Origin of the sequence: Streptomyces umbrinus, assembly GCF_030817415.1 — a bacterium.
In the GTDB taxonomy this organism is placed as follows: domain Bacteria; phylum Actinomycetota; class Actinomycetes; order Streptomycetales; family Streptomycetaceae; genus Streptomyces; species Streptomyces umbrinus_A.
The window spans coordinates 3,435,811-3,493,272 of record NZ_JAUSZI010000002.1 but is presented as its reverse complement, the minus strand read 5'-3'; the positions used below and the strand labels follow the sequence as shown (position 1 = coordinate 3,493,272).

Annotated in this window: 46 protein-coding genes and 1 pseudogene (2 of these 47 cut by a window edge); 21 read left to right on the top strand and 26 right to left on the bottom strand. The window is 71.6% G+C overall.

The features are described from left to right. Both QF035_RS15325 and QF035_RS15320 read right to left on the bottom strand, forming a co-directional pair. Positions 1–1,393, bottom strand: the 5' portion of a protein-coding gene (locus tag QF035_RS15325) for a sensor histidine kinase (protein ID WP_307520880.1). Its footprint begins 95 nt before the window's first position; the window shows 1,393 of its 1,488 coding nt (coding positions 1–1,393); the start codon lies at positions 1,391–1,393; the stop codon falls past the left edge of the window. A 125-nt stretch (positions 1,394–1,518) separates the two neighbouring features. Next, positions 1,519–2,796, bottom strand: a complete 1,278-nt coding sequence (locus tag QF035_RS15320) for a hypothetical protein (RefSeq protein WP_307520879.1) — start codon at positions 2,794–2,796, stop codon at positions 1,519–1,521. A gap of 276 nt (positions 2,797–3,072) precedes the next feature. Between QF035_RS15320 and QF035_RS15315 the strand changes: the two genes are divergently transcribed. Together QF035_RS15315 and QF035_RS15310 are read left to right on the top strand one after the other, a co-directional pair. Next, on the top strand, positions 3,073–4,554 hold the full coding sequence (locus QF035_RS15315) for a 3' terminal RNA ribose 2'-O-methyltransferase Hen1 (protein ID WP_307531144.1): 1,482 nt from the start codon (positions 3,073–3,075) through the stop codon (positions 4,552–4,554). Continuing rightward, the gene (locus tag QF035_RS15310) at positions 4,551–7,121 is read left to right on the top strand and encodes a polynucleotide kinase-phosphatase (RefSeq protein WP_307520877.1); all 2,571 of its coding nucleotides are present in this window, start codon (positions 4,551–4,553) and stop codon (positions 7,119–7,121) included. Before QF035_RS15315 ends, QF035_RS15310 begins: the two co-directional genes overlap by 4 nt. Before the next feature lie 131 nt (positions 7,122–7,252). Here QF035_RS15310 and QF035_RS15305 read toward each other — a convergent pair whose 3' ends face one another. Further along, on the bottom strand, positions 7,253–8,146 hold the full coding sequence (locus QF035_RS15305; RefSeq protein WP_307520875.1) for a hypothetical protein: 894 nt from the start codon (positions 8,144–8,146) through the stop codon (positions 7,253–7,255). Further along, entirely contained in the window at positions 8,143–9,279 is a 1,137-nt protein-coding gene (locus QF035_RS15300; protein ID WP_307520874.1) for an SPFH domain-containing protein, read from the bottom strand. The genes QF035_RS15305 and QF035_RS15300 overlap by 4 nt, the downstream gene beginning before the upstream one ends. Positions 9,280–9,419: 140 nt before the next feature. Here QF035_RS15300 and QF035_RS15295 point away from each other — a divergent pair, with 140 nt between their 5' ends. Together QF035_RS15295 and argF are read left to right on the top strand one after the other, a co-directional pair. Beyond that, the gene (locus QF035_RS15295) at positions 9,420–10,646 is read left to right on the top strand and encodes an arginine deiminase (protein WP_307520873.1); all 1,227 of its coding nucleotides are present in this window, start codon (positions 9,420–9,422) and stop codon (positions 10,644–10,646) included. A 125-nt stretch (positions 10,647–10,771) separates the two neighbouring features. Beyond that, entirely contained in the window at positions 10,772–11,779 is a 1,008-nt protein-coding gene (argF, locus tag QF035_RS15290; RefSeq protein WP_307520871.1) for an ornithine carbamoyltransferase, read from the top strand. Positions 11,780–11,817: 38 nt separating this feature from the next. On the opposite strand, the gene QF035_RS15285 is transcribed toward argF, so the two are convergent. The 10 genes from QF035_RS15285 to QF035_RS15240 all read right to left on the bottom strand — a co-directional run bounded on the left by QF035_RS15285 (position 11,818) and on the right by QF035_RS15240 (position 20,863). Next, entirely contained in the window at positions 11,818–12,270 is a 453-nt protein-coding gene (locus tag QF035_RS15285) for an ATP-binding protein (RefSeq protein ID WP_307520869.1), read from the bottom strand. A gap of 280 nt (positions 12,271–12,550) precedes the next feature. Further along, positions 12,551–13,780 carry a sulfate adenylyltransferase subunit 1 gene (locus tag QF035_RS15280; protein WP_307520867.1) on the bottom strand — a complete coding sequence of 410 codons (1,230 nt, stop codon included), beginning with the start codon at positions 13,778–13,780 and terminating at the stop codon, positions 12,551–12,553. A 2-nt stretch (positions 13,781–13,782) separates the two neighbouring features. Further along, positions 13,783–14,730, bottom strand: a complete 948-nt coding sequence (cysD, locus tag QF035_RS15275) for a sulfate adenylyltransferase subunit CysD (protein WP_307531143.1) — start codon at positions 14,728–14,730, stop codon at positions 13,783–13,785. 35 nt (positions 14,731–14,765) lie between these two features. Beyond that, positions 14,766–15,338 carry an adenylyl-sulfate kinase gene (gene cysC / locus QF035_RS15270; protein ID WP_307520866.1) on the bottom strand — a complete coding sequence of 191 codons (573 nt, stop codon included), beginning with the start codon at positions 15,336–15,338 and terminating at the stop codon, positions 14,766–14,768. Next, positions 15,335–16,609: a glycosyltransferase family 4 protein gene (locus QF035_RS15265; protein WP_307520864.1), complete on the bottom strand. Its 1,275-nt coding sequence runs from the start codon at positions 16,607–16,609 to the stop codon at positions 15,335–15,337. The genes cysC and QF035_RS15265 overlap by 4 nt, the downstream gene beginning before the upstream one ends. Next, complete coding sequence (locus QF035_RS15260; RefSeq protein WP_307520863.1) at positions 16,606–17,043, bottom strand: hypothetical protein; 438 nt, start codon at positions 17,041–17,043, stop codon at positions 16,606–16,608. The genes QF035_RS15265 and QF035_RS15260 overlap by 4 nt, the downstream gene beginning before the upstream one ends. Then, a complete protein-coding gene (locus tag QF035_RS15255; protein ID WP_307520862.1) occupies positions 17,040–17,933 on the bottom strand; it encodes a sulfotransferase family protein in 894 nt (297 codons plus the stop codon). The genes QF035_RS15260 and QF035_RS15255 overlap by 4 nt, the downstream gene beginning before the upstream one ends. 83 nt (positions 17,934–18,016) lie before the next feature. Beyond that, positions 18,017–18,859 (bottom strand): PaaX family transcriptional regulator, encoded by an 843-nt coding sequence (locus tag QF035_RS15250; protein WP_307520861.1) that lies wholly within the window; start codon positions 18,857–18,859, stop codon positions 18,017–18,019. Positions 18,860–18,874: 15 nt separating this feature from the next. Beyond that, positions 18,875–20,539: an AMP-binding protein gene (locus QF035_RS15245; RefSeq protein ID WP_307531141.1), complete on the bottom strand. Its 1,665-nt coding sequence runs from the start codon at positions 20,537–20,539 to the stop codon at positions 18,875–18,877. 111 nt (positions 20,540–20,650) lie between these two features. Beyond that, positions 20,651–20,863 carry a DUF5999 family protein gene (locus QF035_RS15240; protein WP_307520860.1) on the bottom strand — a complete coding sequence of 71 codons (213 nt, stop codon included), beginning with the start codon at positions 20,861–20,863 and terminating at the stop codon, positions 20,651–20,653. Between the two features lie 234 nt (positions 20,864–21,097). Between QF035_RS15240 and QF035_RS15235 the strand changes: the two are divergent. Next, positions 21,098–21,490: pseudogene (locus QF035_RS15235) on the top strand (DUF6299 family protein); the annotation flags it as partial. A 60-nt stretch (positions 21,491–21,550) separates the two neighbouring features. On the opposite strand, the gene QF035_RS15230 reads toward QF035_RS15235, so the two are convergent. Continuing rightward, entirely contained in the window at positions 21,551–23,335 is a 1,785-nt protein-coding gene (locus QF035_RS15230) for a hypothetical protein (RefSeq protein ID WP_307520858.1), read from the bottom strand. A gap of 404 nt (positions 23,336–23,739) precedes the next feature. Here QF035_RS15230 and QF035_RS15225 point away from each other — a divergent pair, with 404 nt between their 5' ends. The 8 genes from QF035_RS15225 (at position 23,740) to QF035_RS15190 (ending at position 33,896) form a co-directional block, all read left to right on the top strand. After that, positions 23,740–24,828, top strand: a complete 1,089-nt coding sequence (locus tag QF035_RS15225) for a LacI family DNA-binding transcriptional regulator (protein ID WP_307531139.1) — start codon at positions 23,740–23,742, stop codon at positions 24,826–24,828. A 130-nt stretch (positions 24,829–24,958) separates the two neighbouring features. Beyond that, complete coding sequence (locus tag QF035_RS15220) at positions 24,959–26,296, top strand: ABC transporter substrate-binding protein (protein WP_373466659.1); 1,338 nt, start codon at positions 24,959–24,961, stop codon at positions 26,294–26,296. Positions 26,297–26,395: 99 nt separating this feature from the next. Continuing rightward, entirely contained in the window at positions 26,396–27,352 is a 957-nt protein-coding gene (locus tag QF035_RS15215) for a carbohydrate ABC transporter permease (protein WP_307531138.1), read from the top strand. After that, positions 27,349–28,263: a carbohydrate ABC transporter permease gene (locus QF035_RS15210; RefSeq protein WP_307520856.1), complete on the top strand. Its 915-nt coding sequence runs from the start codon at positions 27,349–27,351 to the stop codon at positions 28,261–28,263. Before QF035_RS15215 ends, QF035_RS15210 begins: the two co-directional genes overlap by 4 nt. Positions 28,264–28,315: 52 nt before the next feature. Next, a complete protein-coding gene (locus QF035_RS15205) occupies positions 28,316–29,347 on the top strand; it encodes a hydroxyacid dehydrogenase (protein ID WP_373466658.1) in 1,032 nt (343 codons plus the stop codon). A gap of 105 nt (positions 29,348–29,452) precedes the next feature. Beyond that, a complete protein-coding gene (locus QF035_RS15200) occupies positions 29,453–31,432 on the top strand; it encodes a DUF2264 domain-containing protein (protein ID WP_307520855.1) in 1,980 nt (659 codons plus the stop codon). Then, positions 31,429–32,199: a sugar phosphate isomerase/epimerase family protein gene (locus QF035_RS15195; RefSeq protein WP_307520853.1), complete on the top strand. Its 771-nt coding sequence runs from the start codon at positions 31,429–31,431 to the stop codon at positions 32,197–32,199. Before QF035_RS15200 ends, QF035_RS15195 begins: the two co-directional genes overlap by 4 nt. Positions 32,200–32,714: 515 nt before the next feature. Beyond that, positions 32,715–33,896, top strand: a complete 1,182-nt coding sequence (locus QF035_RS15190; RefSeq protein ID WP_307520851.1) for an aminotransferase class V-fold PLP-dependent enzyme — start codon at positions 32,715–32,717, stop codon at positions 33,894–33,896. On the opposite strand, the gene QF035_RS15185 is transcribed toward QF035_RS15190, so the two are convergent. The 4 genes from QF035_RS15185 to QF035_RS15170 form a co-directional block, all read right to left on the bottom strand. Next, positions 33,827–35,374: an MFS transporter gene (locus QF035_RS15185; RefSeq protein ID WP_307520849.1), complete on the bottom strand. Its 1,548-nt coding sequence runs from the start codon at positions 35,372–35,374 to the stop codon at positions 33,827–33,829. The genes QF035_RS15190 and QF035_RS15185 overlap by 70 nt on opposite strands. A 58-nt stretch (positions 35,375–35,432) precedes the next feature. Then, the gene (locus QF035_RS15180) at positions 35,433–35,978 is read right to left on the bottom strand and encodes a TetR/AcrR family transcriptional regulator (protein ID WP_307520848.1); all 546 of its coding nucleotides are present in this window, start codon (positions 35,976–35,978) and stop codon (positions 35,433–35,435) included. An 85-nt stretch (positions 35,979–36,063) separates the two neighbouring features. Next, the gene (locus tag QF035_RS15175) at positions 36,064–36,702 is read right to left on the bottom strand and encodes a hypothetical protein (protein WP_307520847.1); all 639 of its coding nucleotides are present in this window, start codon (positions 36,700–36,702) and stop codon (positions 36,064–36,066) included. An 11-nt stretch (positions 36,703–36,713) separates the two neighbouring features. After that, complete coding sequence (locus QF035_RS15170) at positions 36,714–37,022, bottom strand: hypothetical protein (protein ID WP_307520846.1); 309 nt, start codon at positions 37,020–37,022, stop codon at positions 36,714–36,716. Positions 37,023–37,351: 329 nt separating this feature from the next. On the opposite strand from QF035_RS15170, the gene QF035_RS15165 reads away from it, so the two are divergent. Genes QF035_RS15165 through QF035_RS15155 form a run of 3 tightly spaced genes read left to right on the top strand, consistent with a single transcriptional unit; the run spans position 37,352 to position 42,347 of the window. Then, positions 37,352–41,014, top strand: a complete 3,663-nt coding sequence (locus QF035_RS15165; RefSeq protein ID WP_307531132.1) for a CHAT domain-containing protein — start codon at positions 37,352–37,354, stop codon at positions 41,012–41,014. After that, positions 41,011–41,676 carry a hypothetical protein gene (locus QF035_RS15160; protein WP_307520845.1) on the top strand — a complete coding sequence of 222 codons (666 nt, stop codon included), beginning with the start codon at positions 41,011–41,013 and terminating at the stop codon, positions 41,674–41,676. Before QF035_RS15165 ends, QF035_RS15160 begins: the two co-directional genes overlap by 4 nt. Beyond that, positions 41,676–42,347 (top strand): RES family NAD+ phosphorylase, encoded by a 672-nt coding sequence (locus QF035_RS15155; RefSeq protein ID WP_307520844.1) that lies wholly within the window; start codon positions 41,676–41,678, stop codon positions 42,345–42,347. Before QF035_RS15160 ends, QF035_RS15155 begins: the two co-directional genes overlap by 1 nt. Positions 42,348–42,358: 11 nt before the next feature. Here the strand turns inward: QF035_RS15155 and QF035_RS15150 are convergent, their stop codons facing one another. The 4 genes from QF035_RS15150 to QF035_RS15135 all read right to left on the bottom strand — a co-directional run bounded on the left by QF035_RS15150 (position 42,359) and on the right by QF035_RS15135 (position 49,350). Further along, positions 42,359–43,117: an FHA domain-containing protein gene (locus tag QF035_RS15150; RefSeq protein WP_307520843.1), complete on the bottom strand. Its 759-nt coding sequence runs from the start codon at positions 43,115–43,117 to the stop codon at positions 42,359–42,361. Next, complete coding sequence (locus tag QF035_RS15145; RefSeq protein ID WP_307520842.1) at positions 43,114–45,186, bottom strand: AAA family ATPase; 2,073 nt, start codon at positions 45,184–45,186, stop codon at positions 43,114–43,116. The genes QF035_RS15150 and QF035_RS15145 overlap by 4 nt, the downstream gene beginning before the upstream one ends. A 106-nt stretch (positions 45,187–45,292) precedes the next feature. Further along, on the bottom strand, positions 45,293–46,951 hold the full coding sequence (locus QF035_RS15140) for a hypothetical protein (protein ID WP_307520841.1): 1,659 nt from the start codon (positions 46,949–46,951) through the stop codon (positions 45,293–45,295). Next, positions 46,948–49,350 (bottom strand): protein kinase domain-containing protein, encoded by a 2,403-nt coding sequence (locus tag QF035_RS15135; protein ID WP_307520839.1) that lies wholly within the window; start codon positions 49,348–49,350, stop codon positions 46,948–46,950. Before QF035_RS15135 ends, QF035_RS15140 begins: the two co-directional genes overlap by 4 nt. 286 nt (positions 49,351–49,636) lie before the next feature. On the opposite strand from QF035_RS15135, the gene QF035_RS15130 reads away from it, so the two are divergent. Beyond that, positions 49,637–50,830 (top strand): Appr-1-p processing protein, encoded by a 1,194-nt coding sequence (locus tag QF035_RS15130; RefSeq protein WP_307520837.1) that lies wholly within the window; start codon positions 49,637–49,639, stop codon positions 50,828–50,830. Between the two features lie 7 nt (positions 50,831–50,837). Here the strand turns inward: QF035_RS15130 and QF035_RS15125 are convergent, their stop codons facing one another. Further along, positions 50,838–51,545, bottom strand: a complete 708-nt coding sequence (locus QF035_RS15125; protein WP_307520836.1) for a 4Fe-4S single cluster domain-containing protein — start codon at positions 51,543–51,545, stop codon at positions 50,838–50,840. Between the two features lie 293 nt (positions 51,546–51,838). On the opposite strand from QF035_RS15125, the gene QF035_RS15120 reads away from it, so the two are divergent. The 3 genes from QF035_RS15120 to QF035_RS15110 all read left to right on the top strand — a co-directional run bounded on the left by QF035_RS15120 (position 51,839) and on the right by QF035_RS15110 (position 54,967). Continuing rightward, positions 51,839–52,468, top strand: a complete 630-nt coding sequence (locus QF035_RS15120) for a hypothetical protein (RefSeq protein ID WP_307520834.1) — start codon at positions 51,839–51,841, stop codon at positions 52,466–52,468. A 206-nt stretch (positions 52,469–52,674) separates the two neighbouring features. Next, entirely contained in the window at positions 52,675–53,418 is a 744-nt protein-coding gene (locus QF035_RS15115) for a hypothetical protein (protein ID WP_307520832.1), read from the top strand. Further along, the gene (locus QF035_RS15110; RefSeq protein WP_307520831.1) at positions 53,396–54,967 is read left to right on the top strand and encodes a hypothetical protein; all 1,572 of its coding nucleotides are present in this window, start codon (positions 53,396–53,398) and stop codon (positions 54,965–54,967) included. Before QF035_RS15115 ends, QF035_RS15110 begins: the two co-directional genes overlap by 23 nt. Positions 54,968–55,132: 165 nt before the next feature. Here the strand turns inward: QF035_RS15110 and QF035_RS15105 are convergent, their stop codons facing one another. Further along, entirely contained in the window at positions 55,133–56,662 is a 1,530-nt protein-coding gene (locus QF035_RS15105; protein WP_307520830.1) for a helix-turn-helix domain-containing protein, read from the bottom strand. Positions 56,663–56,725: 63 nt separating this feature from the next. Further along, complete coding sequence (locus tag QF035_RS15100) at positions 56,726–56,929, bottom strand: DUF4236 domain-containing protein (RefSeq protein ID WP_055614328.1); 204 nt, start codon at positions 56,927–56,929, stop codon at positions 56,726–56,728. A gap of 413 nt (positions 56,930–57,342) precedes the next feature. On the opposite strand from QF035_RS15100, the gene acnA reads away from it, so the two are divergent. Next, a protein-coding gene (acnA, locus tag QF035_RS15095; protein ID WP_200395376.1) for an aconitate hydratase AcnA crosses the window boundary here: on the top strand, positions 57,343–57,462 show its 5' end (the start). 2,598 nt of this gene lie beyond the right edge of the window; only the first 120 of its 2,718 coding nucleotides appear in the window; the start codon lies at positions 57,343–57,345; its stop codon lies beyond the right edge, outside the window.

The following is a 57,462-nucleotide window of genomic DNA, read 5'->3' as shown; positions in this document are numbered from 1 at the left end:
GCCAAGTCAGGGTCTGGGCCGACAACGGCGGGTTGGACCCCGGACGCCAGGTGTCACCTTCGCCGGAAGGAGGGCGGGGCGCAGGCGGAAGAGCTTCGCCGCCGGCGTGGGCGCGGGCTTCCGAGGGCGCGGACACCGGCCCGTTCGTCGCGTGGGACGGCAGCCAGGCCGTCACGCGGAAGCCGCCGTCCGGCAGGGCACCCGCCCCGAAGGTGCCGCCGAGCAACGAGATCCGCTCCTGAAGTCCGGCCAGCCCGCTGCTCGTTCCTCCCTGGGAGTCGCCCGGCACGCGCGGCGCCCCGTTGGTGACGTACACCTCGATCCCCGCGTCCGTGCCCTTGACCTCCACCAGGACGGGCGCGCCGGACGCGTGTTTCAGCACGTTCGTCAGCCCTTCGCGGACCACCCGGTGGATCGCCTGCCGGACACGGGCGCCCACCTCGACCGTGTCGGGAACCGACCAGACCAGCTCGACCGAGCCGCCACCCGTCTGCCGGGACTGGGTCACCAGAGCGGTGATGTCCTCGTACGTTCCCCGGTCGCCCCCGGTCTCGTCCGACAGGTCCGCGTGCCGCAGGACGCCGAGGATCTCGCGGAGCTCCTCCATGGCCGTCCCCGCGGTCGTGCGCAGCAGCTCCACCTGTCCGGCCAGCGGAGGGGCCTGGCGCGCGGCGGCGAGTTCCAGGGCTCCGGCGTGCACCGAGATCAGGCTCAGCCGGTGGCCCAGGAGGTCGTGCATCTCCCGTGCGATCCGGGTCCGTTCCTCCATCCGGGCCGCCGCGGCGGTCAGCGTACGGGTCTGTTCCAGATAGGCGTTGCGCTCCCGCAGCAGGTCGACCAGGGGCCGCCGCCGGCCCAGCATGGTGCCGGCCAGGGTGGGGAGCAGCAGGAGGAGTACGGCGGAGACGGTGTTCTCCGCCAGCTTCATCGGCAGCGTCTCCCACCGGAACAGGCCCGCGGCGACGGTCAGTCCGCCGAGCGCGGCGCAGGCCATGCCGACGATCCGCCACGCGCGCCGCGGCGGCGCGATACGGCGGGTGGCGGACAGCACGATCAGCGGTACCACCGCCAGCACCCACACGTTGGCACCTGCCAGCAGCGGAAAGGCGCCCAGGACCGCGGCGACCGGCCGGCCGCGCCGCGCGGCGACGAGCAGCGCCGCCCACACCGCCTCCAGCACCGCGAGGACCGGCCGGTCCGGCGGTATCAGCAGCAGCGGGACCAGCCCGAAGGCCGCCGCCAGGGCACACACAATTGACTCGGCGACGACCGTACGGCGTGGCGCGGCCCGTACCTGGGCCCGGATCTCGGCTGCCTCGCGGCGCAGTCGCCGTGCCGCACCGGTCAGCCCGCGCGTCGGCTGTCCGTGCAACTGCCGTTTCTCTTCGGTCACTTGACTCACGCTCGCCTCTGCCCCCGGCATCACGGATCCGCGCATCACGGACCCGCGCATCACGGATTCGCCGGAAGGAACGGTATCCGCGGCAGGCAGGGGCCCTGCCGGGCGGTCTCCCGATGTCACTCGCCCGACCGCGGACGCAGCTCCGCCCGCAACGCGGCGGTGTCCACCCGCTCGGCGGCCAGCAGCCGTCCGACCGTCCGGCCCTCGTCCCCGGCCTCCGCGTCGACCGCGGGTGCTTCGAGCAGCGCGGCCAGCAGGTGGACCGTACCGACCGTGGGCGAACCCTGCTCGGCGGCGATGAGCTGCGCCGCCGCCCTGGCCTGCTGGGCGGAGTCGGAGAGCTGTGTCTGGTCGAGGCCGGCGGCCGGCGCGCCGATGGTCGCCGAACGGGCCAGGGACCCGTGCCGTACGCCGTGCCGCCGCAGGAGTTCGGCGGCCGTGCTGACGGATGCCAGATCCTCGGGCAGCGACCGTCCGGCAACGGCCAAGGCCCGGTCCAGGGCCAGGATTCCCAGCAGGAGGTCCACGGGCTCCGTCCTGCCGCGCCCGTACCGCGCCACCTGCCGTGCGGCCTCGACGCTCACCGCGAACATCACCGGTGAGCCGTAGATGGACGACCCGGCGGTCCACGAGGTAATCGCCCGGGACAGGCGGTTGCCGCTCCTGCCCAGCGTGCCGGCCCGGCGGAGAAGCAGGACGCCACGGGATTCCGGTCCCTCGGTCTGCGCCGAGGCCCTCGCGTCCAGTGCGTCGAGTGCCGTGGCCGCGGCGGCCAGGTCCAGCCGCTCCACGACCAGTGCTTCCCGGGCGCGGCTCGCCGGCAGGTTCAGCAGGGCCCGTGCCACATGCCGGCAGCGCACCGCGACCGTCCCTTCGGCGCGGGCCGACCTGAGCGCGAGCAACAGGCACATCCGCGTCGCGTCGGTCATCCCGGGCAGCGGGCGGCCGCTCTCGCCGTCCGCTGCCTTCGCTCTGCGCGAGCCACGCGACTGGCTGGACTCAAGCCCGAGGCGCCACTGTGCCTCGCGCCAGGCGGCGGTGATTTCGGCGTCGTCCTCGGCGGTGGCGTCCACCGGAGTGCTGCCGTATCCGTCGTCGTTCGCCCAGGCCGCCCCACCGCTCCCGGCCCGGCCCGAGACCAGACCGCTGAGCGAGCCGGCCTTCCGCATCCCGGGGGCCAGCGCCGAACCGGCGTCCGTCTCACCCATCACGAGCGCGGACAGCAGGTTCTCGGTGCCCACGGCCGGTGACTCGAACTTGACCGCGTCGCGCAGTGCCTCCACGAGCAGTTCCATGACGTCGAGCTCGAACTCCGTGGGCGCACCGGCCAATGCGGCCGGCTCAGCCGTTGCGGTCGCGTCGGTGTGTGCTCCGGTCGTCGGTCGCTGGTGCATCGAACGTTCCCCTCGGGCTGCGGTGGCCGGACGAGACCGACGCTAGACGGCCACCACATGCCACGGCGTCGGCCGACCGGCCAAGCTCGCGGGCCGATCGGCCAGGCGTCCGGTCCGATCGGCCCGGGAGCCGCTCGCCCGCCGTACGGCGGGGGACGGAAAATGCCTGACTTCTCCGGAGAGGTTGGCTGTACGTTGGGCACGGTGCCGGACGGCGGCACCCCCGATTTCCGCAGTTCAGAAGCGGTTCTGAAAGACGTTTCGAGGCAGACCACCGTGTTCCTGACGATCAGTACCACCGGCACCCCAGAGCGCCCCGCGACCGACCTCGGATTCCTGCTCCACAAGCATCCCGACAAGGCGCAGGCGTTCTCCACCTCCTACGGCAAGGCGCATGTCGTCTACCCCGAGGCGAGCGTGGAGCGCTGTACGGCGGCGCTGTTGCTGGAGGTCGACGCGGTGGCACTGGTCCGGCGCGGCAAGGGCAAGGGCCGCGGCGGAGCCCCGGACGCGGCCCTCGCGCAGTACGTCAACGACCGGCCGTACGCCGCCTCGTCCCTGCTCGCCGTAGCGCTGAGCAGTGTGTTCTCCAGCGCGATGAAGGGCACCTGCCAGGCGAAGCCCGAGCTGCCCGCGCGTCCGCTGCCCCTGCGCGTCGAGGTGCCCGCACTGCCCGCGCGCGGCGGCGCCGATCTCGTACGGGCGCTGTTCGAGCCGCTCGGCTGGACGGTGAGTGCCGAACCCGTGGTGCTGGACACCGAGTTCCCCGAGTGGGGCGACTCGCGGTACGTGAGCCTCGTACTGGAGGGGGAGCAGCGCCTGGCCGACGCGCTGCGGCATCTGTACGTCCTGCTGCCGGTGCTCGACGACGCCAAGCACTACTGGGTGTCGTCCGACGAGGTCGACAAGCTGTTGCGGGCCGGCGAGGGCTGGCTGCCGGAGCACCCGGAGCAGAAGCTGATCACCAGCCGCTATCTGTCCCGCCGTTGGTCGCTGACCCGGGAGGCCATGGAGCGCCTCGAACTCGTCCGGCTCGCCGAGACGGACGACAGCGCGGTCGAGGAGATCGACAACGCCGTCGACGAGCAGACCGACACTGAGGAGAAGCCGGTACCGCTCGCGGTGCGGCGGCGGGACGCGATCGTCGGCGCCCTGAAGGGCACCGATGCCGCGCGGGTCCTCGATCTCGGCTGCGGGCAGGGCCAGTTGGTGCAGGAGCTGCTCAAGGACACACGGTTCACCGAGATCGTCGGGGTCGACGTGTCGATGCGTGCGCTCACCATCGCCTCGCGGCGGCTCAAGCTGGACCGCATGGGCGAGCGGCAGTCCGAGCGCGTCAAGCTCGTCCAGGGTTCGCTCGCCTACACCGACAAGCGGCTCAGGGGGTACGACGCCGCCGTGCTGAGTGAGGTCATCGAGCACCTCGACCTGCCGCGGCTGCCCGCCCTGGAGTACGCGGTGTTCGGTTCGGCGCGCCCCAGGACCGTGATCGTGACGACGCCGAACGTCGAGTACAACGTCCGCTGGGAGACCCTCCCCGCCGGCCATGTCCGGCACGGCGACCACCGCTTCGAGTGGACGCGCGAGGAGTTCCGCGGCTGGGCGGGGACGGTGGCCGAACGGCACGGGTACGGAGTGGAGTTCGTGCCGGTCGGGCCCGACGACCCCGAGGTGGGACCGCCCACACAGATGGCCGTTTTCACGGTGAGCGCCCAGAACACGAAGGATCAGAACACGAAGGAGGAGAAGGCCGCATGACCAGCACCGACAACAAGGTTCGTTCCCTGCCCGTCACCGACCTGTCCCTCGTCGTGCTGATCGGCGCGTCCGGATCGGGCAAGTCCACCTTCGCCCGCAAGCACTTCAAGCCGACCGAGGTGATCTCGTCGGACTTCTGCCGCGGCCTCGTCGCCGACGACGAGAACGACCAGAGCGCCAGCGGCGACGCCTTCGACGTCCTGCACTACATCGCGGGCAAGCGGCTCGCGGCGGGCCGGCGCACGGTCGTCGACGCGACCAACGTGCAGCAGGAGAGCCGTAAGCAGCTCATCGAGCTCGCCAGGAAGCACGACGTGCTGCCGATCGCCGTCGTGCTCGACGTGCCCGAGGAGGTGTGCGCCGAGCGCAACGCCTCCCGCACCGACCGCGCCGACATGCCGCGCCGCGTCATCCAGCGCCACACCCGTGAACTCCGGCGCTCCCTGCGGCACTTGGAGCGCGAGGGGTTCCGGAAGGTGCACATCCTGCGGGGTGTGGCGGAGGCCGAGAGCGCCGAGGTCCGCACCGAGAAGCGGTTCAACGACCTGACCCACCTCACGGGCCCGTTCGACATCATCGGCGACATCCACGGCTGCGCCTCCGAACTGGAGTCGCTGCTCGGCAAGTTGGGGTACGCGGACGGCGTGCACCCCGAGGGCCGTACGGCCGTGTTCGTCGGCGACCTCGTCGACCGCGGCCCGGACACCCCGGGCGTCCTGCGCCGGGTGATGTCCATGGTCGGCTCGGGCGCCGCCCTGTGCGTGCCGGGCAACCACGAGAACAAGTACGGCCGTTACCTCAAGGGCCGCAAGGTCCAGCACACCCACGGCCTCGCCGAGACCGTCGAGCAGATGGAGGGCGAGAGCGACGAATTCAAGCGGCAGGTAAGGGAGTTCGTGGACGGGCTCGTCAGCCACTACGTCCTCGACGGCGGCCGCCTCGTCGTCTGCCACGCCGGACTGCCCGAGAAGTACCACGGGCGTACGTCGGGCCGGGTCCGCTCGCACGCGCTGTACGGCGAAACCACCGGCGAGACGGACGAGTTCGGGCTGCCGGTGCGCTACCCGTGGGCCGAGGACTACCGGGGCAGGGCGGCCGTGGTCTACGGCCACACCCCGGTCCCGGAGGCCACCTGGCTGAACAACACCATCTGCCTGGACACCGGTGCCGTGTTCGGCGGCAAGCTCACCGCGCTGCGCTGGCCGGAGCGCGAACTCGTCGACGTACCGGCCGAGCGGGTCTGGTACGAGCCGGTCAAGCCGCTGGCCTCCGAGGCGCCCGGCGGACACGAGGGGCGTCCGCTGGACCTCGCGGACGTGCACGGCCGCCGCGTCGTCGAGACCCGGTACGCCGGACGTGTCTCCGTACGCGAGGAGAACGCGGCCGCGGCCCTGGAGGTCATGAGCCGCTTCGCCGTGGACCCGCGGCTGATGCCGTACCTGCCGCCGACCATGGCGCCCACCGCCACCTCCAAGGTGGAGGCCCGAGGCGGAGCCGCTGATGAATACTTCCTGGAGCACCCGGTCGAGGCGTTCGAGCAGTACCGGGCCGACGGGGTCGCGCGGGTCGTGTGCGAGGAGAAGCACATGGGGTCGCGGGCGGTGGCGCTGGTGTGCCGGGACGAGGAAGTCGCACGCGAGCGGTTCGGCGCAGGCGGTGGCGTGTCGGGCTCGCTGTACACCCGCACGGGACGCCCCTTCTTCGACGACTCCGCCGTCACCGAGGAGATCCTCGGGAGGGTGCGGGCCGCCGTCACCGAGGCGGGTCTGTGGGAGGAGCTGGAGACGGACTGGGTGCTGCTCGACGCCGAGCTGCTGCCCTGGTCGCTCAAGGCCTCCGGGCTGCTGCGCTCGCAGTACGCCGCGGTGGGTGCGGCGGCCGGAGCCGTCTTCCCGGGAGCGGTGGCCGCGCTCGAAGGGGCGGCGGCGCGTGGCGTCGACGTCCAGGACCTGCTGGTCAAGCAGCGGGAGCGGGCCGTGGATGCCGCCTCCTTCACCGACGCGTACCGGCGCTACTGCTGGACCACGTCCGGCCTGGACGGTGTCCGCCTCGCGCCCTTCCAGATCCTCGCCGTGCGGGGCCGGAGCCTCGCGGCCCTGCCGCACGAGGAGCAGCTCGCCCTGATCGACCGGCTGGTGGCGGACGACCCGTCCGGGCTCCTCCAGACCACCCGGCGCCTCTTCGTCGACACGGGCGACCCCGAGTCGGTGCGGGCCGGTGTCGACTGGTGGCTTGAGATGACCGGCCGCGGTGGCGAGGGCATGGTCGTCAAGCCCGACCGGGCCGTGGTGCGCGGTGGGAACGGGCGGCTGGTCCAGCCCGGTATCAAGTGCCGGGGCCGGGAGTACCTGCGGATCATCTACGGTCCCGAGTACACCCGTCCCGAGAACCTCGACCGCCTCCGCGGCCGCTTCCTCAACCACAAGCGGTCCCTGGCCCTCCGCGAGTACGCCCTGGGCCTGGAGTCTCTGGACCGGCTCGCCGAGGGGGAGCCGCTGTGGCGGGTGCACGAGGCTGTGTTCGGGGTGCTGGCGCTGGAGTCGGAGCCGGTGGATCCGCGGTTGTAGGCATCCACCGACGGTGGGGAGGCGGCGTGGCGGCCTCCCCACCGGAACTACCGGTTGGCAGCCTCGAAGTCACCTGGCTGAACGTCAGTTGCTCAGCCGCCGCTCCAGCCGCCGCGCAGTGAGTGGGCGTCTCAGCCCACCAGCCGCAACCGTTCCCCGCACACCCCCACCCGCACGGTCTGCCCCCAGGTCAACTCCACCGCGTCCCCCTCCATCCCGTCCCCGAAAGCGATCAGCCGTTCGGACTCGACGGTGAGGCTGAGGCGGGACGAGGCCGAGAGCCGGCCGGCGACCCGGGACGTGCCGGTCGCCGGTGACGGCCATGCCTCGCGGACGAACCACACCAGGCCGTCCTCCGTGGGGCGTGGCAGGGGCAGGGAGCTGCCCCGCTCCTGCCACACCGACCGGATCCATCCGGTCGCCCCGGTGCCGGTCCCCACCAGCACCCCGGAGGATGCCTGGGCCTCGACAACACCCCCGTCGCCCTCCAGGCCCAGGCGGTATCTGGCCGTCTGGTGTCCGACGGCGCCGAGATAGATCTCGTTCAGCGCGACCAGCCGCTGCGTGTCGTCGGCGACGGCCTCGACCATGGTGAGCTCTTCGACGGCGCTGGTGAGCGCCGCCGGGAGCAGGGTCGGCGCGTCCGCCGGCCGGTGCCGGACCAGGACGCCCGGGTTGCGACCGGGGTCCGCGTCGATGCCCAACACCGGCTGGCCGGCGAGGTACTTGGCGACGTTCGCCACCAGGCCGTCCTGGCCGACCACGACCACCACGTCCTCCGGCGCGAACAGGAAACGGTCCAAGTCACGTCGCTCGACCAGCGCCTGACGCCAGGTCAGGGGGATCGCCGAGGTGACGTCGGTCAGTGCGCGCCGGGTCCGGTGATGGCGTTCGGCGATCTCCGCGATGTCCCGGCCGCGGGAGGAGAGGAAGAACGCGGCCTGCCCGTGCGTGCCGTGGTGGGCCACCAACTCGGCGTACTCCGTGGTCCGGTGGACCACCACGACCCGCGGTGCGAGACTCACGCCCGCTCTCCGGTGCCGAACCTGGCGAGCAGCCCGGTGAGCACGTCCGGCGACACCGTCACGCTCTCGATGTTCGGCAGGTTCTCCGCGAGCCGCGTCCCGGTGAGGGCGTGCAGGGTCGCCACGTCCACATCTCCGTGCACCCGCAGCCACGCGGCCTGGGCCTGCGCCCGTGCCTCGCCCACCTCGCGCGCACCCTCGGCCTCCGCGCGAGCGAGCCGTACGGACCGGGCGGCATCGGCGTCGGCCAGCTTCACGGTGCGCGCCGCCTCGGCCTCGGTGAGCTTGACCGACCGCTCCGCCTCCGCCTGTGCCAGCTTGACCGACCGCTCGGCCTCCGCCTGGGCCAGCCGTACCGTCCGGGCCGCCTCCGCACCCGCCCGTACCGCGTCCGCCGCCGCGTGCTCCTCCGCCTCGCGCCGGGCGTTCGTGCCGCGCTGGTCGACCAACTGCTCCTCGCGGCGGGCGAGTTCGATCTGGCTGGCCAGTTCGTTCTCGGCGATGGCCAGCTCCCGCTCGACGGCCACCGCACGGCGCTCGTACGTGGCCCGGTCGGCCTCCTGCTGGATCAGTTCCCTGGCCGGCGTGCGCAGCGCGCGCTCCACCTCGGGCTCCGGGCGCAGCGCCACCACGCGCACCGCGACCACCTCGATACCGGTGGCCGGCAGGCGGGGCTCCGCGCCCAGGCCGACGGCGACGCGCTCGCGGACCGCGGCCACCCCGTCGACCAGGGCCGCCGCCAGCGTCGTACGGGCGAGCACGTCGAGTGCGTGCTGCTGGGCCGTCTCCGTGAGGAGCGTGCCCAGCTGTTCCAGTGGCGCGCCACGCCACACTCCGGTGTCCGGGTCGATGGAGAAGTCCAGCCGGGCGGCGGCGAGTTCCGGGTCGCTGACCCGGTAGGTGACCGTCGCCTGCACCGCCACGTCCTGGAAGTCGGAGGTACGGGCGTGGAAGGTCATCGCCAACTCCCGGTCGTCGACCGGGACTTCGGAGAGTGCCGCGGTGAGTGCGCGGAACCAGAAGCTGAGTCCCGGCCCGTCGTGCAGCAGCTTCCCGCCCCGGTGGTGCCGGACGTGTGCCGTCGGCGCGCCGCGCAGATGGCGCCGGCCCAGGCGCCGGGTGATGTCGGCCATGTGTGTGCGTCCCCCTCCTCTATTTTCGTCAATGCGACGATAATTGTCGCCGCCTCTAATCGTCAAGGGGACGAGAACAAGAAATCGCGGAAACGGTCGACCGGGGGGTGAAGACGGTCACCGGTGGTCAGGATGGAGGCATGGGATTCCACGTCGACTCCGAAGCCGGGCGGCTGCGCCGCGTCATCCTGCACCGGCCGGATCTTGAGCTCAAAAGGCTCACCCCGAGCAACAAGGACGCCCTGCTCTTCGACGACGTGCTGTGGGTGCGCAGGGCCCGCGCGGAGCACGACGGTTTCGCCGACGTGCTCCGCGACCGCGGAGTCACCGTCCACCTCTTCGGCGACCTGCTGACCGAGGCCCTGGCGATCCCGGCGGCCAGATCGCTCGTCCTGGACAGGGTCTTCGACGAGAAGGAGTACGGGCCGCTGGCCACCGACCACCTCAGAGCCTCCTTCGAGGCGCTGCCCGCGGGCGAGCTGGCTGAGGCGCTGGTCGGCGGGATGACCAAGCGGGAGTTCCTGGAGGCGCACCCCGAGCCGACCTCCGTGCGCTTCCATGTCATGGACCTCGACGACTTCCTCCTCGGCCCCCTCCCCAACCACCTCTTCACCCGGGACACCTCCGCCTGGATCTACGACGGCGTCTCCATCAACGCCATGCGCTGGCCCGCCCGGCAGCGCGAGACCGTGCACTTCGAGGCGATCTACCGGCATCATCCGCTGTTCCAGGACGAGGCGTTCCACGTGTGGTCCGAGGGCCAGGCCGACTACCCGTCCACCATCGAGGGCGGGGACGTGCTCGTGATCGGCAACGGCGCCGTGCTGATCGGAATGAGCGAGCGGACGACACCGCAGGCCGTGGAGATGCTCGCGCACAAGCTGTTCGCCACCGGCTCGGCGCAGACGATCGTGGCGCTCGACATGCCCAAGAAGCGTGCCCTCATGCACCTCGACACGGTGATGACGATGGTCGACGGCGACACCTTCACCCAGTACGCGGGGCTCGGCATGCTCCGCTCGTACACCATCGAACCGGGCGTCGGCGACAAGGAACTGAAGGTCACCGACCATCCGCCGGAGCACATGCACCGCGCGATCGCCGCCGCGCTGGGGCTCGACCGGATCCGCGTGCTGACCGCCACGCAGGACGTCCACGCCGCCGAGCGCGAGCAGTGGGACGACGGCTGCAACGTCCTCGCGGTCGAGCCGGGCGTCGTCGTCGCGTACGAGCGGAACCAGACCACCAACACCCATCTGCGCAAGCAGGGCATCGAGGTGATCGAGATCCCGGGGAGCGAGCTGGGGCGGGGGAGGGGCGGTCCGCGGTGCATGAGCTGTCCGGTGGTACGGGATCCGGTCGGCTAGCGGCCGAACCGGAGGTTCGGGGCCTCGAAAGTGAGTCCTACGTCTCGATAATGATTCCGTATAGAAATGTGGAGCATCGTATAGAATTCCAAGAGTCCCTGTTTACGTAACCCTGGAGCGCCCCCATGGCGACAGTCCCGTACGCCCTCGCCGGCCGCCACTTCCTGAAGGAGCTGGACTTCACGGAGGAGGAGTTCCGCGGCCTGATCGGGCTTGCCGCAGAGCTGAAGGCGGCGAAGAAGGCTGGGACGGAGACCCAGCACCTGCGGGGCCGGAACATCGCGCTGATCTTCGAGAAGACCTCGACGCGCACCCGCTGCGCGTTCGAGGTCGCGGCCGCGGACCAGGGCGCTTCCACCACCTACCTCGACCCGTCGGGCTCACAGATAGGGCACAAGGAGTCCGTGAAGGACACCGCACGGGTGCTCGGCCGGATGTTCCACGCGATCCAGTACCGGGGGGACAGCCAGGAGGGTGTCGAGGAACTGGCCGCCCACGCGGGCGTGCCCGTCTACAACGGTCTGACCGACGCCTGGCACCCGACCCAGATGCTCGCCGACGTCCTCACGATGACCGAGCACACCACCAAGCCGCTGAACCGGACCGCCTTCGCCTACCTCGGCGACGCGCGCTTCAACATGGGCAACTCCTACCTGGTCACCGGCGCGCTGCTCGGCATGGACGTACGGATCGTCGCGCCGAAGGCCTACTGGCCCGCCGAGGAGATCGTCGACCGGGCGCGGGAGCTCGCCGTGCGCAGCGGGGCGCGGATCACGCTCACCGAGGACGTCGCGGAGGGGGTCGCGGGCGCCGACTTCGTCGCCACCGACGTCTGGGTGTCCATGGGTGAGCCCAAGGAGGTCTGGGACGAGCGCATCGTCGCCCTCGGTCCGTACGCGGTGACGATGGACGTCCTGCGGGCCACCGGCAACGCGGACGTCAAGTTCCTGCACTGTCTTCCGGCCTTCCACGACCTGGGCACCAAGGTCGGCCGCGACATCCACGAGCGGCACGGTCTGGACTCGCTGGAGGTCACCGACGAGGTCTTCGAGTCGGCCCACTCGGTCGTCTTCGACGAGGCGGAGAACCGCCTGCACACGATCAAGGCGGTGCTGGTCGCGACCCTCGCCTGAGGGGCGCGCTGAGAGGGGTGCGGTGGGTGACGCCGTCGCTACAGCGGGTTCCGCTGGTGCGGCACCGCCGGCAGCCTGAACCAGACCGCCTTCCCGGAGTCCGTGGGGCGGTGCCCGCACGACGAGCTGAGAGCGCGGATCAGCAGCAGCCCGCGGCCGTGCTCCTGCCAGGGGTCGGGCTCGCCCGACGGGTCGGGGATCGTGAGATCGCCCGGCGGGGCCGGGTCGGGGTCGTGCACCTCGACCTGGCAGCCGGTCGGCAGCAGCTCCACGACCAGCTCTATGGGCCTGTCGCCCTTGGTGTGCTCCACGGCGTTCGCCACCAGCTCGGCGGTGAGCAGTTCCGCGGTGTCGCTGTCGGCGGCGTGTTCGAGTTCGGCGAGCGCTGTACGGACCAGGGCACGGGCGACGGGCACGGCCGCGGCGGTGTGCGGCAGAGCGATGCGCCAGGAGGCTGGGGCTTGGGGATCGTGCAAGGCGGGTCCGTTCATGGAGCAGGATGTCCTGCTTTCAACTTTAGGAATGGTACGACGCAACCGGACAGAGGCGCTCGGCGGGCTTTTTTCGGGACGTTCGGCCCGGTATCGGGCTGCTTACCCAGGTGAACGCTCCGCATCCCGCGTTCTGCGCCTGTCGTTACCGGCCTATCGACGAGTCGTGACCCTGTGACCGCGTTGTCGCGCGTCCATGACGGAAGTCATGAAAGCAAAACATGGCCGTGGGGGCCAGGCACCGACGTGCCTGGCCCCCACGGCCATGTTCTCCCTCGGCTCAGGCGTGCGAGCCGGCCTCCTCCAGATCGACCATCCCCGCCGTCAGCGTCGCCCCGTCCGCCGGGTCGACCAGGATGAACGCTCCGGTGCGGCGCGAGTCCGCGTAGTCGTCGAGCGCCAGCGGCTCGGCGGTGCGCAGGGTGATCCGGCCCAGGTCGTTGGCGGACAGCTCGGCGGCCCCGGCCAGATCCTTCACGATCGCCTTGACCGTACGGGTCGTGTGCCTGACCAGGACCCGGTCGCCGACCCGCAGCGGACGGTCGGCCAGATGACAGACGGCGGCCCGGACGTCCCGCGTCAGCGAGGGCACGTCCGCCCCGGTCGTGATCATGTCGCCGCGCGAGACGTCGCGCTGGTCGGCCAGGCGCAGGGTCAGCGACTGCGGGGCGTACGCCTCCCGCGCGTCCTCGCCGAGTACGTCGATGCCGGTGATCGCGGACGTCTCGCCGGAGGGGTGGACCGTCACCCGGTCCCCGACGCGCAGCGAACCAGAGACCAACTGGCCCGCGTAGTAACGGATCTCGGCGTGCCGGATCACGTACTGGACGGGGAAGCGCGCGGGTTCGCCCGAGCGGTCGCCGCCGACCGGGACGGACTCCAGGTGCCGGAGCAGCGCCGGACACTCGTACCAGTCCATGCGTGTCGAGCGGTCCACCACGTTGTCGCCCGCCAGGGCCGACACGGGGATCGGCGTGAAACCGGGCAGGTCCAACTCGGCGGCGTGGCCCGCGAAGTCCTCGACGATCCGCTCGAACTCCTTCTCCTCGTATCCGACGAGGTCCATCTTGTTGACGGCCAGCACGATGTGCGGGACGCGCAGCAGTGCGGCGATCGCCGCGTGGCGGCGGGTCTGCTCGACGACGCCGTTGCGGGCGTCGACCAGGATGATCGCCAGTTCGGCCGTGGAGGCGCCGGTGACCATGTTGCGGGTGTACTGCACGTGTCCGGGCGTGTCGGCGAGGATGAACCGGCGCCGGGCGGTGGCGAAGTAGCGGTACGCCACGTCGATGGTGATGCCCTGCTCGCGCTCGGCCCGAAGACCGTCGGTGAGCAGTGCGAGGTCGGGCGTGTCCTGGCCACGACTCTGGGAGACGCGTTCCACGGCCTCCAACTGGTCGGTGAGGACCGACTTGGAGTCGTGCAGCAGGCGGCCGACGAGGGTGGACTTGCCGTCGTCGACGGATCCGGCGGTGGCGAAGCGCAGTGTGTCCACGGTGGTGCTGGTCATGGTTAGAAGTACCCCTCGCGCTTGCGGTCTTCCATCGCGGCCTCGGACATCTTGTCGTCGGCGCGGGTGGCGCCCCGCTCGGTGAGCCGGGAGGCGGCGATCTCGGCGATGACCTGGTCGAGGGTCACCGCGTCCGAGTCGACGGCACCAGTGCAGGACATGTCGCCCACGGTCCGGTAGCGGACCTGCCGCTTCTCGATGGTCTCGCCGTCCTTCGGGCCGCCCCACTCGCCGGCGGTCAGCCACATGCCGGCCCGCTGGAAGACCTCGCGCTCGTGCGCGAAGTAGATCTCCGGCAGTTCGATGCCCTCGCGGGCGATGTACTGCCAGACGTCCAGCTCGGTCCAGTTGGACAGCGGGAAGACGCGGACGTGCTCGCCGGCGGCGTGCCGTCCGTTGTAGAGGTTCCACAGCTCGGGGCGCTGGCGGCGCGGGTCCCACTGCGAGAACTCGTCGCGCAGCGAGAACACCCGCTCCTTGGCGCGGGCCTTCTCCTCGTCCCGGCGCCCGCCGCCGAACACCGCGTCGAACCGCTCGGCCTGGATCTTCTCCGTCAGCGGCACCGTCTGCAGCGGGTTGCGCGTCCCGTCGGGACGTTCCCTCAGCACACCCCGGTCGATGTAGTCCTGAACGGAGGCCACATGGAGCCGCAGCCCATGTGCGGCCACCACATGGTCCCTGTACTCAAGGACTTCCGGGAAGTTGTGCCCGGTGTCCACGTGCAGCAGTGAGAACGGCACCGGAGCGGGCGCGAACGCCTTCAGCGCCAGATGCAGCATGACGATGGAGTCCTTGCCGCCGGAGAACAGGATCACCGGCCGTTCGAACTCACCCGCCACCTCGCGGAAGATGTGCACCGCCTCGGACTCCAGAGCGTCCAGATGCGAGAGCGCGTGCCGGGGGAGAGCGCGCTGTGGAAGCGCCTGTTGTGGAAGCGCCTGCTCCGGCAACGCGTGCGTACGGCCGGCGGTCGTCGGGCCCGGTGTCACACGAGCCCCCTGGCCGCCAGCACCGCGTGCACCGAGTCCGCCGACTCCTCGGGCGTCTGCGACTGCGTCGCCAGCGACAGCGCGGGGGCCGGCGGCGGCTCGTACGGGTCGTCGATGCCCGTGAGGCCGGTCAGCTGCCCGGCCGCCTGCCGGGCGTACAGGCCCTTCACGTCCCGCTCGCTGCACACCTCGACCGGGGTGGCGACATGCACCTCGATGTACGGCGTCCCGCTCGCCTCGTGCCGTTTGCGCACCGCCTCGCGGCTGTCGGCGTACGGCGCGATGACCGGTACCACCGCCAGTACCCCGTTGCGTGCGAGGACTTCGGCGACCAGGCCGATGCGCTGCACGTTGGTGTTGCGGTCCTCGCGGGAGAAGCCGAGTCCTGCGGAGAGGAAGCGGCGGATCTCGTCGCCGTCGAGGACCTCCACGCGGTGTCCCTCGGACCGCAGCCGGCCGGCGAGGAAGCGGGCGATGGTCGTCTTGCCCGCGCTCGGCAGCCCGGTGAGCCAGATGGTGGCTCCCTGAGCGGTGGGGGGCTTCTGACGGCCCCTGGCCGTGGTGGTCATGCGCGCTGTCCCTTCGAGGCGCCCGCGACGCGGTGCCGTTGATCGGAAAGGTCGTGGAGGTCGTGGAGTTCGCGAACCTCGTGGAGTTCTCGGAAGAGGGCCTCCCAGCGGGGGTGCACGGCGTCCGGTCCGTACGAGGCCGCCGTCAGCACGGCGGCGACGCCCATGTCCGCCCGCAGCGCCCGGTCGCCCATCAGCTTGGCCATCGCGTCGGCGAGCGCGTCGGAGTCCTCCGGCGCTACCAGCAGACCGTCGACTCCGTGCGTGAGCACGTCCGAGGGCCCGGTCGGGCAGTCGAAGCTCACCACCGGAAGCGAGTGGCTCATCGCCTCGATCATCACCATCGGCAGTCCCTCGAAGCGCGAACTGAGCACGTAGAAGGAGGCCTTGGCGAGTTCGTCGTCGAGCCGGTCCGTGTGGCCCATCAGGAACACGTGGTTGTAGAGGTGGTGCTCCTCGATGAGCTCCCGCAGCTCGGCCTTCTTCTCGCCGCTGCCGTAGATCCTCAACTGCCAGTCGGGGTACGTCTCGACGAGCCTCGCCCACGCCGGGATCAGCAGGTCGAAGCCCTTCTGCGGGAAGAGCCGTCCGGCCGCCACCGCGATCTTCGAGCGGTGGTCCGAGGGCACCTGGTCGAGGGAGTGCACGGCGTTGGGGATGCGCACGACCCGGGTGCCGGGCAGCAGTTGCTCGTACTCCTCGCGGTCCCGTTCCGTCAGGACGGCGACCGCGTCGAAGCGCGCGTAGGTCTCCCGGATGCGCTGCCGCACGTCGTTCTTGTGCGTGCCGTGGTTCATGTGCTCCTGCGCGACACGCACCACACCGCTCGTCGCGTGTTCCGCGGCGAGGAAGTTGAGCGCGGGCCGCGTGCTCACCAGCACCCCGTCGCGAAGTGAGGACAGGTACGCGATCAGCCGCTGCTCCACGTACCGGTTGAAGTAGCGGTAGCCGAACTCGCCGCACGGGATGTGCCGCGCGGGCCGCTCGGTGAGCCGGCCGCGGCGCCAGTCCTGCCAGCGGCCGACCATGCCCGACGGCGGGGTGTGGGCCTCCTCGCGCAGGTCGACGATCGTCGTGACCTTCACGCGCGGGTCGAGCGGGAACTGGAGGTCGTCACGGCGGCGCAGCGCGCTCACCAGCTCGACCTGCCAGCCCGCCTGCACCAGGGAGTTGGCCTGGTTCATCACCGTGCGGATGGTGCCGCCGCGTCCGTACGCGTGCAGGAGCAGATAGCGGACCTTCGGCCGCCCTCCGATCTGATGGATCGTCATGTTGCGGCTCCCGTGCGGCACTCCAGCGAAAGGTTGTCCTTCACCGTGTAGTACGGACGTACGCCGATGCCGCGTACCCGTTGCTCGGGAAAGACCATGATCTTTTTCTTGCCGTGGATGTCGTCGAGCCGCCGTCCGGCCCGCAACTCCACCTCGCCGTCGGTGAGATGGATGTCCCACTCCTCGACCTCGGCCCCGACCCCGAGTTCGGCCTCGGCGGTGCCGGTCGCCGCCGCCAGGTCGGCGACGGGCAGCTCGCCCTCGAAGCGGTCGCCCTTCACCTGCGCGGGATAGTCGAGGCGCTGTTCCGCGTGGCTCCGGCGGGTGAGCAGCAGCCGCCACTCGCCCTCGGCGCGGTGCCCGTGGATGTGTCCGACGAGTCTGACGCGCCCGTCGCGCGGCCAGACCTCGGTTATCTCGGCGTGCGGCTTCACGAGGTGTAGCCCCAGGCCTCGCACATCGGTCGCAGGATCTCCGGTATCTCGTCCTCGGCGGGCAGTGCCCGGCCGCTCTGCACCCGGCCGGTGCGGATCTTGTCCCGCCAGTCGCCGAGGCCCTTCACGACCTGCGTGTCGTCCTTCCTGCCGTAGTCGAGCATCGATGGCTCGAAGTCCACGTCCAGGAAGGCGCAGAGCCGGCGCATCTCCTTCTCGGGGCCGGCGGTGATGTCCTCGTAGCGCAGGGTGTGGCCGCCGGTGATCCCCTTGCGGGCGTTGTCGACGGCCCGCATGTAGCGCAGTGCGTCGGCGGCGGCCTCGTCGAAGGTCCGCTTGCCGGGGTCTCCCTCGTGCCAGGACCGGGCGATGGACACCGGGTGGCGGAGCAGGAAGACGAAGCGGGCGTCGGGCCAGCAGTCCCGGATGCGCCGGTACACGAACGCGTTGCTCGGCGTCTTCTCGACGATGAAGTCCTTGCCGGACCTGACCAGTTCGCGGTGCATGACCCGGTCCCAGAGCAGATGCTCCAGATCGCCGCGCTCCAGGTCGAGGGCGCTCATCGCGCGCTGGGACAGCCTGCTGCCGAAGTCGACCTCCAGGCGGCGGATGTGCAGCTCGTGCGGGGAGTGGAACCGTGAGTGCGCGTTCAGGAGCATCCGCAGCAGGGTCGAGCCGGAGCGCACCGGCGACATGATGAAGACCGGCTCCCGCAGCAGCCGGTCCGTCGCGAGATCCACGGGCGCGGGACATCGGTACACCGGCGTGGGCCGCTTCCCGGGTTTCGCCGCCGCCTTCTTCGGCCCCGGAGGTGCGACGGCGGCGGCCCTACGCACCTGGAGGCCGGTGGTGGCGGAGAGCGCCCGGTTCAGACTGCGCATCAGATTCATGCGTCACGACGCTAGGTAAGGATTATGAGAAGAGGGACTGAGGAGCCTGAGCGTTGCCTTAGCGGTCCGAAGTGTGTCAGGCGTCACATGGTTTCGGGTTTGGGGCGGTTCTCCGGTACGCCCGCGAAGGCCGCCCCCGTGTCCCGCAGCCGCTCGTGCAGCGCCCGGAAGACGGCCGCCGAGCGGGCGCCCGGCCAGTCCTCGGGCAGCAGCGCGGGAGGCAGCCCGGGATCGGCGTACGGGAGATGGCGCCAGGTGTCCAGGGCGAGCAGATAGTCGCGGTACGCCTCCTCCTCGGGGGTGTCGTCCCGCGCCTCCCAGTCGTGCAGCACGCGCGCGTGGGTGTCGAGAAACGCCTCGTGCTGCTTGGCGATCGCGGCCAGGTCCCACCAGCGGGCGACCGCCTCCGCCGTCGCCGCGAAGCCCAGATGCTCGCCTCGGAACAGTTCCACGTACGCGTCGAGACGCAGCCGTTCCAGCGTGTGGCGGGTCTCCTCGTAGAGGCGGGCGGGCGCGAGCCACACCCCCGGGGCGGCCGTCCCGAAACCGAGGCCGGACAGACGGGAGCGCAGTACGTGACGTTTCTGCCGCTCGGACTCGGGCACGGAGAACACGGCGAGCACCCAGCCGTCGTCCTCGGGCGGTGAGGCCGCGTAGACCCGCCGGTCGCCGTCGTCGAGGAGTTGCCGCGCGTCCGGCGACAGTACGTACCCGGCCGCGCCCGATGCCGTGCGCGCCGGCACCAGCAGCCCGCGGCGTTTGAGCCGGGACACCGACGAACGCACGGAGGGCGCGTCCACGCCGACCGCGGCGAGAAGCCGGATCAGTTCGGCCACGGGTACGGGACCAGGGGCGAAGCGGCCGTACGCGCCGTAGAAGGTGACGATGAGGGACCGGGGAGTGTGCTGCTCGGACACGTTGATCACTCTAGATCGTCACCATCACGCTTGATCACCTTCCGGAGGCACGGGATCGTTTTCCGTTCGTACGGAACCGCCTTCCGCACGTGCCGGGTTGACGTCCGCGCGCAGCCGGAACCGCTGCAGCTTGCCCGTCGCCGTACGCGGCAGCGCGTCCAGGAAGACGATCTCGCGCGGGCATTTGTACGGTGCCAGCTCCGCTTTGACGAAGGCACACAGCGCCTCGGGGTCCCGGCGGGCCCCGGGGCGCAGGACCGCGTACGCCACCACGACCTGGCCGCGCGACGCGTCGGGACGCCCCACGACGGCCGTCTCGATCACGTCCGGGTGACGCAGCAGCGCGTCCTCCACCTCCGGGCCCGCGACGTTGTACCCGGCGGAAATGATCATGTCGTCCGCGCGGGCCACATAGCTGAAGTAGCCGTCGGAGTCGCGGACGTAGGTGTCGCCGGTGATGTTCCAGCCGTCGCGTACGTACTCCCGCTGGCGCGGGTCGGCGAGGTAGCGGCAGCCGACCGGGCCGCGGACGGCGAGCAGTCCGGGTTCGCCGTCGGGCACGGGTTCACCGAAATCGTCGACCACGCGCGCGTGCCACCCCGGGACCGGGACGCCCGTGGTGCCCGGGCGGATGTGCTCGTCGGCCGCGGAGATGAAGATGTGCAGCAGCTCGGTGGCCCCGATGCCGTTGATGATCCGCAGGCCCGTGCGGTCGTGCCAGGCCTGCCAGGTGGCGGCCGGAAGGTTCTCGCCCGCGGAGACACAGCGCCGCAGGGACGAGACGTCGTACGCGCTCAGCTCGTCCAGCATCGCGCGGTACGCGGTCGGCGCGGTGAACAGGACCGACACCCGGTGCTCGGCGATCGCGGGCAACAACTGCCTGGGACCCGCCTGTTCGAGCAGCAGCGCGCTCGCCCCTGCCCGCATCGGGAAGATCACCAGACCGCCGAGCCCGAAGGTGAAGCCCAGCGGGGGACTGCCCGCGAAGACGTCGTCGGCATGGGGCCGCAACACATGCTTCGAGAAGGTGTCCGCTATCGCCAACACATCGCGGTGGAAGTGCATACAGCCCTTGGGGCGGCCGGTCGTGCCCGACGTGAACGCGATCAGCGCCACGTCGTCGGCCGCGGTGTCCACGGCGGTGAACGGCTCGTCGGAGGTGGGCGCCCGGTTCAGGAGGTCGTCCGGGGAGTCCCCGCCGTACGTCGTGATCCGCAGGCCGGGGATCTCCGCCTTCGCCAGGTCGTCCACCGACCGGATGTCGCACAGCGCGTGCCCGACCCGGGCGATCTCGCACATCGTGGTCAGCTCGTGGGGGCGCTGCTGGGCGAGGACGGTGACGGCGACCGCGCCCGCCTTCAGGACCGCCAGCCAGCATGCCGCCAGCCAGGGTGTCGTGGGCCCCCGCAACAGGACGCGGTTGCCGGGCACCACGCCGAGTTCGGCGGTCAGGACGTGCGCGATGCGGTCGACGCGGGTGCGGAGCTCGCCGTACGTCCAGGTGTCACCGGAGGCGGTACGGAAGACCGGGCGGTCCCGGGCGGTGTGGGCGAGGAGCTCCGCGGCGCTGTTGAGGCGCTCGGGACAGCGCAGTTCCGGGAGGTCGAAGCGGAGTTCGGGCCACTGGTCCGGCGGCGGCAGGTGCTCGCGCGGGAAGGTGTCGACGTCCCGGCGGTTCCTGGGCTCCATGGCGGTCCGCCCCCTTGTCGTGGTGGGGTCGCACCAGGAGCGTATCGCCTTCATGACGGCAGTCAATGGGCCGCGATAGCCGGCCCTTGCCGCCCTGCGGCCCGGGGAGCGTCAGGCCGCGATGGTCAGCTGCTCGGCCGGGACGCGGTGCGGGGCGACGACACTGCCGTCGGGCAGCAGCGCGCCGGTGTCGTCGAAGACGATCGCGCCGTCGCACAGCAGGTACCAGCCCTGCTCGGGGTGCGCGGACACGATGTGCGCGTCGTCGCGGTGGGAGTGCTCGGTGCGGTCGGCGGACGGGCACGAAGACTGGTGGGAACACATGGCGTACCTCCACGTGCGAAGGGTTCGGCGGCGTTGTCGTCGCCTCGTTGTGAATAGACCATCCTCCTGCCGCGAACTCATCGGAACAGTGGGAAGGGAAGCGTGACAACACGCGGACAACACTCGGACGTGCCCAGGACGGATGGTGCGGACTCGCCACCAAAGGGGTGATGATCACGCGCGAGCGCACCGGGCCGGTACCTGTGGAGACCCCCCACTCCAGGAGGTACTCCAATGCCATTGCGCCAGGTCATGGGCACAGCCGCCGGTGCCGCGCTGTTGCTGCTCGCCGCCCCGTCGTCCGCACAGGCGGTCACCGACTCGCTGGAACTGTCCGAACGGTCGGCGCCGTTTGAGACGGTGACCGTCGACCCGACGGGCCGTGTCGCCGCGGACGGCAGGGTCACCCTCTCCGGCACCTACCGCTGCACGGGCGGCACCGGACCGGTCTTCGTGAGCTCCTCGCTCGGCCAGGGCGAGGGCAGGTCGCGGAAGGGAATCGGTGGCACCAGCGCTGTCTGCGACGGCGCCGAGCACCGCTGGACCAACACCGACCGCACCGAGCCGGGACGGTTCAAGCCGGGTGCGGCCCGGGTCGAGGCCACGGTGATGGAACTGCGTTCCGGTGTCACCGTCCGCCTCACCTGCCGTTGGTGCACCCGTCGGGCCGCGGCCGCCCCTGTCGGGCTACCGCAGTCCCTGCCGGGAGCCGTCCTCGGCCGGCAGGCAACCGTCCTCGTCCGAGGGCCCGTTCACATAGCTGGAGTCCAGCCGGTACAGGCCCGCCCGCCGCACGGTCAGCCGTGTCCAGGGTCCGTCCGGCCCTACGCAGGCCCCGGCGGCCCGCAGCCACGGCGAGTACCGGACCCGGACGGTCACCGTCCCGGGCCCCGGCACTCTCAGCACCACGGCCGCCTCGCCCGCCCGGACCACTCGCGCGGGCGCCGAGACGAGCGGCTCCGCGTCCTGGACGCGGTAGATCCTCCAGTACGCGTCGTGCCACACGGGCTCCAGCCAGTCCTGCCCGGAGGTGACGAGGGCGGCCTCGTGCTCGGCGGGGCCGTCGGGTGTCCCGTCGGGCACGACGACGTATCCCACGGCCCAGTGGCGCAGCCAGGCGTGGTAGCGCGGGGCGTCGAGCGCGCCCTCGTAGAAGAGCCGCCCCCGTTCGACGTCCAACTGCCGGTTCCAGCCCCGCATCAGCTGTGCGTGCGGTGCGAAGAGGGTGGCCTCGCGGTGGTTGCGGGCGGGCACCACCTCGACCCGGTCGCGATCCGCGCCGAGCCGGTCGAGCTCGGAGAGGACCCCGGCGGTGTGCGTGGCCCAGGCCGGCACCGACGTGGTGACCCGCAGGTCGTTGGCGGTCGTGGTGGTGGTCCAGGCGACCGACGCGGCGAGTGCGAGCGCGACCGGGGCGACCCAGCGTGGGGCGGTCCGCCACAAGGAGGTCTGCCGCAAGGAGGTTCGACGCCCGGAGGCCCGCCGCGCGAAGGTCCTCCGCAGGGCGGGCAGGGCGCCACCGGACCCGGCCGCGCCCCGCAGGCACAGGAGCAGCACCGCGGGGGCGAAGAGCGCCGCGAGCCGTTCCACGTTGGTGCCGATGGGCGAGGGGACGAGACAGGTGAGTACGACTCCGACGGCGTACACCGCCGCCGCGCCCCGCAGCACCCGCCACACGCGGGGAGCCGCCCACACCACGGCGCCGGACAGCAGCAGGGGCAGCAGCATGCGGACCGCGGGCATGGGCTGCTCGCCCTGGAAGGGAAACAGAAGTGCCGTCGACGCGCAGACGGCGACGGGTGGCACGGAGAGGGCGAGGCACTTGGCGTACTGCCGGTCGAGCAGATACCCGGCACCGGCCACCAGCAGGAAGAGCCCGGCCACCGGACTGGCCAGGGTGGCCAGCAGCGCTCCCAGGACGCCCGTGGTCAGCCGGTCCCGCCGCGTCGGACGGCCCGCCACGGCCAGGAGGGCGGCGAGTCCGAAGGCCAGCCCGATGGCGAACGTGGTGCGCCCCGAGGCGACGTTGGCCCACAGCCCGAGAGCGCCGAGCAGCGCGGGCCACAGTGGCACCCTGGCGACGGTCCGCTCCAGCAGCGAGCCCAGCAGCCAGGTGGCGGCCACACCGGCCAGCACGGACGCGGTCCGTACGCCCAGCATCGCCATCAACGGAGGCGACAGCACGCTGTAGTTGGCGGTGTGCGTGCCGCCGTACCAGAACAGTCCGTACGCGGAGTCCGGGTTCCGGGCGAAGAAGCCCGCCCAGGCGTACTGGGCCGCGAGATCGCCGCCGCCCGTCGCGAGAAGCGTCGCCCACACCCCGTACAGCGGGAGGACGGCGAGGACCGCGAGCACCGGGACGCGGCCCGCCCACAGCCGAAGCGGCCGGTACACGGACTTCCGGGGGACGTCGAGGACGCCGTCGGGTCCGGAGGGTGCCGGGGCGACCACGGAGAACGGCTGTACGCGCATGAAGGCTGTTCCTGGGGCAGAGCGGGTGGGGCGGAAGGGACTGCTGGGGAGGTAGATGCGATTCTCGCCGTTGGCGTTCACTGCTCGACGCCCACGGGGGGGTGAGAAGGAACAGCCCTACCAGGCCACATCCAGTGACCCCGCGCGGCCCTTCCTCCGCGCGCCGGAAACCGCCCGCCCGGTCCGGTGACCGGTCCAACGAACCGTGGCAACGGCCGTCACGTGGCGCGCGGCCGTCCGGCCCATCCGAGTGGATGCCCCCGAAACAGCGGATGCAGCCGAAGCCACCGCCGTTTTGATCGATTGATCGCTACGATGGGGCCATCGCGCGAAACTCGATCGTGCGAACCGCCGTGCGGTGGTGGCCGGGCGGCGCGGCCGACGTGGGCGGGAGCGGTGGGGACATGCGGGAGTCGGCGCGGACGCGGCAGGACCGGATCGCGGAGACGGTGCGGGACCGGGGTGTCGCGCGCATCACCGACCTCGCCGACGAACTCGGCGTCTCCGTGGTGACGGTGCGCCGGGACGTCGAGGACCTGGCCCGGCGTGGGGAGGTGCGCCGCGGGCACGGGGTGGCGCGGTCACTGCGGCCGGTGCCCGAGGAGGTTCCCGTCGGCGGGGACGCCGTCGCCATGGTCGTACCGGAGAGCAACACCTATCTCACCGAGGCCGTGCAGGGCGCGCGGGAGGCCGCGGCCAAGGCCGGTCTGCGGCTGGCGCTGCACATCACCGCGGGTGACGGCGGGTCCGAGCGCGAGGCGGTGCGCCAGGCGGTGGACGCCGGGGCGCGTGGCCTGCTGCTGTCGCCGCACTGGCGCACCCGGGCGGAGGCCGAGGCGGACCACTCCTGGCTGGCCGCCCTGGACGTCCCCGCGGTGCTGGTGGAGCGGCGCCCCGCCCGGGCCGGCGGGATCTACTCGCTGGACTGTGTGCGTACGGACCACGCGTACGGCGTGCACCTGGCGCTCGGGCACCTGGTCGGTCTCGGGCACCGGCGGATCGTGCTGGCGGCGCGCGACGACAGCCCCACGGCGCGGGTCATCCGCGCCGAGTTCGCCGAACAGACCGCCGCCCTGGGGCTCGCGGAGGGATGCCCCACGATTCTCAGTTCGAGCACCGCCGGTCCCGATCCGCGCGTCGCCGACCCACGGGAGTCCGACCTGGTCGAGGCGGTCGGGAGGAGCGGCGCGACGGCGGTGCTGATCCACAGCGACATGGACGCGCTGATGCTGGTGCAACGCCTGCTGGCGGCGGGAATCGACGTGCCGGGACGCTGTTCGGTGGTCGCGTACAACGACGTGGTCGCGGACATGGGGCCGGTCCCGCTGACGGCCGTCGCCCCGCCCAAGACGGAGCTCGGCCGGACCGGGGTCGAACTGCTGCTGCGACGGCTCGACATGGCGGGCGGCGGGCTGCGGCCCGGGGCCACCCGGCACGTGGAACTGTTGCCGGGCCTCGTGATCAGGGAGTCCACGGCCGCACCGGTGGTCTGACCTCGTGCGAAGTCGCCTGGCGTTCGGACTTGTTCGTTTGACCGTTTTAGTTTCTTCTGTTCGATGTATTGACGCCTTTTTCGTCTGCCGCTGAGGATGCCCATGACCCAGCAACGACGCGGGAGGGCCCATGCCTGGTCAACGCCCAGCAGTCAGACGCTCAGGTGCGGCCGTGACGGCAGTGCTCACGATCTTCGCCATGCTGCTGGTGGCGGGCTGCTCCGGCGGCGGGAAGGGGGACAGCGCCGGGGACGGGCCGGTGCACGTCACCTTCTGGTCCGCGCTGCGCGGCAGCCAGGAGGTCGTGGACGAGTACAACCGCACCCACACCAGAATCAAGGTCGACTTCGAGCAGGTCCCCTCGGGCGACCAGGGCGGCTGGGCCAAGCTCAGCAACGCCGCGCGGGCGGGCAACGCCCCCGATGTCGCCACCATCGAGTATCCCCAGCTGCCCAGTTACGCCATCGACGGTGTGCCCCGCGACATCACGGACATGCTGCCCGACTCGGTGCGCCGCAAGATCATCCCGCAGGCGATGGATCTGACCACCTTCGAAGGGCGCACTTACGCCCTGCCGGTCGACATCGAACCGATGGTCTTCCTCTACCGCAAGGACCTGTTCACCAAGTACGACATCCCCGTCCCCAGGACCTGGGCGGAGTTCGAGAGCTCGGCCCGCAAGCTGAAGAAGGCCAAGCCCGACTCCCGTATCGCCTCTCTCTTCACCACCGGCGGCACGCTCGCCATGGCCGGCCTCGCCTGGCAGGCCGGCGCCCAGTGGTACGACACCTCCGACAAGTCCTGGACCGTCTCCATGGACGACGCCCCCACCCGCAAGGTCGCCACGTACTGGCAGCGCCTGGTGGACGACGACCTGGTGCGGGTCGAGCCCTCGTCCAGCCAGCAGTGGCGGGCGCATCTGCAGAGCGGTGAGACGGCCGGCTGGCTGGCGGGCGCCTGGGCGGCGGGCTCGATGATGGCCTCCACCCCGGGCGGCAAGGGCAAATGGGCCATCGCCCCGTCCCCGCAGTGGGACCCGGAGAAGCCGTCCCTGGGCACCCAGGGCGGCTCGACCTTCATGGTCACCAAGGACAGCACGCACCCCGAGGAAGCCCTGGAGTTCATCACCTGGATGGTCACCAGCCCGGACGCGCTGAAGGCCAAACTCGCCAGCGGTGTCAGCAGCGCGTATCCGACCGTGCCCGACCTGGTCCCGGTCGCCCGCAAGGAGATGGACACCAGCTACTACGGCGGCCAGGACATCTTCTCCCTCTTCCAGAGAGAGGCCGAGCTGATCTCCACCCGATGGAAGTGGGGACCGCGCATGGTCTCGACGATCAGCTCCGGCGACGACGGGCTCGCGCGGGCCGGTGTCGGCAGCGGAACCATCCTGGAGGCCCTCCGGGAGGCACAGAGCAAAACCCTGCCCGACCTGAAGAGCCTCGGCCTGTCCGTCACCACCCGCTGACCGACAGCCGCGCACACCACGCCGCACACCACCCTCTCAGAGCCGCACATCCAGAGCCGCACATCAGGTTGGATCCGAGGTGCATCCGTGAGCACAGTGATGACTCCCAGAAAACGGGCGGGGACCACACCGCCACCGGCGGACCCCGCCCGCACCCGCAGAGCCGGACGCCGACAGCAGAGGTTCGCGTACGTCACGCTCCTCGCCCCGTTCACGGCGCTGCTCGTCGCCGTGTTCCTCGTCCCCGTCGGCTACGCCATCTACCTCAGCTTCTTCTCCGAGGACCACGACGGCCTGGGCTTCGGCGGCGGCCGCACCATCTTCACCGGACTGCGCAGCTACCTCGCCGTGCTGCAGGACCCGAGCTTCGTCTCCGGCTTCGGCTCCATCGCCCTGTACTGCGTGGTCTTCGTCCCGCTCGTCGTCGCCGGCTCCCTGGGCCTCGCCCTGCTGCTCGACTCCGGACTGATCCGGCTGCGGCGCACCGCGCAGATGCTGCTCTACCTGCCGCACGCCGTGCCCGGCATCATCGCGGCGGTCATCTGGCTGTACCTCTACACGCCGGGGCTCAGCCCGGTCATCAAGCTCTTCGCCGAGGCCGACATCACCATCGACTTCCTGGGCCTGCACACCGTGCTCCCGTCGATCGTCAACATCGCCCTGTGGAGCGGCCTCGGCTACAACATGGTGATCTTCTACGCCGCCCTCCAGGCGCTGCCGCGCGAGGTGCTGGAAGCGGCCAGGATCGACGGGGCGGGAGGCGTGCGCACCGCGTTCCAGGTCAAGGTCCCCATCATCAGGGGGTCCGTCCTCATGGTGTGCATGTTCTCCCTCATCGCCGCGCTGCAGCTGTTCACCGAGCCCATGCTGATGAACCAGGCCACGCCGATGGTCAACTCCCGCTTCACACCGAACATGTACATCTACGACGCGGCCTTCCGCCGCAACAACTACGGACTCGCCTCCGCGGCCTCCGTCATCCTCCTCGTCGTCACCTGCGCCCTGTCGTTCGCCGTGACGCGCTGGGCAGGCCGCCGCGAACGGAGCGCGAAATGACCACGACGACTCCCATCACCCCCACGACCCCGTCCGGCGGGTCACCCACCAGGCCACTCGGCCGCCCCTTCGGGAAGTCCGGACTGACCAGCCGCGGCGTCGCCAACGCCGTCGTCCTGATAGCCGCCCTCTACACGATGATGCCCGCCCTGTGGCTGCTGTTCGCGTCCACCAAGAACGCCGACGCCCTCTTCGGCAGCGACATCTTCTCCCTCGGCGACTTCTCCCTCTCCCGCAACCTCTCCGACCTCTTCGCCATGGACGGCGGCCTCTACGGCGAGTGGTACCTCAACAGCCTGCTGTACGCGGTCGGCGGCGCCCTGGTCGGCTCCCTCATCAGCGTCTCCGCCGGATACGCCTTCGACAAGTACGAGTTCCGGCACAAGGAGAAGCTGTTCGGGCTCGTCCTCACCGGCGTCATGGTCCCGCAGACCGTCCTCGCCCTCCCGCTCTATCTGGTGGCCTCCGAGATCGGCCTGGTCAACGCCTTCTGGGCGGTCTTCGTCCCCGTCCTGTTCAACCCCTTCGGCGTCTACCTCGCCCGCCTGCTCAGCAGCGGCTACGTACCCAACGAGGTACTGGAGGCCTCCCGCGTGGACGGCGCCGGCGAACTGCAGACGTACATACGCGTCAGTCTGCGCATGCTCGGCCCCGGATTCGTCACCGTCTTCCTGTTCCAGCTCACCGCCATCTGGAACAACTTCTTCCTGCCCATGGTGATGCTCTCCGACCAGCACCTGTATCCGCTGAGCCTCGGGCTCTACACCTGGAACAGCTCCGCCACCGTCTCGCCCGAGTACTACCCGCTCGTCGTCATCGGCTCGCTGCTCGCCGTCGTGCCGCTGATCGTCGCGTTCGTCACGCTGCAGCGTTACTGGAAGTCCGGCCTGACCGCCGGAAGCGTCAAGTGATGTGCCGTCAAGTGATGTACAAGGAGCCCCAGTTGACCCGTAGGAGCGTCAAGTGACCCACCCCGACCTCCGGCCCCGTTCCCGCCCGCGTGCCGTGCTCGCCATGGCGCACAGGACCGCGGATCAGGTCCTCGACCCGGATGTACGGGCCCGGCTGGCCGCCCTCACCGACATCGACCCGCGGCTCGTCCTGGACGACCTCACCACCCCCGCAGCCCACCGCGCGCTCGCCGACGCCGAGTTGCTCGTCACCGGCTGGGGCTGCCCGCCCATCGACGCGGCGGTACTCGACGCCGCGCCCCGGCTGCGCGCCGTCGTGCACACCGCCGGGACCGTACGCCACCACATCACCGCCGCCTGCTGGGAGCGCGGCCTCACGGTGTCCTCCGCCGCCGCGGCCAACGCCGTGCCGGTCGCCGAGTACACCCTCGCCATGATCCTGCTCGCCAACAAACGCGTCCTCGACACCGCCCGGACCTACCGCACCGAACGCCGGCGCATCGACTGGAACGCACGCCACCCCGACGCGGGCAACTACCGCAGGACCGTGGGCATCCTGAGCGCCTCGGTCATCGGACGCCGCGTCATCGAGCTGCTCCGCCCGCACGACCTGAACGTGCTGCTCCACGACCCCTTCGTCACGGACACCGAGGCACGCGATCTCGGGGCGGAGCCGGTCTCCCTGCCCGATCTGTTCGCGGTCAGCGACGTCCTCAGCGTGCACACACCGCTGCTGCCCGAGACCCGCGGCCTGGTCTGCCGCGACCTGCTGGCGCGGCTGCGCACGGGCACCACGCTGATCAACACCGCGCGCGGCGCGGTCATCGACCAGACCGCTCTCACCAGTGAGGTGGTGTCCGGGCGGATCAACGCGGTCCTGGACGTCACCGAGCCGGAGGTACTGCCCGCCGACTCACCGCTGTGGGACTGCCCGAACGTCCTCATCACCCCGCACATCGCCGGCTCGAAGGGCGGCGAACTGCGCCGCCTCGCCGACCTGGCACTGGCCGAGATCGAGTCGTACGCCCTCGGCCGCCCCTTCACCCACCCCGTCCGGCCCGAACATCTGGCCCGCCTCGCCTGACCTGCTTTGCCTGACCCGCCTGACCATCGCAGCCGCTTTCGGAAACCGCCGGAACGGAACGGACCTTCGGAAACCGCCGGAACGAACAGGAGACGTGGCCCTTCCATGCCCCAGCACCCCCTCCCTGCAGCCCCCGAGGAAGACCGCACCCTCAGCCCGTACACCGGCTACACCCGTGCCCACTGGGAAGCCACCGGCGACCGGCTGCTGGCCGCCGCCCTCCGATACGCCACCCCCGGCCACGCCCTGATCGACCTGCCCGGCCCGCCCTCGCGGTCGGGGGTGCGCTCCGACGGTCTCGAAGGGTTCGCCCGTACGTTCCTGCTCGCCGCGTTCCGTACCGCCGGGGCGTCCGGCAAGGACCCGCACGGATTCCTGGAGCGCTACACGGCCGGCGTCGCGCGCGGCACGCGCACCCCCGGCCGCGACGACGCCGAGTCCTGGCCGGAGATCGGCCACCACGGCATCCAGGGCCAGCCCATGGTGGAGTCGGCCTCCGTGGCGCTGGCCCTGCGGCTCACCACGCCCTGGACCTGGGACACCCTCCCGGCCGCCGACCAGGACCGCGTCGAGCAGTGGCTGCGCGGCGCGCTGCGGCACACGCCCGCCCCCAACAACTGGTACCTCTTCCCGCTGACCGTGGCCGGATTCCTGGAGTCCGTGGGACGGGGCGACAGCGAGACACGCGGGGCGATCGACCGCGCGCTCGGCCTGCTGGACGGCTGGTACCAGGGCCAGGGCTGGTACTCCGACGGCGACGGCCGCTCCTTCGACCACTACAACGGCTGGGCCCTCCACTTCTACCCGCTGCTGCACGCCCACCTCACCGGGGACCGGGAACTGCTCGACCGGCTCGGCCCGCGACTGCGGGAGTTCCTGGACGGGTTCGCGCTGCTCTTCGACGCGAACGGTGCGCCCATTCACCACGGGCGCTCGCTGACGTACCGCTTCGCGGCCGTCACCGCCGTGGCGCTCGGCGCGCTCACCGGTGAGACTCCGCTCGACCCGGGCGTCACCCGCCGCATCCTCAGCGGGGGGCTGCGGCATTTTGTCGACCGGGGTGCGCCGACCGCGGACGGGCTCCTCGGACTTGGCTGGTACGGGCCGCACGAGGCCACACTTCAGCGGTACTCGGGGCCCGGGTCCCCGTACTGGGCCTCCAAGGGGTTCCTCTCGCTGCTGATCCCGGCCGAGGATCCGGTGTGGACGGCCACCGAGGAGCGGGCGCCGGTCGAGGGGGCCGACCGTGTGCTCGCCCTTCCCGCGCCCGGGCTGCTCGTCCAGACCACGGGCGGGGACGGGCTCGCGCGCCTGCACAACCACGGCAGTTACAAGCTCGACTCGCGGGAGCCGGAGAAGGCCCCGGGCAACCCGTTGTACGCCCGACTCGCGTACTCCACCCGTACCGGTCCGACCAGCGCGGCCAACGCTGCCGACAATCATGTCGCGCTGTCGGCCCGTGGCATGCGGAGCGCCCGTGTACGCATTCATCCGCTGGGTGCCGGGCGTGACTGGCTCGCCTCGTGGCATCGGCCGGTCTTCCCCGAGGGCGGGCCCGTGCTTCCGTCTGCGCGGATCGAGAGCCTGACGCTGGCCCGCGGCAGGCTCGAACTGCGGGTGCATCGCACGGTGGGTGTGCCGGTGGGGACGCCGGTTCATCACAGCGGCTGGACTGTTGCGGTGCCTCCGGGGACCGTCGCCGAGGACGACCAGGGCGCGGAGGTGCGGCTCGAAGGGCCGGAGGTGACGAGTCAACTGATCGGGCTGTACGGGTGGGAGACGTCGTGTGTGGTGCGGGCGCCGCAGGGGACGGCGTTTGGGCCTTGGGCCCTCGTTCCCGAGCTCACCGGAGTTGTCGGGGCGGGGGAGGAGGGGACGTTGTTCGTCGGGTTGGCGTCCCTCACGGGGGAAGAGGGCGTGGCGCCGCTCGCCGGGCAGGTCGGTGTTGAGGTGAGTGGGCTTGTTGCGGCTGTTCGCTGGGGCGATGGGGTGCGTACGGTCGTGGACTTCGGTGCGGGGGGTGCGGGGGGTGCGGGGGGTGCGGGGGGTGCGGGTGGCCTCTCGGTCACCGAGGAGTTGGGGTGAACCGGGTGTCGCCGCGGCTGGGGCTGTGTTCCGTCACCCTGCGGCACCTTGATGTGGCCGGGGTGCTCGGGGCCGCGGTCGAGGCGGGGCTCGAGTGTGTGGAGTGGGGTGCCGACGTGCATGTACCTGCGGGGGATGAGGCCGTGGCCGTCCGGGTTCGCGGCGCCACGGAGGAGGCGGGGCTCGCGGTGGCCTCGTACGGCTCGTACTACCGCGCCGGGTGTACCGACCCGGCGGAGTTCGACGGGGTTCTTCGCTCCGCCGTGCTGCTCGGGGCGCCACGTATTCGGATCTGGGCGGGGGCGACTGGGACGGAGGAGGCTTCGCCGGAGGAGCGGGCGGCGGTTGTCGAGGACACTCGGCGTGCGGCGGAGCTTGCGGCTGATGTGGGCGTGTATCTCGCCTACGAGTTCCATCGCAACACGCTGACCGATGGGGCTGATCGTGTCTTGCGGTTGCTGGAGGAGGTGGGGCGGCCCGACGTTCTCACGTACTGGCAGCCGCCGCTCGATGTGGCCGACTCGGATGCGCTGCTTGGTCTCGACGCGGTGATTGACGGCGTTGCCGCCGTGCATGCGTTCTCCTGGTGGCCGGGGACGACTCGGCGTCCGCTCTCTGCGCGGTCCGAGTTGTGGGGTGGGGTGCTTGGGCGGCTGCGGGTGGGGGGTGGGGGTGGGCCGATGGATGTTCTGCTGGAGTTCGTTCCGGGGGATGACGAGGGGATTCTTGCGCGGGAGGCTCGGACGCTTCGGGGGTTGGGCGAGTAGGCAGGGGTTCGGGTTCGGTGTTTGTCTGCGGGTTTGTTGTGGCTGGTCGCGCAGTTCCCCGCGCCCCTGGGGTGGGTGGGGGTTGCGGCTCGTCTGTTGGGTGCGGGGCCGCGCCGGGATGTCCGTCCGCAGCGGACCAGGCAAGGCCCGATTGCCACGGTGGCCGCCTTCCCATGTCGTCGTAAGCTGCGGCCACACATCCCGCCACGTCCCCTCCGACCGTGCCCCGTAAGGGGCGCGGGGAACGGCGCGAGCAACTACGACGGTCCGGCACGTGACGAACCGGCCTTGGCCACGGGCTTTTAGGGGCGCGGGGAACTGCGCGAGCAACCGCGACGGACCCGCACGTGGCAAACCGGCCCCGGGCACCGGTGCTTTTAAGGGGCGCGGGGAACTGCGCGACCAGCCACAACGCATCCGCAGCGGACCAAGAAGCCCAGGGCGGAGCCCGAGTGTTGGCTGGGTCGGTTGGGAAGGGAAGGCAGAGGCATCCGACCGTAGAGATGGGGGCAGGAATGGACATCGAAGCGCTCCGCCGGGACACCCCGGGCACCGCGAACCGGGTTCATCTGAACAACGCGGGTGCCGGGCTGTTGTCGCGGAGGACCCTTCGGGACACGACGGTCCATCTGGAGCTGGAGGCCGCCATCGGGGGGTACGAGGCCGCGGACCGGGAACGGGGCCGAATCGACGCCACCTACGCGAACATCGCGCGCCTCGTCGGTGGCCGGCCCGACGAGGTCGCGCTGTTCGACAACTCCACGCACGCCTGGAACGCCGCGTTCTATTCCATGACGTTCGCGCCGGGCGACCGCATCCTCACCGGCCGGGCCGAGTACGGAAGCAACGTCCTCGCCTATCTGCAGATCGCCCGGCGCACCGGCGCCGAGGTCGTCGTCGTCCCCAACGACGAGTCCGGGCAGCTCGACACCGCGGCCCTGGCGGAGCTGATCGACGACCGGACCAGGCTGGTCGGTGTCAGCCATGTCCCCACCAGTGGCGGTCTGGTCAACCCCGCGGCCGAGATCGGTCGCATCAGCCGGGCCGCGGGTGTGCCCTTCCTGCTCGATGCCACACAGTCCGTCGGCCAGTTCCCGGTCGATGTCGCCGAACTCGGGTGCGACATGCTCACCGCCACGGGCAGGAAGTTCCTGCGCGGCCCTCGCGGGACGGGATTTCTGTGGGTGCGCCGGGAAGCACTGGACCACCTGGAGCCGTACGTCAGTGAGATCGCCTCCGCCACCTGGGACGGGAAGCGGGGCTTCACCTGGCGCGACGGCGCCCGGCGCTTCGAGACCTGGGAGGTGAGCTACGCCAACGTGCTCGGCCTGAGCGCCGCCGTCGAGCAGGCCCTTGAGATCGGCATGGAGGACATTGGGCGCCGTGCCGTCGGGCTCGGGGAGTTGTTGCGCGACCGGCTTGACGCCGTGCCCGGTGTCACGACGTACGACCTCGGTCGGCAGCGGTGCGCGATCGTGACCGCCAAGGTCGATGACGTGTCCACCGCGGATGTTGCCGCCGCTCTTGCTGAGCGCGATGTCAATGTCACCACCACCGTGGCGGCGCACACCCAGTTCGACACCGAGGACCGGGGCGTCCATCCGCTGGTGCGGCTGTCGCCGCACTACTACAACACCGAGGCCGAACTCGACCGCGCCGTCGAGGTGTTCGCCGAGCTGGCAGCACGCCCCAGGTAGCGGTAGGTGAAGAGGGAGCCGGCGGCCAGGAGGACGGTGGCTATGACCAGGGTCGTGTTGTAGCCGTTGTCGAAGGCGGAGGTGGCGGCGTCCAGCAGGGGGCGGCCCTGCTCCGCGGGCAGGTGGTCGGCGGTGGCGCGGGCCTCGTCCAGGCTGTCGGCCGCGGTGCCGGGGGTGCCCGCGGGCAGGGTGACCGTGCCGGTGTAGACCGCCGTCAGCACGCTGCCGAGGACGGCGACACCGGTCAGGCTGCCCAGTTCGTACGAGACCTCCTCCACCGAGGAGGCCATACCGGCGCGGTGGGGCGGGGCGCCGCCGATGATCGCGGCGGAGGCGGCGGTCATCGTGGTGCCCAGACCCGCGCCGGCCAGGATCAGGCCGGGGACGACCCAGCCGGAGCTCTGGGCGGAGTCCAGGAGGGGGACCGCGCCCGGGGTGAGCAGGAGCGTCAGCAGGATGCCCAGTGCGCTCGTGGCGAGGCCGCCGCCGATCAGTGTGCGCACGCTGACCCGGTGGACCAGGCCGCCGACGACGACCCCGGCCACCAGGGCCCCCAGGGCAGACGCGGCCACGAGCAGGCCCGCGCCGAGCGGGGTGTGGCCGATGACCAGTTGGAGGCGCTGGGCCAGGACGAGCTGGATGCCGGCGGTGGCGAACATCGCGAGGCCGGCGCCGAGCACGCCGACGAGCAGGGGCCGATTGCGGAAGAGCGCGAAGTCGATCAGAGGGTAGGGCTGAGTGCGCTGGCGACGCAGGAAGGCCCGGAAGCCGAGGAAGGACACCAGCAGCGCCCCGACCATGTGCAGGGGTGCGGGATCGGGCCGGGTGGTCTCCTTGATCGCGTAGACCAGCGCGACCAGGCCGATCATGACGTAGAGCGAGGCGACGGGGTCCCAGGGCCGGTCCGCGCGGCCGGATCCGCCGGGGGCGAGGAACACCGCCGCCACCAGGGCGAGCAGGACGACGGGCACGTTGACCAGGAACACCGAACCCCACCAGAAGTGCTCCAGCAGGAAGCCGCCGAGGACCGGTCCGAGCGCGGTGCCGACCACCGACGTCGTGCCCCAGATCCCGATCGCCACCCCGCGTTCCCGCTCGTCCTCGAAGGTGAGCCGGATCAGCGCCAGCGTCGAGGGCATCATCGTCGCCGCGCCCACCGCCAGGAAGGCGCGCGCGGCGATCAGCATCCCGGGGGAGGTGGCGAAGGCGGCCATCGTCGACGCCGCACCGAAGATGACCAGGCCGGCCAGGAAGAGCCGCTTGTGTCCCACCCGGTCGCCCAGTGTGCCGGTGCCCAGCAGCAGGCCGGCCGACACCAGCGGATAGGCGTTGATGATCCAGAGCTTCTGCGAGGCGTCGGCGTGCAGATCGCCGGTCAGGGTGGGCAGGGCGGTGTAGAGCACCGTCATGTCCACCGATATCAGCAACAGCCCCGCCGAGACGGTCAACAGGACCCACCAGCGTCGTGCCTTGCTCATGCCGTACCTCGGATCTTCTGGATTCGACGGTGCGCCGGAAGGGCGCCGAGCCTGTGGATCACGGTGTGGAGGCCGATTCGGTGAGTGCGGCGATCCGCTGCCGAAGGGCATCCTTCACCGCGGGCGTGAGTTTCGTCCCGGTGGTCGCCTCGAAAAGCCACAGCCCGTCCGCGGCCATCCGGGCCAGGAACAGCTCCAGTTGCGCCGGATCGGGCTCGGCCGGGACCGGCACCCACCGGTCCACCAGGGCGTTCCACACCTGCGCCAGCTCCGGGTCGGACGCCGACTCGACCATGAACGCCAGGTCCGCCTTGCGAGGCTGGCTCTCCATGTCCATGAGCGTGTAGGCGATCGCCCGCTCGGTCGCCGTCGCCTCCGCGAACGCCTTCCCGAGCCGAGCCTCCAGCTGCTTCTCCCATCCCTCGGTCAGATACCGCTGGATCGCCAGCAGCAGCTCCTCCCGGGTACGGAAGTGGTACAGCAGACCCCCCTTGGTCAGTCCGGCCTCCACGGCCACCGACTCCAGGGTCAGGCTCGTGATCCCCTCCTTCTCGGTCACACGGATCGCGGCTTCCAGGATCTGGGTTCGAGAGCTCGGTCGCATGGTCGTAACTGTACCATCCGGAAGGTACAGTTACGCTGGTGGGTGTGTCGGCAAGGGAGTCGGGGCGCGTCGCCGCGCGGGCGGCTCAACCGGTCGTGCCGGGACCCGGACAGGACGCCAGCGCGCGGACGGTGAGGGCCCCGTCGAGGCGGACCGTCACCTCGCCCGCCGGCGTGCGCAGCAGCAGTCGGCCGTCGGTGACGCCGCGGGGACGGCCGCAGAAACCGCCGTCCGGTGTGACCACCTCCAGCTGCGGCTCGGACTTGTCGGGCCCGTACCAGGTCACGGCGACCGTCGCGGTCAGTGCGGCGGCGCACAGCACCGTCAGCACCACACCCCGCGTCAGGGCCTTCGCCGCGCGCAGGGTCTCCTGGTGGTCGAGCGCCTCCTCACCCCACACGAGCACACCGGGCGGTGTCTGCTGCACGACGGTGGCCGCGGGCCTGCCGTGCGCGGCGCGCAGCAGCAGTACGCCACCCAGCGTCCCGGTCGCCAGCGTCAGCAGTAGCAGGCAGCCCACCACGATGTCGTAGGGCGTGGCCAGTTCCCGGATGTCGCTGCGGCCCTTGATCAGGCCGAAGCCGACCATGCCGACCAGCAGCGCGGCCAGCCCCGTGCGCCAGGCGGCCGCCGCCTCGCGGACCCGGGGCAGTTCCTGGCGCACCAACTGCCGGCGGTGGCGGGCGGCGGCGCGGTCCGCGGGTGTGGCGGCCGGTCCGGGCAACGCCTGCCACCTCACCGGCCGTTCCGTTGCAGCAGCAGGATCCAGTAGGCGCCGCAGCCTTCGTCGTCGTCCGGCCGGCCGGGATGCTCCTCCGTGCAGACACAGGCCACCTGGACGGAATAGGTGTCGCGGGACCGAGGTGGCCGCAGCCCCCGGAACCCGGCCAGGGGGTGGACGTGCTGGAAGGGGTGCTCGCAGCGTGGGCAGACGCCGCTGAGCACGGCCTCGTGGCGGCTGCCCTCGATCCGCAGCCCGGCGAGGTGCGCCTCGGCATAGGTGGGGCGGGTGATCTCCTCGAAGGGGTGGGGACGTCGGGGCATCGGCATCTCCTGCACGTACGGCGCGCGTCCGCCCGCCTCCGGGAGCCGATGGTGCCAGGAGGTGGCGGCCGGGATCGCACCCATGGGCCCGCGGCGCTCGCCGCTGTTCTGCTCGTGGCCTCTTGCGCGCAGGTCGGGACGGGTTCGGTCCAAAGCCGGTCGCATTCTGGTCGTACGCCGCAAAGTCCTCGCTCGTACGGGTGGGCCGGAGCATCATGACGCCGTGACCGTGCGGCAGGGGGCCGTGTGGTCGGCCAGGGGTCGGTACCGCACGGGGGAGCGGTACCGGCCCGGGGACGGAACCGAACGGAACGGGGCGGCAGTTGACGGTGGAAGAGGGGCTCGGAGCGGACTCGGACGGGGAACGGGTGCGACGGTTCCTCCGCCGTGCCGTCGGTGCCGGGGTGACGTACACGGGAACGGACCTGGCCCCGGTCGGCCCGGACAAGGCCACCCGGGACGAGCTGATCGGCGAACTCGAAACGTGCGCCGGGGAGACGGCGTCCGGACCGGGGAGCGAGGTCACCGCCCGGCTCGGGGCGCTGGTCGCGGCCCGGTGGGCGGACGGGCGGGACCCCGCCGACCGCACACGGGCCATCGAACTGCTGCGCGAGGCGCGGCGGATGCCCGATCTGGACCCCGGTCTCCGTCGCGACGCCGCCCGTGATCTCGCCGTCCTGCTGCTGGCGCCGCTGCTGGACATCTCCCCTGCCGACAGCGGGGTGGCCGCGCTGCCACCCGGTCTGGCCCGGTACCTTCCGCTCGGCCTGCCGGCCTCCGCGCAGGGCATGACCGCGCTGGAGGTGCTGCCCGAAGTCGTCGAACTGGGACGGGAGGTGGCGGGTGAGGGGGTGCCGCTGCCACCTCATATCGAGGGCATCCTCACGATGGTGCCGCTGCTGCGGGCCGCCGGGGACGGCAACACCGGCGGGCTGGCCGACATCATGGCCGCGCTGCCCGGCATGCTGCCCGACAGCGGTTCACTGGGCGGGCTGGCCCAGGCGCTGCCGTACATGGCGAAGGCGTTCGACGTACTGCCCTCGGGCGGTGCCCCGGACGACGTCCCGGTGGACGTGGTGCGCTCCGCAGAGCACGCCGGGCCTCCCGGCCCCGCAGAGATGGAGGAGATGGCGCGCTCACTGGACGCGCCCACGATCCTCACCGAGATCATCAGCCCCGGCTTCATCACGCTCGACGACCTGCGTGTGCTGAACGAGCGGATGCTGGCCGCGGCCGGCTCCGACGGCGGCCAGGCCCGCGCCCTCGCGGCGCTCTCCTGCCTGGCCCTCGGGATGCGTACGGGCGAACAGGCCCACTTCGCGAAGGCGTTGGAGCTGCTGGCACAGATCCGGGAGGCGGACGGGCCCGTCGACCACGAGACGGAGTGGCTGCTCCAGGCGACCGTGCCCGCGGTGCTGGTCGGCTCCCAGCTGGTGGGGCACAGCCTCCAGGACGGGCAGACCGCGCAGGAACTGATCGACGCCGCCCTGACCTCCGGGGGTCTGCTCGCCGAGGGCGCCCCCGACCGGCCGGGTGCGCCCGGCCTGCTGCTCATGAACCGCTGTCTCCAGGCCCAGTTCGCCCTCGACCGGGCCCAACGCGAGCGTGACGTCGACGCGTTGGGGGAGGTACGGGACGAACTCCTCGCCCTGATCGCGCAGGAGACCGATGACGAGAGCGAGTGGAGCGGGCTGCCGCGGATCATCCTCTGCGGCCTCGAACTCGTCCGGGTGCAGCTGACCGCCGACCTGAGCGCGCTGCGCAGCGCGGTCGACCAGCATGCCGCCGCCCTGGCGCACACCGGCACGCTCCCCTTCGCCCGCCCGCTGCTCGCGACGATGGAAGCCCCCCTGCTCGCGCTCGCCACACACCTCGAACCGGACTCCGAGCGCATGCGGCGCTCCCTCGAATCGGCACGGGCCGCGCTGGACGCGCCCGCCTCCGTGTCCGGTCAGCGCCCCCGCAACCGGGTGGCCATCGCACTCGCCCTGCGCGCCCTGCACAGCCGCGAGGGCGACCCGGCCCTCCTCGACGACGCCATCGCCGAACTGGAGCGGGCCGAGGCCGACCTGAGTGCCGAGAGCGGCCGGGCCGGGACCGAGGCGGCCGATCTCGTGGTGCCGCTGCACGAGCAGCTGGCCACCGCCCTCGCGGAGCGTGCCGGCTCCGGCGACCCCGCCCACGACGACGCCCTGCGGGACCGGCTGACCCGGGCGCTCGCCCACGCCAGACTGGCTCTGCGCGCCTCGGCCGACGACGTGCTGCTCCAGCTCGGTGCCGAGCACGGACGGCGCGCCGCACGGGCGGCCGGCAGCCTCGGCGTCCGTGCGGCGGGCTGGGCCGTGCGCCTGGGCCGGCCCGAGGAGGCGGTCGCCTGTCTGGAGGCAGGGCGTGCCCTGGTCCTGCACGCCGCCGCGGCCGGGACCACGGTGGCCGACCGGCTGGAGGCACTCGGCGCCTATGAGACGGCGGCGGCGTGGCGGCAGGCCACGGTGACCACCGGCGCAGCTGGACCCGCGGTCCTCGACGAGGTGCTCCATCCGGACGCGACGGGAGTGCCGCGGCTGCCCAGCGCGCTGCGCCGAGAGGCGTTGGAGCTGGTGCGCACGGCCCCGGGTGCCGCGAGCGCGGCATCGGGGCCGCCGCCCACACCGGTTCTCGGCGCGACGCTTGTCCGCTGCCGGGCCGACGCGCTGGTCTATCTCGTGCCGGGCACCGACGACGAGACGGGTGCCGCGCTGCTGCTGCGACCCGGACTCGGAGTGCGGGTGGTGGAGTTGCCGGGGCTGTCGACCGCGGACCGCGGGCCGCTGGAGGAGTTCGTACGGGCCGGGGTCGAACTGCGGCGGAGCCGGGGCACGGACACCACGGACATCGACGCGATCCCCGCGGTCCGCCGCGCGGTGAGCAAGTGGCAGCGGTCCCTGGAGCGGTTGTGCGACTGGGCGGGCGGGTCGGTCATGGGACCGGTGCTGGACGCACTGGGCCTGTGGCAGCGCGCGCTGGCCGAGAGCGGGCTGCGGCCGGACGGCGCCGACGAGTCCCCCGAACCGGTCCGGCTGGTGCTCGTGCCCTGCGGCGACCTGGGCGCCGTACCGTGGCAGGCCGCGCGGCTGCCGCTGCCGCGGGAGGACTCCGGCGACGACGGGAAGGCGACCGACGTCCCCTCGACGGCCCACCTCTGTGAACTCGCGGTCGTGACCTTCGCCGCGTCCGGTTCCGAACTGGTCCATGGGACACGGCGGTCGAGGCTGCCGGTCGAAGGCGGGCAGGTGCTGGTCGCGGAGCCCAGGGACCTGTACTACGCCGAGGACGAGATCCAGGCGCTGAGCCGGGCGTACTACGGCGACGCCCGCGTCCTGCAGGGCGACGACACCGAGACCGGCCCCGACCTCCCCACGCCGGCCGCCATCCTGAGGGTGCTCGGCGCCGAGCCGTTCGCCACGGCCGCCCGTGCCGCGATGGTGCACCTGGCGTGCCATGGGACCGCCGGCACCGACCCCACCCGCTCCGCGCTGCACCTGTGGTACGAGGAGGGCGCTCCCCCCGAGACCGGCCATCTCACCGTGACCACCCTGCTGGACACCCCGTCGGCCGGGGACCGCAGCGGACCCCTCGTGGTGCTCAGCGCGTGCGAGACCGATGTGAGCGAGGCGGACCACGACGAGGCCCTGACCCTCACCACTGCCCTCGTGCACCGGCTGGCCACGGATGTCATCGGTTCCCGCTGGGCCGTGTCGGACGGTGTCACCCCGGCCCTGATGACGGTCCTGCACCACCATCTGAACGCCGGTCTCGCCCCGCCCGACGCCCTGCGGGCCACGCAGCGCTACGCCCTCACCCCCGCCGAACACCGCTGTCCCGTCACGGGGTTGGACATGCTGGACCCGTTCCTCGCGCAACAGGACATCGGCGAACTCCAGAACTGGGCCGCCTTCATCCATCAGGGCAGTCCCGCCCCCGAGCCTCCCAGGAGGGACCCGGCCCGATGACTCCCGACCAGCTGATCGCCCTGCTGCACCGCCACTGGGCCCAGACGCTCGCCGAACTGGGCTCTGACGAGCGGGCCCGGTTGCTGCGCCGGGTCACCGAGCTCGGCGACGCCGTCGGCCGCGGCCCCACCCGGCGTGCCGCACGGGAAGTGGGCCGGATGCTCCATGTGATGCCCGAGCACCACCCCGTCGGTGCGGCGCTGCGCGACGGCGTGCGGTATGCCGAACACGACCCGGGCGGCGGTGTCGTCGTCGACCGGGACCGCCTCGGTGACCTGCTCGGCTTCCTGGCCGGCCCGCCACCGACGGCCGAGGAGGTCCTGGACACCACCCGGCAGCGGCTGCTGCACGCCCCGGCTCGGGGCGCGGACACGGTGATCGCGGTCGTGACGGACGCGGCGGCCGACGACCTGATCCGGTTGCACGACCCCGAACTCGGTGACCGCTACCCGGAGTTCCAGTTCGTACCCACCACCGGTGAGCTGCGTCCGGTGGTGCGCGAGGTGAACCGGCTGCTGCTGGCCGGCCAGGACCCGTGGGGCGCCGCCGACTGGTGGCTGGGCGACAACGAATGGCTGGACGGCGCGCCGGCCGAGCTGCTGGACGTGGCGCCGGACGAGCTGGTTCTCGCCGCCGCCCGCGCCCTCCTGGAGGACGACTGATGGCCGGCCACGCCCCGCCCGAGGGGACCCGCATGGAGCCTCTGGTCCGTGTGCTGCCCGTCGGCACGGAGCTGTACCGCTGCCATCGCGAGACGCGTCCGCCCGACTCGTTCAACCCCAGCCGCCAGCACGCGTTCTTCGACGGCGACCGCTTCGGCGCCACCGAACAGGACCCCTTCCCCTACCTGTACGCGGCACTCGATCCCGTCACCGCGCTCAGCGAGGTGCTCCTGCGGTCGGTGCGGTTCGACGGGCCGTGGGCCCAGCGCCGCATCCCCAGGGCACTCGCGAGCAAGTACCGTCTGTCCGTCCTGCGCACGACCACGGACCTCGCCCTCGTGGACCTGATGAGCGCGGAGGGACTGGCCGCGGTGTGGCAGGACTCCTGGCTCGTCGACGCGGAGCGGGACGACTACGCCAAGACCCGGTACTGGGTACGACTGATCAGAGAGCACGCCCCCGGCATACAGGGGCTGTTGTGGCAGTCCAAGCGCCACCGGCCGCGCGAGGCACTCCAGTTGTTCGGCGACCGCTGCGGTACGTGTCCGCTGGAGCCGGTGCCCGAGCGCACGGTGTCTCTGAGTACGCCGGAGGGAGCGGCCGAGGCCCGGCGGCTGCTGAGCCCGGTCCGTGCGACGGTCTCGGACGCGGAGCCCGCGGCGGGACGCTGACGCGGGTCCGCTCAGGCTCCCGCCCCGGCGGACAGGTCCTCGCCCGGAGCGCACAGCGACACGGTCGCCTCGGAATGGAGCCCCAGGACGAGGCGGTCACCGTCGGCCAACTGCCGTGTCACGGCCGGGAGCAGGTAGTCACCGTTGACGCGGGTGCCGTGGGTGGTGCCGTCCCGGTATTCCGTCACCCACAGGGTGCCGTCCGATCGCAGGGCCACTTCGGCGTGGCGACGGGACACCGACAGTTCGTCGGCGAACCCGCGGGCCGTCAGGGGCGCCCACTCCCGGTCCCGGCCGAGATTGCGGACGTCCCCAGGGCGCAGACGCACCTGCACCAGACCACCGGAGAACCGCAGTGCCGCGGACACGGAGCCGTCCTCGGCGGGATCCGGGTCCGCGATCGGGGCCGCACAGACGGGACAACTCGCGACGCGCGCAGGGACCTTGCGCCCGCATCCCGTACATCGCACCATCCGGGGCGGCGGCCCCGACCCGGGGGACGGGGCCTCGCCGGGACGCCGGGGTGACAACGTCTCCGGCGGGTCGTCGTCAGCAGCCGTGCGACGCCCATCCGCGCCTCGGGGCGAGAGCCTCTCCGGCGGGTCGTCGTCCTTCTCCTCCTCGCCGCCCTCGCCCTTCTCGCCGTTCTTGTCGTCCTCGCCGTCCTTGTCGGGGCCCGGCGGGGGTGACGCCGCGGTTGGCGGGCGGGTCGTGCCCGGGCGTCGGGGGGTCAGTTTCTCCCAGGGGTCGTCGTCCCCTTCGTCGGTCATCCACGGTCCCTGTCGTGTTCGACCCGCAGGTCGACGGAGCCGTCCTCCGGATCCTCCGTCACGTCCGTCACCCGGAGCGTGCCGCGCAGTGACTGCGGGCGGATCTCGAAGATCGAGCGGGCCAGGGGATTGATCAGGTGTGTCTCCAGGGCCATGCCGATGCCCCGACCCCCGGCGTACGGGTCCCGCAGACAGTACTTGCCGAGCTGCCCCCGGGCCCGCGGGCTGATCTCCAGCCGGATGTCCTGGCTCTCCCACAGGGCGGCGGCGATGTTGTCGATCGACAGGTCGAGGACCTCTTCCGCGGGCGGGCCGGTGATGAAGCCGAACACGACCACGTTGCCGCCGAAGCGGTTCATCAGCTCCGGACGTCCCACCTCGGACTCGAAGTGATGGCGGATGTTCTGCTTCACCCTCTTCGCGAGGTCGGAGTAGTCGTCCTTGGGATGTACGTCCCACACGCGCTTCTCGGTCTTCGGGTCCTTGTGCTGCACCCCGAGGTTGGAGGTGAAGATGAGCACGCACTCGCTGAAGTAGGTGGTGACGCCCTGTCCGTCGGTGAGCCGGCCGTCCTCCAGGAGCTGGAGGAACTTGTCCATCACCCCTTGGTGCGCCTTCTCGATCTCGTCGAAGAGGATGACCCGGAAGGGGTCCGCGCGTACGGCACGGGTGAGTTCACCGCCCGCCTCGTAGCCCACGTATCCCGGCGGCGCCCCCACCAGCCGGTCGGCCGCGTGCGCGGCGGAGAACTCGCTCATGTCGAACCTCAGGTAGGCCTCCTCGCTGTCGAACAGCAACTGTGCGACGGTCTTGGCCATTTCGGTCTTTCCCGTTCCCGTCGGACCGGCGAAGAAGAGCACCCCGCGCGGCCGGTGCCCGGCGGACGTGGCCTGCGCGCCGGACAGCCCGAGGGCCGCGCGCTTGAGGATGTCGAGCGTCATGGTGACCGCGGGCTCCTGGCCGCGCACCCGGCGGGTGAGGGCCTCGCGACCGCCGGCGATCCGCTCGCGGATCGCCCAGGAACGCCAGGGGTCCTTCTCCACGCCCAGCCGGTAGATGCGTACCGCGTCCGGCATCGCCTCGAACGGCATGCCCCGCGACAGAGCGAGCCGGTGGCTCTGCCGCATCGCGTCCAGGGACAGACCGGCCGCCGCCTTGGCGAACGCGGTGACAGGATCCAGCCGTGACCGTCCGTACGGCCCTTCCTGTTCGGTACCGGTGCCGTCCTGGGGGGCGGATTCGACGTCGGCCGCGCCGGGCCGGTGCTCCGATGCCAGCAGCTCGGCCATGCGCCCGCGCTCGTCGGCGTCCGGCCCGGGGACCGCGACCGCGCGGATGCGCTCGGAGCCGCTCACCAGCCAGTGCGGCAGGTCGCGGTCGCTGTCCGCGAGCCAGATGACCGGGTTGAACAGCTGCCCGCCGCCCGCGGGGTCGCGCGGGGGCAGATGGGCGCCGGGAGCCAACGGCTGTGCGTCCTGGGCGAGTTGGACGCAGGACAGAAAGAAGTCCTTCTCGGCGTCGCTGAGCCGGGTGACGTCGGTGCTCAGCCGGGAGGAGTAGTCGATCAGCAGTGCCAGCCGCAGCGGTTCGGCCTCCCGTCCGTCCCGGCGCTGCCCGGTACGGCGTTCCTGGAACCCGGTGACGATCTCCCGCAGCAGCGGTTCCGCGTCCAGGAGTTGGGGGGTGCGGCCGCCGGTCTGTCCGTTGCGCGGGCTGCGCAGCGCGTCGTTGAGCAACTCGACCACGGTGTCCTGGTCGGGTCCGACCAAGGTGACGAAGCCGGTGATCTGGTCGTAGCGCAGCAGTGCGCCGTAGCCGAGCCGGCGCAGGCCGTCCCACAGCGACTCGGGCAGGCTGCGATCGGTCTCGACCAGCTTCCCGCCGTGTCGGCGCTGTGCCAGGTACCGGTCGCGGATGTTGCCGTGCAGCACGAACTGGCTGTGCACCGAGAGCGTGCCGAGGATCTCGTCGACGAAGGGGGGTGTCGGCCGCTGCGGGCTCGCGGCGGCGTGGCGAGGTTCTCCGTGCTTGGTGAGACGGCTCTCCGTCGATCCGCTGGACAGACTCACTGCGTGTTCCTCTCTGGACGGTGGAGTGGGCACCGGTCGGCGGCAGCCGGAATCAGGGCGGTGGGCGGTGGGTGGTGGGCAGGGGCAGTGGACGCCGGCGTCCGGCTCATCGCCGGTCTTCGCGGCCCTCGCGGTCGTCCCGGGGGTCGATCCGCCGGTGTCGTGGCCCGTCGTGCCGGCGCCGCGGGTCGTCCTGGGCACGCCGTCCGGAACGCAGGTGCTCACGCTCGAACGGTCCCGAATCGGCCGCGGCCCCTTCGTCCGGTGTGCCCGGTGCGACGACCTCCGAGGTGAAGCGGAAGTCGCAGTCCAGCCCCAGGTCCACGAGGGCATGCTCGAAGTCGGCCGCCCACTGCTTCGCCTCCGCACAGCGTTCCGCGTCCCGGGGCGAGGGCGGCCCGGCCCGGTGCGTCGCCAGGTCGATGCCGTCCCTGCGGACGGTGACCCTGATCCAGTGATCCGGTTCCCAGCCCGGCGGCACATGGTCGGTGTACCGGGCGCTGGTCCCACTCTCGTGCCAGTCGCCCGCCCCGCCGCTCAGGGCGCCGAGCAGTTGCTCCGTGCCGCGCTGCAGGCAGCGGTGTTCAAGGTGTTCGAGCCGTTCGTCCACGGCCGCGCGCACCTGGTCCCGATCGGCCGCGCCGAGGGGACGCCCCTCCTCGACGGCCCTGCGCAGCAACGCGACGACGTCCTCCGAGGGCGGCTTCGGCTCGACGTCCGAGGGCACTTCGGTGGTGAGGAAGTCGAGCTGGGCCGCCGCCTGGGTCAGTGCCTCGACGCGCAGCCGGACGCGCCGGCCGGCCTCGGCGGCGAAGATGCGCGCCTCCTCCACGTGTTCCGAGGCGCCGCTGCCGTCACCCGCCCGCACGCATATCAGCGCGTAGTGCAGGGCGGTGACGACGGGTTCGGTGTCCTCGGCGGTCGCCTCTGCGGGCAGGCCGGCCAGCAGCTCGGTGGAGACGGCGGTCACCTCGTCCGCGCCGGGTCCCCTGGCCCCGGCGACGGGGGCGGGGGCGGGCCGCTCGGGCCTCTCCGCGGACCGGGTGGACGGGGCGGATCCGGCGGTCCGGCGGCGCACGGTCCGCCGCCGCTCGGCGAGGACCTCCTGCCACGCGGTGTCCCGCGGGTCCGCGACGTCGGCCACGGCGGTCGCGCACTCCCACGCCGCCAGCTCGGCCTGAGCCCGCTCGATGGCCCGTTCCGCCTCGGCCACCGCTTTCCGGGTGGCGTCCAGACGGCAGCCCTCCGGTCGGACGGGCGGCGGCAGTACGGGGGCGGGCGGTGGGGGTGAGCCCGGCGGGGTGCCGCGTGACGCCCGGGCGAGCCGTCCCGCGAGGACGGCGCGGCGGGCGTTGACGCGGGTGGCGGCGAACGCCGCGCTCTCCCACTGCTGGGCGGCGTTGCGGGAGTTGTCCTGCTGCCGCAGCAGACAGCGTTGCTCCTCGGCGGCGCGGACCGCCGCGTGCGCCAGCATCCCGGTGGCCGCCATGGCGGCTCGCCCGGCCAGCAGCGTGCCGCTCATGGCGCCGAGCGCGATGGCCGCCGGTTCCACCAGTTCGTGAAGTACGTGGACCAGGCTCTGCGTGAAGTGGTCCACGGTGTCGGAGACGTCGATGACGGACATCTGCGGGAGCTGACTCGTGACGTCGGGCGTGGAGACGGGCGTGACGTCGGGCGTGGAGACCGGCGTGGAGAGGGGAGGCGTGTCGTACCCGTAGGTCGGCCATACGTCCTGTACGCCGGCGAGCCCGTTCGCGGAGCTCATACGGTCCTCCCTCCGGCCACGGCAGGCAGGGTGCGTCCGGCGCGGACGGCGGCCTGGACGGCCCGCTGCCGACGAAGCTCCCGGCGCCAGACCCGGTCGCGTCGCACGGTCCACACGGCGAGTGCGACGACGGTTCCCACGGGCCACAGCCACGGCGCCCACAGCAGGACGTACGGCAGGACGCCGAGGAACAGGACCAGCATCAGCACCGTGGAGACCAGCCGCGCCCAGCGGCTGCCGAGAGTGAACCGGCTCGGCCGTTCGGCGGTGCCGATGACGAGTCCGGCCAGCGACTGCGAGGGGTGGTAGCCCGGTGGCCCGATGCGGACCGCGATCCACAGTTCGAGGGCGTGCACGACGAACGCGGCGGGCATCGCCAGCAGCCAGCCGGTGACGACGGCGGACTGGGGAGCCAGATTCGCGGCGTCGGAGAGCGAGATGACGAAGCCCCACGGAGCGCAGACCAGGACGGCGCCCAGGACCGCCCAGCCGAGGTTCGGCAGCATGTCGAGGCGGCGCATCGCGACATCGAGTCCGTCGCGTGCGGCGGCCAGGGCGGCGGCGGCCTCCTGTCGGCCGCGCTCCTCCAGATGCGCGTACGCCCGCCCCGCGTCGTTCTGGGCCAGGCGCGCGAGCCGCACCGCGGCCAGCGCGCGCAGTGGCTCGTCGGCCTCGTCGAGCAGACGCTCGAACCAGGGGACGGGGACGGCGAGCCGTCGTGCCTCCGCGCCGGCCCGCCGGCTCCAGACGCCGGCGGTCTGGGGCAACCGGGCCAGGTGGAGCAGCCGGGCGTCGACGCCGGTGTCCCGGGCGAGCGCCGCTCGTACGGCCCGCCTGCGCAGCAGGGGGTGCCGCAGGGCGAGTTCGTCGGTCTGCGCGTCCCAGGCGTCACGCAGCCGCCGCCACTGCTCCTCGGTGGCGGCGAGTTGTTCGCCGCCCGGGCGGACGGCAAGGGCGGTGAGGAGTCCGGGGTGGCGGAGTGCCTCGACGAGGTCGCGGGCGTCCCGGTCTCCGGCCACCGCTCTTTCGAGCGGGACCGGCAGTTGGTCGCCTTCGAGGCTGCTGCCGTGCCAGGTGACGGGCAGATGGGGGCCGAGCCGGTTCAGCAGTTCGGCGAGGGTGACGGGGCCGGGCTCGTCGGCCAGCCGAGTGCGCAGGTCCTCCAGCGGGTCGGCGGGATCGGCGGGGGAGGTGCCGCCGACGGCGGGGCCGGTCGACACGAACTGGCCGAGCCACTTGACCAGTTCCTCGCGCCGGGGAGCGGAGGACAGCAGCTGCGCGGCGCCCGGATGGCGGCGGTCGAGTGCCTCGGCGAGTTCCTCCAGGTCGCTGTAGGGCACCCCCATGAAGGAGAAGGGCCGCACGCGCGAGCCGGGCGCGGGGGTGATTTCGGGGGAGGGCGCGGTACCCCGTGTGATCGGTACGGGGTCCGCCTGGTCCGGATGGATCCACTGGCCGACCTCCGTGGCACCCCAGCGGTGATTCAGGGACCGGGTGAGCAGTCCCTCGCACAGGGCACGCAGCCGCGTGTCGGCGATGCCGCTCAGGTCCACGTCCTCGGTGCTGAGCCGCTTCAGGACCACGCTGCGCTCCCGCAACCGGATCGGATGGGTGCCGAGGGCGAGTTCGGCGACGACCATGCCCATGGACCACCAGTCCCCGGACGGGGCGACGTTCTGGACGACGGTGGCGGCCTCCGGCGCAAGGTAGAGCGGCTTGCCCGCCCAGTGCCGCACCGGGCGGGACAACGACGGCGACGACTGCACGGCGGCGCCGAAGTCGACGAGCACCAACTCGGGCTCCTCGTGCGGGCCTTCGCGGACGACGATGTTGTCCGGAGCGACGTCGCGGTGCACGATTCCGCGTCCGTGCAGCGCGGTCAGCGCCCGGTGGAGCTGCTCGATCACACGCCGGACGTGCTCGGTCGGCAGGGGAGCCCCCTTCCGTGCCTGGTGCCGCGCGCGGTACTCGGCGAGGGTGACCTCGCCCGCCGAGGGGCAGACCTCCCACACCATTCCGGTCGCGATGCCGCGGTCGAGGACCTGGACGACGTGCTGGTCGACGGGGTCGCCGAGGATCTCGTGGACCCGGCGGTCGGGGGCGTAGAAGTGGTGGTAGCCCTTCCAGACGAGAGGGACCCCCGCCGGCCGGAGCTTGGGTTCGCGTTCCACGACGCGCAGCACCACGGCCTGCTGAGGGAGTGGTTCGCCGGTGCGTCCGGTGCCGAGTTCGGCGAGCCGCTCGAAGCGCCCGCGCAGTTCCTCGGGCAGGTCGTGCAGCTGCGGCCGGGCCTCGCGGCCTCGCGCCGGGTCGGACTCGACGTCCGGGAAATGGTCGGTGGGCGGAACGGCGTTCCCCGCCGTATCCGGGTCGCCCCCCAGTGGTTCCGCGGTGCTCATGTGAATACCCCCGCCCGGTGCTGAAGTACGGCCTCCGGAATATCCCTCGGCCGGAGGTGGACGGATACTACGCGAAAATATGACCCCCGCCGTGCCCGTCGATTATCTGTCACTTTCCGGGTTTTCTCGATCAAAGAAAATCAACCCTCATGATCGGGTGTGAAAAAATAATAGAAAAAGTCGAAAGAGAATCGACTGCGTCGAAGCCGGGCACGTTTTCGCCCGCACCGTGCCCGATCACGCGGAACCCTCCCCACCCCTGGGAACGCGGTCCTATCGTGCTGGCATGCGTCTGGTACACGGCCCCGCAGAGCCTTCGGAACTTCCCCCGCACCACCAACTCGTCGTCGAACTGCGTGCCCTGCGCAAGGTCGGCCTCTCCCGCGTACGGCAGATATCGCACCCCGGTCTCGCCGCGGCGGCGTCCGCCGCCGGCCTGCCCACCGGCCCGGAGGAGCCCGCCGCGGGGATCGAACGCCTGTTGCGGTCGGCCGTCCACTGGCTCGACGGTGCCGTGCCGCCGCCCGGGGGCCACCTGATCCCGGACGCTCCCGCCGCCGGGCCGGTCGGTGAACTCGCGCGCGCGGCGGCCCATTCGTTCGGGCTCGTCGGCGCCGCCTCCCAGATAGCCGGCGAGCGGCGCAAGGCGGCTGCCGCGGTGTTCGGTGTCACCACGGAGAGCTTCCGGCACCGCCAGGAGCGCCAGGTCATCGACCGCCTGGCCGACGCGGTGCTGGGCCTGGCCGGCGCGGGCGCTCCGCCGGAGGGGAACCCGCTTCCGCAGGCCACGCCCTCCGACGTCCCGCACGCGGTGGCCCGGATGACCGGTCCACCGGTGCACTACGACACGGCCCCCGGTGCGGTTCCCGCCCACCCGGACATCCAGGTGCACCTGTCTCCCATCGAGCTGCTGCGCGACGTCGACGTCCTGGTCTCGTCCGAGAACACGTATCTGGAGATGTCGAAGATCTTCCGCAACACCGTCTCCGGGGCGCTGCGGCGCGCGGCGGCCGCACGGGACGAGACCAACGCGGTCATCGACGACCCCCTCGCCCGTGAGCTGCGCGACTGGATGGCCAGGCACGGCCGCAGCGGCCTCCAGGTACCGCCCGGCACGGTCGTCCCCACCGGCCCGGGCGCGCTGGCGCGGCGCGGGGTCCGCCGAGTCCTGCACGCGGCGGTCGCGGTGCCCCGGCGCACCAGCAACGGCTACGAGGCGTGCGAGAGCACGGTGGTCGAAGCGGTGTCCGCCGCCTTCCGGGTGGCCGTCGGCGAACGGGACGCGCACGAACCCCCGTTGTCGTCCCTGTGCTTCCCCGTTCTCGGTGCCGGACGCGGCGGTCTGCAACCCGAGCGGGCCGCCCGCTGGCTGCGCTGGGCCGTGGAGGAGGAACTGCGTGCGGATCCCCGTTGGACAGTCCACCTGGTCACCCGTACCCCTGCCCTGATCCCCGTGCTGCGGGGCACCGAGCGGGGCTGACCGGAAGTCAGGGGCGCCAGCTGGGCGCCGAGAGCGGTAGTCCACGGCGGGCCCCCTCCCTCTCCATGGCGGTCAGGTCGCCGGGGCGCGGAATGCCGTACCAGCGCACCGGCCACGTCCCGTCCCGCGTCCGCCGGTCCACGACGACCTGGAGTCCGACATCCCGCGGGTCCCGGGTGCGCGCGAGGTGGGGGCCGTAGCGAAGGCGGCCCAACTCCGTTCGTGGGACCATCCGCTGGTTGGCCGAGCCGCGCCAGACGAGGTCCGTCGGTTCGGTGATGCGGAACCGGCCGGTGACCACGGCGTCCGCCGGTCCGAGCGCCGCCCGCTGCTCAGTGGTGAGTTCGTCCTCCTCGTACCCGGTGTAGACGAGCAGGTCGGGCGCCCCGCCGTCGGACGTCGGCCGTACGGACGGGGCGCTGCGCAGGTCGTGCGCGCCCTTGAGGAACGCGCCGAGTCCGGCCGGCTGGTCGCACGGCTCCCCACCGCTGACGGTCAGACCCGACGCGCCCCGCTCCAGGGCCTGTCTCCACAGTCCGAGCAGGTCCGCCACAGGTACGCGGGTGCCGCCGGCGGGGTCCCAGGTGTGCCGCGACATACAGCCCGGGCAGGCCAGCACACAGCCCTGCACCCAGACGCCGAGCCGCGCTCCCGGCCCAAGGGTCAGCAGTGGCAGGTGAGTACCGCTGATATCCAGGCGTGCCGTGTTTCCCAAGGCGTTCCCTCCTTGTGTACGGGGAGAAAAGTATTCGCCCCGGCCCGCGCGCGCGGCAATCCCGATGCGGTTCCGTTCCGGATCGGAACCGGACGGAATTCGGACCGGAAACGGTCCGCACATGGTTCCGGTACGGGTACGGATTTTTTCGCTCCTCATATATGTTTCTCATCACATATTCCGCTACTCTCATTCATCCCGGCTTTCTCATTCCACGCCGCCGAGCTGCGGACCGTGCGGAAAGCCGGGCTTCCGTGCCATGGGGAAGGCACACGCACATAGGGGGACCACTGATGGACACCAGACACAGCGTCACGCGCTGCCTGCGTGAGTGCGGGCTCGATCTCCGCAGCGCGGTGCGCAGCCGCCGGCGCGGACGGCTCGACGCGGCCCGGCTGCGGATGACGGCCTCCGCGCACGACCCGGATTCGCCCGAACTGATCACGCCGTACGTCGAGGAGGTACGGCTGATCGCGAAGCGCGCGACAACCGAGTTGCGCGGCCGGCTGATCGAAGACCGGCACGCCCTCGTAACGGCCATCCACTCCGGCGCCGTCGCGGTGGTCACCCAGTACGAGGTGCGCCGCAGCAACTCGCCCGCACTGCTCGACCGATGGGGCCGCTCGGTCGCCGAATGGCGCACGGCCGCGGCGCTGTGCCGCACCCGCGCGGAGTCGATCGCCGGCGGGGCGAACCTGCGGCTGGCGCACTACTGGGACGCCGTATGGCAGCGGCAGTCCGCCGGGGACGAGGACCCGCGGACGCGCCCGCAGGACTGGCTGCCGGGCAAGATCGCCCTCGACGCCGACTGGCACGAGCCCGACTCCTGGCTCACCGCGGCCCCCGGGGCCCCGTCGGTGCTGACGACGGCGCTGCGGGTGCTGGACGGGGGACGCGCCCGGGCGGGACGGCCCGCGGCCTAGTCCATCGACCCATTGCCCATTGACCCAATGGCCCACTGCCTATCGGCCCATTGATCCGTCAGGCGTGCTCGGGCACCTGCCCGTCCGTCGCGGGGCACAGGTCATCGATTCACCCCACCACTGCTGTGAAAGCGAGTCACATGAACGCACTCCTTCCCGTGCGCAGACCTCGGGCCTCCGGCCCGGTGCGCGGGCACCGTGCTCCGGTGCGCACCTGTACAGCACTGATCGCCGCGCTGACACTGAGCCTCGCTGGCTGCTCCGGTATGCCCTGGAGTTCCGACGACAAGGGCACCGAGAAGGTGTCCTGCGGCCTGGTCGTGGACGGCTCCGGTTCCGGGACCAGCGACGACACCGGCGTCGACGTCAAGAAGAAGCTCCAGGAGACGCTCATCCCGTTCCTGGACGAGCAGCACTGCTCCTCACTCGCCTACGCTCCCGTGACGGCCTCCTCCTGGAACTCGTCGTGCCGTCACTCACCGGTCGACCTCGATCCGGAGCCGCGGACGAGCACCGAGGACCGGGAGGTACTGCGGCAGCGCGCCCGCAACAGCGCGGCCGGCGCGTCGATCGAGATGCTCAACTGCGCTCGGGAGCAGAACGGTTCGGACGTGCTCGGCGCGCTCGGCCGCATCGCCCAGTCCCTGCGCGAGACACAGGACGACAAGGGCGGGGACCTGGCCATCCTCGCGGTCAGCGACTTCGAGCAGACCGACCCGGAGTTCCGGATCTCCAAGGAACCCCTGTCGACCAAGGCCGAGCGCACGAGGGCGGTCAACAAGCTCCTGGCCGGCCGGAAACTCCCCGCGCTGAAGGGGATGGATCTCTACACGGTCGGCTACGGCAAGAACCCGACCCGCAAGCCCTCCACCTATGAGGGCTTCGACCAGTTCTGGACCGACATCCTCACGACACGGGCGAAGGCACATGTCCATCACGACGACGAGTAACCATCCCGACGAGCCCGCCCCGCGGCGTTCCCTGGCGGACCGTGCACGGCGTCGCGAGGACGGCTCGCGGCGCCGGGTCTTCGCGGCGTTCGGCCGGCAGCCCCGGACCGATGTACGGCGCACACCCCTGGTCCTGAGCGACCGCGCGCAGCGACGGCTCCTGAAGAAGGCGGAAGCGCAGGGCCGGGAGGACGGTGGTGGCAAGGCGCTCGACGTCGTCGTCCTGTCCAGCGGCATCCTGCCGCCGTACGCGGCCGAACTGGCCTCCCGCCGCGGCCTCGTGCGGGAACTGACCGAGGAGGAGGCCGCCGACCAGGAGACCCGGGCCTCACGGGAGGACGCGGAGGCCCGCAACCGGATCGTGCGGGAGGAGGCAGGGGTCATCCTCGCCCAGACCCGGCTCGTCGAGGCGGAGCACGACGTACGCCGTGCTCGCGAGCAGCTCGATCTGCTCGCCCACCGGTCGATGCGCTGGCAGCGGCTGCGCGACGCGGTACGTGAACGCTTCGAGCGGGCGGGGTCGGGCGGCGGAGCGCGGCCGGACGCCCCGGACCGCACCACCCCGGCGACCCCGGCGGGCGATCTCGATCCGACGTCGACGCCGGCCGACCCCGACGACGGATACCAGTCCCTCAACCCCGTACCGGCCGACCCGCACCAGACCGCGATACCCACGCCCGCGCAGGGCGCGGTCGCGGCGTCCGTCGAGGGCTGGGAGGGGCTGCGGGCCAGGGCCGCGATGCCGGACAAGCTGGTCCTGTTCATGCTCGCCCTGGTCTTCGCGGTCGAAGTGCCCATCTACTGGGTGGCGTTCGAACCGCTCCACGGCGTGGGCACGTCCAGTTCCCGTGCGCTCAACGCGACGCTGGCGATCTCCGTGGGCATACTCATGCTGGCGGTGCCACATCTCGTCGGCCGCGCGCTGCGGGAGCGCGGAGCGACGGGCGCCAGCCGCCCGGCCGGACCGGCGGCCCTGCTGTTCCTCGGCTTCTGGGCGGCCTGCACGGTCGCCCTGGGCATCCTGCGCGCGAAGTCGATCCTGGCCGAGCCGCCGGTCGAGGCGGCCACGGGTGAGGCCGGCGCATTCGACGGCGCGGACACGGGAGCGGTTCCGTCCCTGGTGGACCGCCTGGACCTCCAGTCGGAAACGGTCTACTGGATGTTCATCTCGCTCCTGCTGCTCTCCGGAGGCATCGGCTTCCTGGCAGGGCTGCTGCGCGAGCACCCGTACGTCGACAGTTTCCGCTCGGCGCTCGAACGCCGCCAGGACCGCGGACATGAACTCGCCTCCGCGCATGCCCGGTTGGCGGCCGCACGCGCCTGGGTCGACTCGGCGGGCGACCGCGCCGAGCAGCGCCGCCGCGGGGTGGAGGCGCGGCTGCGGGCGGCGGACGAACTCTACGAAACGGCGGCGGAGGCCCATCGCCGCGGCTTCACGTCGGCGGCGGCCGACCCGGCGATCACGGAGGCGGCCCACAAACGCACCGAATCAGGAACTCCGCTCCTGCCCCCGTCCACGACCCGCCGACCACCGGCACCGCGCCGCTGAGGCAACCCCTGCGGCGGTTCACCGGCAGCCGAGAGACCTGGGCCGGGACTCACCTCGCCATCGCCTCGCTGGTGCGTACCGTCCCAGAGAAGTCCCACAGATGCCGTCGCACCCCTCGTGACCCGCTTCATCGCGGGTCCGACAGGGTGCGGCGGCATCCGCCGGTCAAATGTCCCGGAAGATCTCGATCTGCGCCCCCACCGAGTTGAGCCGCTCCGCCAGGTCCTCGTAGCCGCGGTTGATGACGTACACGTTCCGCAGGACGGAGGTGCCCTCGGCCGCCATCATCGCCAGCAGGACGACGACGGCGGGGCGCAGGGCGGGCGGGCACATCATCTCGGCGGCGCGCCAGCGGGTCGGGCCCTCGACCAGGACCCGGTGCGGGTCGAGGAGCTGGAGGCGGCCGCCGAGGCGGTTCAGGTCCGTGAGGTAGATCGCGCGGTTGTCGTAGACCCAGTCGTGGATGAGGGTCTTGCCCTGCGCGGAGGCCGCGATGGCCGCGAAGAACGGGACGTTGTCGATGTTCAGGCCGGGGAACGGCATCGGGTGGATCTTGTCGATCGGCGCCTCCAGTTTGGAGGGCCGGACGGTCAGGTCCACCAGGCGCGTACGGCCGTTGTCCGCGAAGTACTCCGGAGTGCGGTCGTGGTCGAGGCCCATCTCCTCCAGGACCGCCAGCTCGATCTCCAGGAACTCGATGGGCACCCGGCGCACGGTCAGCTCGGACTCCGTGACGACCGCCGCGGCCAGCAGGCTCATCGCCTCGACCGGGTCCTCGGAGGGGGAGTAGTCGACGTCCACGTCGATCGTCGGCACGCCGTGCACGGTGAGCGTGGTGGTGCCGATGCCCTCGACGCGTACGCCCAGTGCCTCCAGGAAGAAGCAGAGGTCCTGGACCATGTAGTTGGACGAGGCGTTGCGGATGACGGTCGTGCTGTCGTGGCGCGCGGCCGCGAGCAGCGCGTTCTCGGTCACCGTGTCGCCGCGCTCGGTCAGCACGATGGGGCGGCCCGGGGTCACCTTGCGGTCCACCTGTGCGTGGTAGAGGCCCTCGGTGGCCGCGATGTCCAGGCCGAACCGGCGCAGCGCGATCATGTGCGGCTCGATCGTCCGCGTGCCCAGGTCGCAGCCGCCCGCGTACGGCAGCGTGAAGCTGTCCATGCGGTGCAGCAGCGGGCCGAGGAACATGATGATCGAGCGGGTGCGGCGGGCCGCCGCCGCGTCCATCGCCCCCATGTCCAGCTCGGCCGGCGGCACGATCTCCAGGTCGACGCCACCGTTGATCCACCGGGTGCGTACGCCGATGGAGCCGAGCACCTCCAGAAGGCGGTACACCTCCTCGATGCGCGCGACGCGGCGCAGCACTGTGCGGCCCCGGTTCAGGAGGGTCGCGCAGAGCAACGCCACGCACGCGTTCTTGCTGGTCTTCACGTCGATCGAGCCGGAGAGCCGACGGCCGCCGACCACCCGCAGATGCATCGGACCCGCGTAGCCGAGCGAGACGATCTCGCTGTCCAGCGCTTCACCGATTCGGGCGATCATCTCAAGGCTGATGTTTTGGTTGCCGCGTTCGATGCGGTTCACCGCACTCTGACTGGTGCCGAGCGCCTCGGCCAGCTGCGTCTGTGTCCAGCCCCGGTGCTGACGGGCGTCACGGATGAGCTTGCCGATGCGTACGAGGTAGTCGTCTGCCATGGCGGCAGGATATCTCACATATGAGATGCGGCATCTCGGGGGGTCCGAGTGGGTGACGGTCCCTCAGCCGCGCTTGGGGCGCTTGGTCGTGGTGCGTCGCCAGCCGAAGGGGCCCGGCAGATCCATCGAGGTGGTCCGGCGGCCCGTGCTGCTGTGTGTGCGCCGCGGTCCGTTCTTGCCGCCGCTGGTGATGGACCACGAGCGACGGTTGATGTTCAGCCGTACCCCGGGCAGGATCCGGAAGCTCTTACGGAATGTGAGGGGCATGCGTGCCTCCTTGTCGTCCGTCGCCGGGTACCCCGGATGCCGGTCGATACGCCGAACGCGCTTGCTCCCGGGCGCGGTTCGGGTCCGGGCGGGGTTCTGGACCGGGTCCCGGTCCGTGCCGGGGGCTGCTCCGGGCCCGTATTCGCGGCTGCTCCGCGGCACGGTTTCGGCCGTCTTGAGATGGCTCCCGGAGCAGGTCGGCGGGCGCGTCCGTGCAACAGGACACACCCTCCGGGCATGACCGCCCGGCGGTCATGTACTAGAGTTATCTCGACATCGAGATATCTGCCGAGGCGTGCCGCAGCCGCCCGGACCGGTAAGGGTTACCTAACTTAGCCTTACCTTAGCGGATCGGCCAAGAGGGCGTGGCGGCAGGATGCGGTGGTACGCGCACATGAATGAAGGAGACTGTCGTGTCGGCGAACAGCTTCGACGCCCGTAGCACGCTCAGCGTGGGCGACGAGTCGTACGAGATCTTCCGGCTGGACAAGGTGGAAGGCTCGGCCCGCCTTCCGTACAGCCTCAAGGTCCTG

What these genes read in the sequence shown, in the direction of transcription:
- QF035_RS15320 (WP_307520879.1), bottom strand. Translation starts at nt 2,796, where the DNA reads ATGCACCAGCGACCGACGACCGGAGCACACACCGACGCGACCGCAACG.
- QF035_RS15310 (WP_307520877.1), top strand. Translation starts at nt 4,551, where the DNA reads ATGACCAGCACCGACAACAAGGTTCGTTCCCTGCCCGTCACCGACCTG.
- QF035_RS15300 (WP_307520874.1), bottom strand. Translation starts at nt 9,279, where the DNA reads ATGGCCGACATCACCCGGCGCCTGGGCCGGCGCCATCTGCGCGGCGCG.
- QF035_RS15295 (WP_307520873.1), top strand. Translation starts at nt 9,420, where the DNA reads ATGGGATTCCACGTCGACTCCGAAGCCGGGCGGCTGCGCCGCGTCATC.
- argF (WP_307520871.1), top strand. Translation starts at nt 10,772, where the DNA reads ATGGCGACAGTCCCGTACGCCCTCGCCGGCCGCCACTTCCTGAAGGAG.
- QF035_RS15285 (WP_307520869.1), bottom strand. Translation starts at nt 12,270, where the DNA reads ATGAACGGACCCGCCTTGCACGATCCCCAAGCCCCAGCCTCCTGGCGC.
- QF035_RS15280 (WP_307520867.1), bottom strand. Translation starts at nt 13,780, where the DNA reads ATGACCAGCACCACCGTGGACACACTGCGCTTCGCCACCGCCGGATCC.
- cysC (WP_307520866.1), bottom strand. Translation starts at nt 15,338, where the DNA reads ATGACCACCACGGCCAGGGGCCGTCAGAAGCCCCCCACCGCTCAGGGA.
- QF035_RS15265 (WP_307520864.1), bottom strand. Translation starts at nt 16,609, where the DNA reads ATGACGATCCATCAGATCGGAGGGCGGCCGAAGGTCCGCTATCTGCTC.
- QF035_RS15255 (WP_307520862.1), bottom strand. Translation starts at nt 17,933, where the DNA reads ATGAATCTGATGCGCAGTCTGAACCGGGCGCTCTCCGCCACCACCGGC.
- QF035_RS15245 (WP_307531141.1), bottom strand. Translation starts at nt 20,539, where the DNA reads ATGGAGCCCAGGAACCGCCGGGACGTCGACACCTTCCCGCGCGAGCAC.
- QF035_RS15240 (WP_307520860.1), bottom strand. Translation starts at nt 20,863, where the DNA reads ATGTGTTCCCACCAGTCTTCGTGCCCGTCCGCCGACCGCACCGAGCAC.
- QF035_RS15230 (WP_307520858.1), bottom strand. Translation starts at nt 23,335, where the DNA reads ATGCGCGTACAGCCGTTCTCCGTGGTCGCCCCGGCACCCTCCGGACCC.
- QF035_RS15225 (WP_307531139.1), top strand. Translation starts at nt 23,740, where the DNA reads ATGCGGGAGTCGGCGCGGACGCGGCAGGACCGGATCGCGGAGACGGTG.
- QF035_RS15220 (WP_373466659.1), top strand. Translation starts at nt 24,959, where the DNA reads ATGCCTGGTCAACGCCCAGCAGTCAGACGCTCAGGTGCGGCCGTGACG.
- QF035_RS15215 (WP_307531138.1), top strand. Translation starts at nt 26,396, where the DNA reads ATGACTCCCAGAAAACGGGCGGGGACCACACCGCCACCGGCGGACCCC.
- QF035_RS15210 (WP_307520856.1), top strand. Translation starts at nt 27,349, where the DNA reads ATGACCACGACGACTCCCATCACCCCCACGACCCCGTCCGGCGGGTCA.
- QF035_RS15200 (WP_307520855.1), top strand. Translation starts at nt 29,453, where the DNA reads ATGCCCCAGCACCCCCTCCCTGCAGCCCCCGAGGAAGACCGCACCCTC.
- QF035_RS15190 (WP_307520851.1), top strand. Translation starts at nt 32,715, where the DNA reads ATGGACATCGAAGCGCTCCGCCGGGACACCCCGGGCACCGCGAACCGG.
- QF035_RS15185 (WP_307520849.1), bottom strand. Translation starts at nt 35,374, where the DNA reads ATGAGCAAGGCACGACGCTGGTGGGTCCTGTTGACCGTCTCGGCGGGG.
- QF035_RS15180 (WP_307520848.1), bottom strand. Translation starts at nt 35,978, where the DNA reads ATGCGACCGAGCTCTCGAACCCAGATCCTGGAAGCCGCGATCCGTGTG.
- QF035_RS15170 (WP_307520846.1), bottom strand. Translation starts at nt 37,022, where the DNA reads ATGCCCCGACGTCCCCACCCCTTCGAGGAGATCACCCGCCCCACCTAT.
- QF035_RS15160 (WP_307520845.1), top strand. Translation starts at nt 41,011, where the DNA reads ATGACTCCCGACCAGCTGATCGCCCTGCTGCACCGCCACTGGGCCCAG.
- QF035_RS15155 (WP_307520844.1), top strand. Translation starts at nt 41,676, where the DNA reads ATGGCCGGCCACGCCCCGCCCGAGGGGACCCGCATGGAGCCTCTGGTC.
- QF035_RS15150 (WP_307520843.1), bottom strand. Translation starts at nt 43,117, where the DNA reads ATGACCGACGAAGGGGACGACGACCCCTGGGAGAAACTGACCCCCCGA.
- QF035_RS15140 (WP_307520841.1), bottom strand. Translation starts at nt 46,951, where the DNA reads ATGAGCTCCGCGAACGGGCTCGCCGGCGTACAGGACGTATGGCCGACC.
- QF035_RS15135 (WP_307520839.1), bottom strand. Translation starts at nt 49,350, where the DNA reads ATGAGCACCGCGGAACCACTGGGGGGCGACCCGGATACGGCGGGGAAC.
- QF035_RS15130 (WP_307520837.1), top strand. Translation starts at nt 49,637, where the DNA reads ATGCGTCTGGTACACGGCCCCGCAGAGCCTTCGGAACTTCCCCCGCAC.
- QF035_RS15120 (WP_307520834.1), top strand. Translation starts at nt 51,839, where the DNA reads ATGGACACCAGACACAGCGTCACGCGCTGCCTGCGTGAGTGCGGGCTC.
- QF035_RS15110 (WP_307520831.1), top strand. Translation starts at nt 53,396, where the DNA reads ATGTCCATCACGACGACGAGTAACCATCCCGACGAGCCCGCCCCGCGG.
- QF035_RS15105 (WP_307520830.1), bottom strand. Translation starts at nt 56,662, where the DNA reads ATGGCAGACGACTACCTCGTACGCATCGGCAAGCTCATCCGTGACGCC.
- QF035_RS15100 (WP_055614328.1), bottom strand. Translation starts at nt 56,929, where the DNA reads ATGCCCCTCACATTCCGTAAGAGCTTCCGGATCCTGCCCGGGGTACGG.